The sequence below is a fragment of the Roseibium marinum genome (assembly GCF_002906165.1).
GTDB classification, from domain to species: domain Bacteria; phylum Pseudomonadota; class Alphaproteobacteria; order Rhizobiales; family Stappiaceae; genus Roseibium; species Roseibium marinum.
Genome location: NZ_PPCN01000018.1, coordinates 1 through 57671, shown reverse-complemented (window position 1 = coordinate 57671; position 57671 = coordinate 1). Strand labels below are relative to the sequence as shown.

Genomic DNA, 57671 nt, shown 5'->3' with positions numbered 1-57671 from the left:
AAAACAGGACCGCTCCCTCGAGGAAGAAACACGCCTGACAGAACTGAAATACGAAATGGCTCACCGACTGCTGCCACTTGCAGGGAGCGAGGTCTACGAAACAGAAATTCTGAGCGCCAAGTGACCCTCAGCGCGGAATTCAGACGGCACTGCGTTGGGCCATGAGACGTCAGCGGCGGCGGCCACCGCCGCGCCGGATGGTCGTCGCCCCCTGGGGTTGCGGACGCGACCGCTGCACATTGCGCTGACGGTTGATCTGCTGATTGCCTACCTGGCGCGCCCTGCTGTCCCGGTTCAGATGCGCCGGAGCCTGCGGCCGTTGCGCCGGACGCTGCACATTCGGTCTTTGGACCGCAGGCGGCCTTTGCACAGTGGGCCTTTGCACAGTCGGCCTTTGAACGTTCGGGCGCTGTACCGGCCGCTGCACGTTCGGCTTTTGTATATTGGGCCGCTGTCCCGCCGGCAGGTTCGCCGGGCGCTGTACATCGGGGCGCTGAACATTGGGCCGATTGCCGGCATTCGGCCGGTTCTGGATCCTGTCACCGGCCGGGCGGTTCACCAGCGCCGCGCCCGCTCCGGCACCGATCGCGGCGCTCGCTCCAGGATTACCGAGCCTGTCCTGAATGTTTTCACGCGATGGGGCGGCGACATCTCCCCAGCGGCCACCCTCGAATTTCTGCCAGCTTTCGCCATCGCGGCGGTAGACCGCGCCGTCCCGTCCGGCAAAGACATCGCCGCGGCGGTCGAGATTGGCTACACGGCCGGAACTGCCGTCCTGCTGCCAGCGGTTCACGGCGCCGGCCTGGAGATCGCGGGTCCGCGACCATTGCGGTCCGGTGACGACGACCTTGCCGCCCCAGGAACCGTAGATGCCGCGCGCGCCACCGGCGACGACGCGGTTGCCGGTGCGTGGATTATAGGCGGAGATGAAGCCGGCGCTGCCGCGCGGCCCGCTGATCGCCGCCCCGCGGATATAGCCGCCGGTGCGGGGATTGTAGATGCCACCACCGGCAATGCCGCGCAGAGGGCCATAGGCGTAGCCGTAGCGGCCATAGGTGCCGCGCACCGGATTGTAGAAGGCGCCGATGCCGTAGGTCACGGGTCTTGGGAAATAGATCGGCCGGTAGCCGGGCCGGTACCAGGGCCGGTAATAGTAGCCCGTGCCATAAACGAAGACGCCCCAGGCCAGATATCCTGTCAGGTAGCCCATCGTATAGCCGTACCAGACCGCGCCAGGCTCGGTTTCATAGATCCGCACATAGGTGGTATTGTAGACCGGCGAGGACGGCGGGATGGTGTAGATCTCGTCAGGAACCGACGTTGCGACCACGAAAGGCCCTTCCGGGCTGTCGCCGACGAACCAGACACCATCCTGCAGCACATAGTATTTCGCGCCGACCTGAAGCACCTGATCATTGGTGTTGACCGCATAGGACATCGAGGTGCCCTCGATCGGCTCGAATTCCGGATCGCCCGCATAGGCGACATCCGTGCTGAGCGAGCCAACCTCCACCCGCGCCGTCGTCGGGATGCTGGCCTTCAGGCGGGCCTGGGAGGCTTCAGAGGTGCCGGGAATGGAGGCACGGACCGAATAATAGGGAGCGTCTTCCGGAATGTTGAGGAAATCGGACGGCATGTCCGGCGTGGTGAAGGACCATGGTCCATCGAGCGATGCCGATTTGAACCAACGGCCGGAAACCAGAATGTACCAGGTGGACGTGGATTTCAGGAAAAACACGTCGCTGTCCGTGTTGGACGCCCATTCCAGACCGGTGCCTTCGACCGGTTCGAGCTTCGGCTCACCTTCAAAGACGATCATTTCCGCCGGTTTGTCGGAATAGATGACTTTCGGTGCCACATTGTCCGGGAACGGTTCGCCCGGAATGGCATCGCGGGTCTCCTTCCAGTTGTCTTCATCCGGCAGGGTCTTGATCAGGTCGGGAAGTTCGGTGACCGGTTGCCAGCCCGCTGACACATCCTTCGTTGTCAGCCAGGCCTTTTCGTCGCGCAGATAGAGCTCTCCGGTTTCGTCGATCCTGAGGATGTCCCAGTTGGTGTTGACGACGAAACCGAGACCCTGCACGCCCTTGACAGGAGCAAAGATCGGCGCGCCCTCCGTCTGCACCAGGATGGCCGGCCCGGTGGACACGAAGACCGGCGGGGCGTCCGTGCCGAGCCCCTGAACGTCCTCCATGCGCTGGTATTCGGCGAGGCCTGCCGTGATCCGCTCCTCCTTCACCGTGATCGCGCCGGTCGGCATGATCTTGCCGACCTGCAGCGAGAGATCCGTCAGTGCTCCCCGGCCAAGCGCGGAAAAATCAAGCTTGGTGACCTGGAGTGCGCTGACATCGACCTCACCCCTGTCGGTATCCGCCACGGTCTGACCGCTCACGCCGATCACGCCGAAGACCGGCTTGGCATCCTTGTTTTCGAGATATTCGGCGGCAACCAGTGCCTCGAGGGTCTTGAAATTGTCCCAGGCGGTGAATTGCGGCTGATAAAGCACGAGCGTCGCGCCGGCATCCGTCCGGAACGAGCGAGGCCAGCCGGTCGTTTCCTCCGCTTCGGTCAATTGCAGGTACCGGCCGCTGACGAAGCCGTTCCGGCCGCCGTAGCTGATGGAACACCAGGCACCGCCGTCATCGCAGTCTTCGAGCTCCACCGCGGTGCCGTTCGCAACCGTGCCGAACGAGCCGTAGCCGGTTCCAGGACCTTGCCGGAAATTGACATTGGCCGTTGTAACGGCCGGCGCGGCCAGCACACCGTTCACGAGAACCGATTGAACCAGCAATGCCGAGGAGAGAAAAACGGAAACAGTCTTGCGCATGGGGCCTCCAAAGGCAGTCCGCGTCGGGCCAAAGAGGTCGCGCACGATGGCCATTTGCGGGCTGTCAGGAAGGCACCCGGACCTGTGATTTTATAACGCGGAGCTTCTATTCCCTGTGCGGCGCGTCACAGGTATTACTTTGGTAAAGTGTCAATCTGTCTGCAACATGACGTTGTTCAACAGACGCATTGAATCCAGGAGTTTACGAACATGCATATATCTCGCGGCTTCCTGACAGTCGCTCTGGCGGGACTGGCGTGCATCGGCTCCCTTGCCATCGCACCGCCGGAGCCGGCGCGGGCGGAACTCTTTTACTGCAAAAGCACGCGCACGCCGCAGGGCAACGAGCCCTATTGCAACTTCCTGCTTTTCGACAAGTCCTTTACCCGCCACAAGCAGGTCATCGTTGCCCAGGGCGCGGTCCGCGACGTCGATATCAATGGCAATTATGACGTTTTCTGCGTGCTGGTTCAAGGCCACACGGGCACACCCGACCAGTTCGACTACCGCAGGCAGCAATGCAGGCAAAGCGATACGGGACGGAACTATCAGTTTCCGATCAAGGCCCTGAACATGCGCCAGGGCCGCAACGGTTTCAGTTCCGATGCCGTTCAGAACCTGCTGCCTGCCCAGCGCTGGTAAAAGTCAACCGGCGCGACTTCCGCCACGCCGGCTGCCTATTTTACTTTTTCAGGGCGTTTTTTCCGCTTCAGCAAGCAACTGAGGAAAGCGCCTTTGCCGCCATCTGCACAGCCTGACCGGTGCGGGCGGACTGCTGGGCGGCGAGGCCCATTTCGACGGCGCGGCGGCCGTCTTCAAGCGTCACATCCGGAACGTCCTTTTCACCGCGCACCATCGCGGCAAATCCCGCGTGCTGATAGAAGGTCGAGCCGTTGTGGTCGCCCGCCTCGAGAATGGCCGGATCGACCGGAATGTCGATGCGGCGCGGCCCCTTTGGACTGCGCGGTGAAACGACGAGCATCGGTACGGGCGGATCGCCCAGATCCTCCGGCCAGAACCGCACAGGACCCGGCACGAATGCCTCGATCTTACCTTCCTGTCCGACTGCTGAGATTTCCTCCTGGTAACGCGCGCCTTCGGCGAACATGCAAAGCTCCAGCATGGCACGCGCGCCGTTCTCGAAATCGACGATCACATAGCCGTTGTCGAGCACATCCGGCCGCTCGCCGTCGTATGCTTCGTCCTTGTGATTGACGTCCTGTCCGGCCGACGCCATGACGCGCACCGGCTCGCATTTCATGATCAGCCGCATGAGATCGAAGAAATGGCAGCATTTTTCGACGAAAGTCCCGCCTGAATAGCGGTTGAACCGGTTCCAGGCACCGACCTTGTGCAGAAAGGGAAAACGGTGTTCGCGGATCGTCAGCATCCTGATGCCGCCGGTGACCTCTTCGGCCCGCGCGATCAAGGCCGCAATCGGCGGCATGTAGCGGTATTCCATCGCCACCCAGACCGGCGCCGGATAGGAGGCCTTGAAGGCTTCCAGTTCGGCCAGATCCTTCGGGTCCGTGAAGAGCGGTTTTTCGACCAGCAACGGCAGAGGGCGCTTCCTGCGGATTTCCTCCATCTGTGCAACATGGCAGTGGTTCGGGCTGGCGATCAGAATGCAATCCAGCGCGTCCACATCCAGCAATTCACCGACGGAGCCTGCAAATTCGGCGCCTGGCGCAAATTCAGCTGCGGCCCGGGCCATTGCCGGATCAGGTTCGAAAATCGCCGTCACCTCGGTATCCGGCAGAAGGGCAATGTTGCGCAGATGCTCCTGCCCCATCATGCCACAGCCGATCACCCCGTATCTTACCCTCGCAGGCATTCAAGTCCTCCTTGACAGGCAGGGGCTGTCCGCCCGCCTGGCTATTTCAACCGCTGTACGTAATGCGCCCTGTCCGTATCGAACCAGGTTCGCGAATATTCGACCGGCTTCGGCCGGTCCGCCCAGCTGAACCGTTCGATATAGCCGGTAACCGTTCCCGGCGGCTTTGAAAATTCGTCCGGCGCCCAGTCGGGAACCTTGCCGATGGTGACCCTGTCCTCGGCGCGGACGATCCAGAAACCGAGATGCCTTTGATAGAAACGGTAAAGGGAATCGGACAGAAACTCCCGTTTCACCAGACCCGCGTCACCGTCGAGCCAGATTTCCTCCACCGCGATGACGACATCGTTGAGATATCTGAGACGGCGGATGCGGGTTCCCTCGCCGCTTGTGCCGAAGTCCGGCAGATCCCGCGGTTTACGCAGCCTGTCCAGCTCCAGAACGCCGGCGCGCGGCAATCCGCCGCCCGTCAGCAGCTCCAGACGGAACATCGCGTAGACGCTGTCACCGGTGCCGCCCTGGCGTATGTAGTTACCCGAACCCTGAACCCGCTCGAGCAAGCCTTTTTCCGTAAGGTCCGCCAGCGCCTTGCGCAGGGTGCCGATCGAGATTCCCAGTTCCTCGGCCATGCCCCGCTCAGGCGGCAGCCGCTCTCCGTCAATCAGCCGTCCGGCGGCGATATCGCGGATCAAAAGCTCGCTGACCTGCACATATAAAGGCAGTGCATTGGAGGTTTGCGAGGCCATCGGCATGGCGGTCTGGTTGCCTGTCTTGTGAAAATTGATACACTATTGATTTACATCAAAACGGATGATATGCAAGAAGAAATCGAAGGCAAAATGAAGCCAATCGAAAACAAATGAAAACTCCGGTACGGCTGGCGTTCAGTGGAACACAGACAGGATGTTCCGGCATTTCGAGGACCGCTCACCCTGCCTTCAAGCGGCTCGCACAGGGCAGGTTCGTCCAGGGAGGCACTACATGACCGTTGTCCCGGTAACTTCGCCGGATCTCGATGCCGCGGAGGTGTCCTGGTTCGCGGCATTGTGCTCCGACGACTATCAGTTTCTGGGTGTACCGGAAGGCCATCTGCGGTCTTCCTGGGACCATTGTTCCGAGATCGTCAAGACCGCCGAGGATCAGGGTTTCCGCAACATCCTGTGCCCGTCCTCCTATCAGGTCGGCCAGGACACCCTGTCCTTTGTTGCCGGCTGCGCGCCGATTACCGAGAAGATCAATCTCCTGGCCGCTGTCCGCTGCGGGGAGATGCAGCCGATCATGCTGGCGCGCACCATCGCGACGCTCGACCACATGCTCAAGGGCCGCCTGACGGTCAACATCATCTCTTCCGATTTTCCGGGTGAACAGGCCGACAGTGGCTACCGTTACCGGCGCTCCCGGGAGGTAGTCGAAATCCTGAAACAGGCCTGGACGCTGGACGAGATCAACTATGAAGGCGAGATCTACAGCTTCAAGGGGCTGACCACCGACCCGGTCAGGCCTTACCAGACCGGCGGACCGCTGCTCTATTTCGGCGGCTACTCGCCGGCGGCGCTCGAGCTTTGCGGCCAGCACTGCGATGTCTATCTGATGTGGCCGGAAAAGATGGAAGAGCTGGAAGGCCGCATGAAGGCGGTCAATGCTGTGGCGGAAAATTACGGCCGCACCCTGGATTACGGCCTGCGCGTCCACATGATCGTGCGGGACACGGAAAAGGAAGCGCAGGAATACGCCGACTACATCGTCTCGAAACTGGACGACGACCAGGGAAAGGCCATCCGCGAACGCGCGCTCGATGCAAAATCCCTCGGCGTCTCCCATCAGGCGAAGAACCGCGAGATCGCCGACGAATTCGGCTATATCGAACCCAATCTGTGGACCGGTGTCGGGCGGGCAAGATCCGGCTGCGGCGCGGCGCTGGTGGGCTCCACCGATCAGGTCCTGTCGAAGATCGAGGCCTATCGGAAAATGGGCATCCGCGCCTTTATCTTCTCCGGCTATCCGCATATTGAAGAAGCGGAACATTTCGGTGCCCGGGTTATGCCGAACCTGAAGACCTGCTCGCTGCCGCATGTTTACGGCCGCGTTCCCGCCGGCACCCCGGCAACCCCGCTTGGCACTGGAGTACGCCGCTAATGGAACGCGTCAGGCTTTCCGAAAATCTCGAGTTGTCCCGCCTGATCTATGGCATGTGGCGCATCGGCAACGATGCGGACACCTCCCCTGATTATGTGGAGAAAAAGATCCAGATCTGCCTCGATCAGGGGATCACCACCTTCGATCAGGCGGATATCTATGGCGGCTATACCGCGGAAGCGGTGCTCGGAGGGGCGCTCAAGGCCAATCCCTCGCTGCGCGCGCGCATGGAAATCGTCACCAAATGCGGCATCGTCGCCCCCGCCGGACGCTACGCCGGCAAGACGTTGAAATACTACGACACCTCGCGCGCCCATATCGAGAAATCGGTCGAGACCTCGCTTGCCGACATGGGCATAGAGACCATCGATCTGCTGCTGATTCATCGTCCTGATCCGTTGATGGATCATCACGAAACCGGCGCCGCGCTCGACGCTCTGGTGAAGAGCGGGAAAGTGAAGGCCGTCGGCGTCTCCAACTTCCGTCCCTGGGACTGGGAGTTGCTGCAATCGGCGATGTCGACGCGACTGGTCACCAACCAGATCGAGATTTCCCTGAGGGAAATCTCGCCCTTCACCAATGGCGATCTCGCCTTTCATCAAAGGCTCGGCACACGGCTGATGGCCTGGTCGCCGCTCGGCGGCGGCGCGCTGATTTCGCAAGGCGGCCGGCTCGGCGCCGTCCTGGATGAACTGGCGGGAAATCATGGTGTTGACCGCTCGGAGGTCGCCGTCGCCTTCCTGCTGGCGCATCCGGCACGGATTCTACCGGTCCTGGGCACCAATAATCCGGAACGAATCGCCCGGATCTCCGATGCGCTGAAAGTCAAACTGGATCGCGAAACCTGGTATCGACTTTATGAGGCGGCCCTCGGACAAGAGGTGCCCTGATGACCATGCAGACTGCAAATCATCCCGTCACCTTCGAGCCCGATGCCGAAAACACCCGCCTGCTGCGGGATGCCTTCGGCCGCTTCGCCACCGGCGTCACAATCGTGACCACCGGATCGGTGGACGGTCCCGTCGGCATCACCGCCAACAGCTTTTCCTCCGTGTCCCTCGAGCCGCCGCTGGTTCTGTGGATGCTGGACAAGGGCTCTCGGCGGTTCCGCTATTTCGAGACCGCCGAACACTATGCCATCCACGTCCTCAGACGAGAGCAGGCCGAGGTGTGCAACGACTTTGCGCGCAATGCCCATGCCTTCGACCAGCTGAGCTATGCGGTGGACCAAAACGGCGTGCCGCTGATCGAGAACTGTCTGGCGCGTTTCGAATGCAAACGTTTCACGGCCTATGAGGGCGGCGATCATCTGATCTTGCTGGGAGAAGTGTTGCAGGCGGAAATGCGCACGGGAGATGCGCTTACCTTTTTCGCGGGCAAGCTGGGGCAAATCGCACCGCAATAAGAACCGGCATCGGGACGGCTGAATGCCCCGGACAGACATGCAGATCCAGGGTACAGATCGGGCCGGCCTCCGTCACCGCCCCTCCTTTCGGCATTCCGGACAAGGTTGCGAGCGGATTGCCGATTGACCATTAGCCGCGGATCAGAAGTTAGGGAAACCAGATGGTTGAACCTTTGAAGGACAGGGCGAATGTCCTGTTTCCCGGAATTGCCCTTGCCGGGCTCGTGGCGATCGCGGCTCAGTTCCTGAATGAGCATTACGGCGCCCCGGCCATGCTGATGGCAATCCTGCTCGGAATGCCGCTGAACTTTCTTTCCGAGGAAAAAAGAACCGCCGAAGGGATCGCGTTTTCCGCCCGGGCGCTGCTGAGGCTCGGGGTCGCCTTGCTCGGCGCGCGCATCAGCGTCGAAATGGTGCAGGCTCTTGGCCTGCCCTTTCTGGCGCTTGTCGTTCTGGGCGTACTGGCGACCATCGGATTCTCGCTTCTGATCGGCGGGCTTTTTGGCCGGGACCGGCTGTTTTCGTTTCTCACCGGCGGTGCGGTGGCGATCTGCGGGGCATCCGCGGCGATGGCCATCGGGTCGATCCTGCCGAAGCGCGAGAACGGCGAACGGGATCTCGCCTTCACGGTCATCACCGTGACCGTGCTGTCGACACTGGCGATGATCTTCTACCCGATCCTGACGAGCTCTCTCGGGCTTACCACCGACGCGACGGGTGTGTTCCTCGGCGGAACGATCCACGATGTGGCCCAGGTGGTCGGCGCCGGATTTTCGATTTCCGAGGAAACCGGGGATCTGTCGACCCTGGTCAAGCTGATCCGCGTCACCATGCTCGCCCCTATCGTGCTGGTGGCCGCACTGGTGCTGCGCAAGGGCGCCGCACCCGATGCCACCCGTCCGCCGCTGGTACCGGGTTTTGTGATCGCGTTCCTGGTGCTGGCCACCTGCAATTCCTTCGGCCTGATACCGGACGCCGCCAAGGAAACCGCCGGTCATGTCTCGCGCTGGGCGCTGCTGGCCGCCATTGCCGCGGTCGGCATGAAGACCTCGATCCCCAAACTCCTGGAGGTCGGCGGCCCGGCCATCTGGATGATGCTCACGCAGACGGTGTTTCTGGCGCTGTTCGTGCTCGGCGGCATCTGGCTGATCGGATAAGCGGCGGCATCTTTTCCCGCTGGCATCGATACCCCATATCAGGGAAGGAACCCCGGCCCTTTTCCAGGTCCGGGGCTTTTCTTGTTGAGGCGAGTGTGGAATATAGCTCGCACCCTACTTCGCGGACCGGCGGCTGGCCCGGTCCGACCGACTTCATGCCGCCCGGAAATTCGAAAGCGCCTGGATGAAAAGCTACATCACGACCCCGATCTACTACGTCAACGGTTCTCCGCATATCGGTCATGCTTTCACATCCGTCATGGCCGATATCCTGAAACGCAACCGCGTGGCGCTGGGATACGAGCTGATGCTGTCCACCGGCGTGGACGAACATGGCCAGAAAAACCAGGAAGCCGCCGCCGAACTCGACATGTCGGTGACGGACTACCTGGAGATGCGCGGCAAGGAATTCCGGGACGTGTTCGACCGTCTGGGCGTCGCCTACGATTATTTCGTGCGCACCAGCCGGGAGGGTCACAAGACGGCCGTTGCAGGCATGGAACAGGCGATCTTCGACAAGGGCCTGATCGTCAAGAAGCAATATACCGGCACCTACTGCAAGGGCTGCGAGGAGTTCAAGAAAGAGTCCGACCTGACCGAGGACGGCCAGTGCCCGCTGCATCCGACCATGAAGGTGGAGCAGACCGACGAGACCAACTACTTCCTGATGATGGAGCCGTTCCGCGAGCGACTGCTGCAGCATATCGCCGACAATCCGGATTTCGTGCAGCCGGAAGCCTTCCGCAACGAGTTGAAGCAGATGCTGTCCGAGCCGCTGGAAGACCTTTGCATCTCGCGGCCGAAGGCCCGTGTGACGCTCGGTGTCGATCTGCCCTTCGATACGGACTTCGTGACCTATGTGTGGTTCGACGCTCTCGCCAACTACCTCACCAATATCGGCTGGCCGGAAGAAGGCTATGAGGACTGGTGGGCGGAGTGCGAACACCTGATCGGCAAGGACATCCTGAAGCCGCATGGCGTCTACTGGCCGATCATGCTGATGGCCGCGGACCTGCCGCTGCCGAAGAAACTGTCCGTGCACAGCCACTGGGTCGGCGCCGGCGGCATGAAGATGTCGAAATCCATCGGCAATGTCGTCGATCCGATCGAGGTGATCGACAAGCTGGGCGTCGATGCGCTGCGCTGGTATCTGGCCCGTCACATGCGCGCCGACAGCGACAGCCAGATATCCGTCGACCTGATCACCCAGACCTACAACAGCGAACTGGGCAACAAGGTGGGCAACCTCCTGTCGCGGGCGGCGAAATTCTCCAAGGCGCGTTTCGACGGCAAGCTGCCCGCCCCCGGTCCGCTTAACGCCCAGGACGAGGTGATCCGCAAGTCGGTTGTCGAAGCGACCAGTGGCATGAGCGCGTGGATGAACCTCGCCGACATTCCGGCGCGGGCGCAGGCGATCATCACGGTGTCCGACGAGATGAACAACTACTTCGCCGAACAGGCGCCGTGGGATCTCATCAAGAACGAGGAAACCCGGGAACGCTGCCAGACAGTGATCTACGTGACCCTCGACTGCCTGCGCGTCGTCATGGAAGCCCTGCTGCAGATCATCCCGGGGTCGGCGGGTAAGGCACTGGACATGCTGAACGCACCGGAGGCCGCCTGCCCCTGGAAACCGGAGCTCGACAAGCTTCAGGGCGACAGCGACCTCAACGAGATCGAGACGCTGTTTCCCAGGGTTCAGTAATATTTTGCGTAAATTCGGCGGCTGCTCTGTCATGCGGGGTCGCCGGAACGCCACATGCCGGGAAAAACAGACCCCTCAGCGCCCGGCAGCGTGAGGATCAGTCTCCATCGGCACTCGTGTCCCCGCACGGGAAAGACGAACAGGAAGAGGACCATCAGATCCAACAGGGTGCGGGTCGTTCTCTTCGCTCCGGATCGAAAGGGCCTCCCGGAACGTGGCGAGACGGTCGAGAACGGCTTGCCGTTTTTCGTCGAGATCGGCTCTGAGGCGATCGATCTGCTCGAGCTTTTTCATGAGTTGCGGAATGCCGCCCTCGCAGGGTCCCGCGCCCTCGTCGGAGAGGCAGGCCGCCATCGCGCGGACCTCGCGGGTTGAAAAGCCCGTGTCGATGAGATCGCGGATCCGGCCCGCGCGGCGCAGGTCGGCGGCGCCATAGCTGCGATAGCCATTTTCCGAGCGGCGAGTTTCCATGAGGCCCGACTTCTCATAGTGGCGCAGCATGCGCTCCGTGATTCCAAGCCGTTCGGCTGCTTCCTTGATCTGCATTCCGGCTCCTTTCCACGCGGTTCCGTAGCGTGTCGCATTCAAGCGGATTCAGGGTTTCCTGAATTCAATTGAATGCGACACGATCTAGCACCTTGACACTAGTGTCAGGGTCAACCCTCATTTTCAAGAAGGCGATCGCACAAGCTGCTCTGACGGTAAAGCGGCTGGCTTCCCTCTCCCCATCAAGGGGAAGGGAAGCCGTGAGTTTCAGCGTTCGGAAAAAAAGCCTAGCTCCTCAGCGACCAGCCGCCGTCAATGGTGATCACCTGTGCGGTGAGCCATTCATTGGCCGAACTGCCGAGCCTCAGGATCCACGGCACAAGATCGGAGGTCACCCCGCGCCGTCCCAGCGGGACCTGTGCAGCCTCGGTTTCCTCTATGGATTGCGCGACTTCGGCGGGCAGACCCATCATGCCAGTCAGGGCGCCGCTCTTGACGGGGCCGGGAGAGACGGCATTCACCCTGATACCGTCCTGTGCAAGTTCGATGGCCCAGGATCGGGTCAGATGCTCAAGCGCCGCCTTGGTGGCCGCATAGTGAGCCAGACCCGGCGCCGCGTTTCGAGAAATCGCTGTTCCGATATTGACGACCGCGCCCTTCGTCTCCCGCAACGCCGTCTGCGCCTCCTTCAAGAGAAGCGACGGGGCAACGATGTTGACCGCGCAGATGTCCGCGATTGTCTCCGCATCGTAGACATCGATGGCGAGCGGTTTGCCGGCCCCGGCATTGTTGACGATCAGATCCAGTCTGCCCCAACGGGCCATCGCCGCCTCGACAATGCGCCTGCCGCCGGCCGGGTCGGCGCTGTCGGCCTGGACCGCCTCGATTGCCGCGCTTCTGCCGGCAACCCCGTCAAGCTTCGCCTCATCACGTCCCGTGATGACCACATTCGCTCCGCGCTCGATCAACGCCAAAGCCGTGGCTTGCCCGATGCCGGAGCTTCCGCCCGTTACGATTGCGACCTTGCCCTGCCAGTTCGTCTGTTCACTCATTCCGGTTCGCTTCCCTGATTGACACGTGCGCTCATGCGCCTCGTGCCGGTCCTAGCGGATTGACGCTAGTGTCAGGGTCAAGACCGAATTTCAGGGTGCCAGTTGAGTGAATGCCGCCCTGAGTTTGCCGGCGGCCTAAGGACTTCAGGAAACCCCGCGCTAGAACCGTGCGGAGAATTTCGCGTTGAAGCCATGGTTCTGCGACTTTTCGCCGAGCTCACCATGATAGCTGACGTCGAATCTTGCTCTTTCGCCCAGGCCGAAAATCAGACCCGTCTCGACAAGGGCCGTGTCGCGGTCGAGCGGCGTGCCGCTGATCTTGAAGCCGTCGCCGGTGGCAAAGCGCATTGTCGAGGTGGCAGCCGGATCGCCAAGGACATGAGACCAGCCGACAGAACCGCTGAGCGAGGCGGTAACATGATCGCCGGCGGCCACCTGCCACTCGGTCCGCAGGCCGAGAGTGGTGACGCCGAGGGTCTGCGATGTGGCGTCGACGGAGAGAGCCGAAGCACCGCCGGTCTCCGTGAAGGCATCGCTGCGCTGATGGATCAGGGCGACGCCCGCGAACGGCTCGAACCGGGCGGCACCGGTGCCGAAGGAATAGCCGGCCTCGCCGAAGAGCTGTGCGGTGGCGGCGTTATAGTTCGCGCTTAATGTGTTCGTCAGCGTTCCGGCGGTCGCGTTGCGGCTGGTAGAGACGTCATGGAGGGTGTAGTTGGCGCCCATCCGCAGGCCCAGCGGGCCAAATTGACGGCCTGCATAAGCGCCAAGCATGTAGCTTCCGGCATCGCCTGACGATGCACGGGCATCGACATCGAAGCTGGTATTGCCATAGCCGGCCATCACACCGGTGCGCCAGCCAGCCAGGATTTCCATGTCCGCGCCCAGGACCATGCCGCCACCGGAATGGTCCATGGTACTTGCATTGCCGTCGCCGCCAATCCTGCCCCAGTTGCCATAGGCCTGGCCCCAGGCGACTGCCCGACCGGAGGCCGCGGGAGCTTCGCCGGGACCATTGAAGGCGATCATTGGCATATCGCCGGAGGCCACGCTGTCAAAGGCTCCGCGAATGCGCTCGCCCACGGCATCGCGGGCAACGCTGCTCTGCTGGATAAGAAGGGTGTTTGTGGAACTATGCACCTCGCCCGACAGGGAATCGAAGGCGGATCGGGCATCCGCCTCGCTCAGGACAACCACCGCGTCATAGACCGCATTGCCGGCACCCAGGCTGCTGACACCGCCCGCGGCCCCACGTTGGTTCGCGGTCTTCGCGGCAGAGGCGAAGCTTGACGCATTACGCGTCAACTCGAGGGTGACCTTGTTGGCACCATAGCCAAGGGCGGCGTCGAGGAAAGCGAAGTCCTCGCTGACCGAACCGAAGGTGCCGGTGACACCCGCCCCCCCGGTCAGGATCGTGTAAGTGGTGGTCGGGGCATAGGTGGAGCCGTCATCGGTGCCGTTTTCCGCCGACACTTGGACGGTTGCGCCACTGTCGATGGTCACGGTGCCCGTGGCGGCGATCTTGTCGGCATTGCCGTCCTTGTCGACCTCGACCGCGTAGGTGGAGCCTGCGGCAAAGCTGGTATTGCCGGTGACATTGAGCGTGCCGATGGAATTGCCCGGCGCAACCGTGCTGCCGGAGTTCGCCGTCAGTGCGCCGACAGTCCCCGAGCCGTTCAGGGTGCCACCGTTCAGGGTTACCGCGCCCGCGCTGCCGTTGACTGTGAGTGCGCCGCCTGAGACGGTAATCCCGTTGGAGAAGGCCCCCGTGGAGGAAATCGAAAGCGTCCCCTCACCCGATTTCGCAAGCCCGTCCCCGCTCAGGTTTCCGGTGAGCACAAGCGTACTGGAGCTCGCTGCGGCAATCGAAAGGCCGCCCGTGTTCGGATCGATATCGCCCGACAACGTCCAGCTAGATCCCTCCGTCAGGCTGAGCGTGGCGACGCCGGAAAAATCTGCGTCTTCAGTCCCGGACCCGTCCAGTTCCAGCGTGCCGTCCGCCGTTCCCAGATAGACGTCCCCGGTCAAGGCGCTTCCGCTGTACATCTTGAGGGTATTGCCGGAGTTCTCAAGATAGATCGCATGATTCCGGGTCGTGCCATCGCCGCTCAGCCCCCCCGAGACCGTTCCGCGATTGACGATTTCCACCGCGCCGAGGCCCGCGCCGACCAGATGAATGCCGATGCCGCCGGTTCCATGAGACCCGACATTTCCCCCGCCGCTTCCCGCGCCTCCAGCGCCACCGCTCCCGCCGGCGATCACAGTGGAGGAGCCCGAAAGTTCGACACGTGTCATGGCCGAGTTGATCAGGAAGCCGTCACCGCCGTCACCGCCGTCACCACCGTCCGTCGCAGCGAGGTTGTAGGCGGTCGTACCACCGGCACCGCCGGCTCCTCCGGTGAAGCTGGTTGCGCCGAAAACCTGCGTCGCGGCCGCCGATGCCTGTGCAGCTCCACCGTTGGTCCCGTCGCCTCCCGGGGTGGAGACAGGCGTGAAGGTAACAGGCGCACCGGGTAAGTTTAACCCGGCCGCGGACAACGGGAGTCCTCCAGCGTTGGCCACCACCACGGTGGTGTTCACGTCTTCCGGGGTAATGCTCATGGTGTCGTTGGAACCGGTTTGGGTGACTGTCGCCCGAACGCCGTCGATGGCGTCAATCTCGGCGGCCAGCTCCTGCAGCGTGTCCCCCGTAAAGATCGATATGAAGACGGCAGGCGAACCATTGACGGATACAGAGATTTGATCGCCGCTGCTAATGATTGCCACAGCGGTCAAGTCCGTTGTGTCGAAATCCAGGCCGGTGGTCAGGGTGGTCACGACCAGCGTGTCGTTGAGGCCGATTGATGACCCGTTTGTGCCGTTCGCGCCGATCACGGGCGATGCCGCCTGCCCCCCGGCCGGGAACAGCGAAACCGCGGCAACGGACGCCATGGCCCAGGCGTATGGTGACCGGTACCGGGACCTACGAGTGAGCGATGGGTCCATTGGTCTTGCGGTGCTGTCCCCTGGCTGCAAGAAACGGTTGGCGTCATTCAAGTTTCGGGCCTGAGGCGGCACAGCTTTTTCGGACGACAAGAATTTTTTCCTCAGGCTAGCGTGAGGGACTCTGCGTTCCCTCGTCCAAGTTCTTTGCGCGCACACTAGAGTCATTGCCCGACGCCAGCTATCCGATTTCGGCAAAACAGAGACGGTTAAATAAAATTTTCACGAAGCGAGCGTCATTGAAGGCATTTCGCCGAACATGAGCCTGTAATCTCCGGCAAAGCGGCCGAGATGCAGGAAGCCATAGCGCATCGCCACCTGGGTGATCGTGACATCCTGCGGATCAGACGCGGCAAGCACCGCGCGGACGCGGCTCAACCGGCGGGCCCGCAGATAAGCGACCGGAGACAGGCCGACATATTCGCGGAAGGCATAGCGCAGGGTCCGTTCGGACACGCCGAGCGCCGCGCAGATACCGACGAGTGTTGGCAGCTCGCCGGTATCAAGGCTTTCATCGACGAAGGATCGGGCCGTTCGCCCGATCTGCAAAGCGCGCAGACGTTCGTTGATCGTCGGTGCGATATCTTCTTCCGTGACGGTGGCTATTTGCAGGACAGTCTGCAAAAGATGGCCGCGCACGACATCCGGATCCAGCGGCGCGCCACGCCCGGCAGCCTCCCGGGCCGTCCGGAGCCAGAGATCGACGGCGCTCTTGAGTTCGCTTCGCCGGCAGGCGGTCAGCGGCACGACGCCTTTCGGAGGCTTTTCCCAGAACCCCGGATTGAGGATCCGTGCGCCTTGCAGGAATTGTTCCTGGCTGAAGCCGACATAGGCGGTCTCGCCTCCCGCGGGAACAAATACGTCGAACTCGACGTTCCCGGGCATGAAGAAGATCGTTTCGCCCTCTTCGGCGCAATGTTCGGCAAACCTGGACCTCCGAGCTTTCATGCAGAAGGACAAGGTGCAGAAGTCAGGCGGCGTGGCGCCAAGTTTGTGGATCGATGTCTCCTGGCGCTCGCGGACAACCTGGTGCGTTCCAAGATCAAGGCTGTCCAGCCGCGCCACTGTGCCGCCATGACTGAGCTGATGGCACTCCATCTCGACCCAGGGCTGAAGCAGCGCCTGGACGGCCGGGTCCTCGATCACTGCGGACTGAAAGACACCGTTCTCGCTGGCCGACTTGCCAGTCCCGTCCGTGCCGCTCAGGATCGCCGGAGCTTGCCGGTCCACTATGTCTTCCGGCGTTCGCTTCGGCATCTTGGCTGTCTCACGGGAGAAAATCGCTCTCAAGCTTGGCGGCCTCGCAGATCAAGAAGCGGCGAATCTCATGTAAATATCACCAATGCCGAAAATTACAAATTCCACCAATACTGGCATAAGGCGAAGGCGGAAGCTCAGATCAACCCGGCGGTTTCCATGGCCCGGTCGATTGCCAGCCTCGTTTCCCCGGTGACCGGCGTGAGCGGCAGGCGGACGTCCTCGCGGCAATGCCCCAGTTTCGCGAGCGCGTATTTCACGCAGGCCGCGGGGGGCTCGAGAAAGACCGCCGCATGCAGGGGCAGCAGGCGGTCCTGGTAGTCCCGGGCCAGGCCCAGATCCTCGGCAAGGGACGCTTTCTGGAATTCGGCGCACAGGCGCGGCGCGACATTGGCGGTGACCGAGATGCAGCCCCGCCCGCCATGGGCATTGAACCCCAGAACGGCGGCATCTTCGGCGCTCAACTGAATAAAGGACTTGCCGCAGAGCGCGCGCTGCTGACTGACCCGCTCCATGCTGCCGGTGGCGTCCTTGACGCCAATGATCCTGGGCCAGCGGGCCATCTCGGCCATGGTCTCGGGCAGGATGTCGATCACGCAACGGCCGGGAATATTATAAAGGATGATCGGCAGCGTGCTGTTGTCGTGCAGGATCCGGTAATGGGCGAGCAGCCCCGCCTGGTTGGGCTTGTTGTAATAGGGTGTCACGACGAGCGCGGCATCGGCACCGGCAGCTTCCGCTGCCTGAAGCATGTCGAGGGATTGCGCTGTCGCATTGGAGCCGGTGCCCGCGATAACCGGCACGCGGCCGTTCACCAGCTCCACGACCCGTTTGATGAGATCCTTGTGCTCGTCCTTGGAGACCGTCGGGCTTTCGCCGGTCGTGCCGACGGCAACGATGCCGTGGCTGCCTTCTTCAATGTGCCATTCGACGAGACGCTCAAGCGCCTCGAAATCCACCTTGCCGTCCCTGAAGGGCGTTACAAGCGCGGGAATGGATCCTCTGATGTCCGGCATGGAACCTCCCTGAATTGAGCTGACACGGTCGGGCGCAGCTCTGCGTCACCTGTTCTTTCTGTTCCAAGCTGTGACATCAAAGAGGGCTGCATGGCAACCATGCCCGGCGAAGGGCAAGCCAATCTGTCTTGAACCAACGTGATGGCGGCGCGTTTCCAACAACGCGCTTTCGGTGCGCGAAGTTCGGTCAGCGGAAATCTCACGCCAATGTGAAGAGGCGCTGCAATCAATCCTGACACACCCTGTCAGGATTGGTTTTCTATTTTCCCAGCCATCGATCGGGAACTTTCCCGCGTTTGAAAAGTTCAAAATAACACCTGAAACCAAGGTTTTGTGGACTTTTCTTTGCTTAAGAGGCGATGATGGGACTATTCAAAACATTGTTTTATTTTCTCAACAACCCGGAAACAGGCGTCCCGGCCGCGCATTCGTGCACCGGCCAGTTGCAAATTTCGACATTGGAAAACCCTGAAGCCCTCCTACCTTCAAACCGCCTGGTGGCAGTCACAGGACCGGCCGGAGGCATTTTGCCGGGTTCCGCGTGGAGGAATGCAAATGACTAACCTGGACGGACGGGCGGAACCGTCACCGGTTTCCGCGGCTTCGGATCTCTTCGAAACGGTCAGGGCGCAATCGCTTGGGCTTGTCGCGCCGTTGAACGACGAAGACATGGGCCTGCAGTCGATGGAGGATGCCAGCCCTCCCAAGTGGCATCTGGCGCACACGACCTGGTTTTTCGAGGAATTCATCCTGAAGCCCTCGCTTCCCGGTTACCGGCCGAAGGACGACCGTTTCGCGGTGCTGTTCAATTCCTATTACGTGCAGGCCGGACCCCGGCATACCCGCTCCCGCCGCGGCCTGCTGTCGAGGCCGACCGTCACCGATGTGCTCAGCTATCGCTCCCATGTGGAGGACGCTGTGCGCGAAGGACTGGCCCGGGACACCTTCGCGCTTGATCCGGAGCGGCTGGAAGCACTGATCACGCTTGGTTGTCATCATGAAATGCAGCACCAGGAACTGCTGGTGACCGATCTTCTCAACGCCTTTTCCTATAACCCGCTCCTTCCCGCCTATATCGAACCCAAACCCGCCAGCGTCAGCGCGGTGAACGAGACCGGCTGGACAGGTTACGACGGCGGCCTGCTCGAGATCGGGCATGACGGCGAGGGTTTCGCCTATGACTGCGAAGGCCCGCGCCACAAGGTGTGGCTCGATCCTTACCGGCTCTGCGACCGCCCTGTCACCAACGGCGAGTGGATCGCCTTCATGGAGGACGGCGGGTACGCAAACCAGACGCTCTGGCTCATGGAAGGCTGGGCGGTGCGCGAGAAAAACGGCTGGGACTCGCCGCTCTACTGGTGGCGCCAGGATGGTGTCTGGTGGACCTATACGCTGCAGGGGCCCCGTCCCGTCGACCTCTCTGCCCCAGTGGTTCACGTCAGCTACTATGAAGCCGACGCCTTCGCCCGCTGGGCGGGTTACCGTCTGCCGACGGAAGCGGAATGGGAAGCGGCGGCCGAGCCGACGGATATCGACGGAAATTTCCTGGAAAACGGTGCATTCATGCCGGTCGGCCGCAGATCCGGCCTTTGGGGCGACGTGTGGCAATGGACCAGCAGCGACTTTTCCCCCTACCCCGGTTTCACGCCACCGGAGGGTGCCATCGGCGAATATAACGGCAAATTCATGGTGAATCAGATGGTGCTGCGCGGCGGCTCCTGCGCCACGCCGAGACAACAGATGCGGGCCTCCTACCGCACCTTCTTCTATCCCCATCAGCGCTGGCAGATGCTCGGCCTGAGACTGGCAGCAGACCAATGACCAAACACGTCTCCCCAAACATGACCCAGGCCACCTTCAGGACCGAGATCCTTGCTGGCCTGAAGGCGCCGCGAAAGGCCGTCAGCAGCAAATGGCTGTACGACGATGTCGGCTCGCATCTGTTCGAAGCCATTACCGAGCTGGACGCCTATTATCCGACCCGCACCGAACTGGCGATCCTTGAGGACAACGTCCGCAAATACCGGCACCTGCCCGGAGCTCGTGGCGCCATGGTCGAACTCGGCAGCGGCTCGAGCCGCAAGACCAACCTGTTGCTCGGAGCCTTCGAGGATCTTTCGGTCTATATGCCGGTTGACATCTCAGCCAATCACCTGCAGGACGCCGCCGAACGGGTTCGGCGCGCCTATCCCTCGCTTGCCGTCATTCCTGTGGCAGCGGATTTCACACAGCCGCTCGGAAAGCTGCCGCTGCTGCCGGAACTTCCGGTTCTGGTGTTCTTTCCCGGATCGACCATCGGCAATTTCGAACGGTCCGAAGCCGCCGACCTGCTGGGCAATATCCGCGCCGCCATGCCGGAAGCGACCATGATCGTCGGGGTAGACAGGCCGAAGGACGAGGCGGTCCTGATCAAGGCCTATGACGATCCGGCAGGCGTCACGGCCGCATTCAACCGGAACCTGCTGCAGCGGATCAATCGTGAGCTTGGGGCTGATTTCGACCTTGCGGCCTTTGCCCACCGGGCGCTCTGGAACGCCGGTGAAAGCCGTATTGAGATGCATCTGGAAAGTCTGAGAAGCCAGACGGTGACGGTGAGCGGCGAAAGCATCTCCTTCGCTGAAGGCGAAACCATCCACACGGAGAATTCGCACAAATACAGCGAAGAGGCCTTCACCTCGATCGTCAACAAGGGAGGTTGGCGGGTCCTTAATCAGGACAGCGACAAGGACAATCTCTTTTCGGTCTACACGTTGCAGGCGATATAGGGCGTCTTTCGTCTGGCAAAACGTGGATCCTGCCCCTGCCGTTCTCGCGGCAGGGGCATTCTCTTCCCCGGCGATATTCGCGAATCTATTCAGCCTTGGCGATCAAACCGGCCAGTATCGGATTGAATTTCTCCGGATACTCCCAGAACATCATATGGCCGCCGAATGCGTGCACTTGGCTGTTCGGCGCGTGCTTCGCCAGATAGGCGGTAGCTGTTTCGGCCCAGTGATCCGCGACAACGAAGGCGGAAGGCAGTTTGGCGTCGATGTCCCTGGCAACGTCCAGATAATTGCTGAAAGTGCCCGAAGCCAGATAGGCCGCGGCTACCCAGGGCGGCGATTGCGAGGACTGATCGACGATCCACCGCGAAAGCTCCGGCGTGTAGTCCTGCTCGATCATGATTTCATCGGCGTACCAGTTGATGACCGCGCGCTGGTCCGCCGCGGTCTGGACGCCGCCATAAAAATCCGCGAGTTCGGCAATACTGCCCTCGACCCAGTCTCCCTCGTTCCCTGTCATCGGCGTTGGAGACAAATCGATGCACATATGGGCGGCAGCGGCGGCAGTCGTCTGGGTCTTGACGAATTCCCAGGTTGCCAGACAGCCGAACGACCAGCCGACAAGCACCGGCTTTTCGACCTTCAGATGCGCGAGCAGCTTTACCAGATCCGCCCCTTGCGTGACGTAATTGTTACCTTCCAGCGTGACGGTCGATCGGCCCTGGCTGCGCGGATCGAATGAAATCACCCGGTGCGCTTCGGAAAAAGCCTTGATCTGGTGCTCGAAAACCCGGGTGGTGAAAGTCCAGCCCGGTACAAAAACAATGGGCGATCCACTGCCCTGATCCTCAAAATAGATATCGACTCCCGGTTCGACCTCAAGATAGTCCCCCGCGACTGCAGGTCCGCAAGCGATCAGGAACAGAAAACCTGAAACCAGTCTCCTTGAACTAAATACCACCATGTTTCTATCCTCTCCGGTTTCATCTGGACGACGCGAAACCCGGTGAAACGATAGCAGTATCTACAATTTTAAGTATATTTTGTTATTTTTATCAATTATAGAGTGTGTTTTCATTCAAGCCATTCCACAGGAGCAGAAAAAGCGTCCTTAATGCGGGGAATGATGTTTATTGGATGTTTGCCGCCAATTCAGCGCTCTGAAACCGCCAGCCGGAGCGCCAGAGCGACAAAAACCAGACCAGCGAGCCGGTTGAGCCAGACCTGCGCTTTCGGGGACCGCTTCAGGAACGTGCCGAGCATTCCTCCCCCCAGCGCAACGCCGCCGAAAACAAGGATCGTCACCCCGATGAACAGCCCGCCGAAGACAAGAATCTGCAAGGGAACGGAGCCGCGTGCCGGGTCGGCGAATTGCGGCAGGAAAGCCAGGAAGAAAATAGCGACCTTCGGATTGCTCACATTCATCACGATCCCGCGCCGGTACAGCGCCCAGGCGGACAAAGCGGGCCCCTTCTGACCGGAAAACTCCGATTTTCCCGCCCGGAAGGCCTGAAATGCCAGATAAAGCAGATATCCCGCCCCGATGAATTTCAGCATCATGAACGCCAGCGCGGAGGTCTGAAAGATGGCCGCAACGCCGAGCGCGACGGCGATTGTGTGGACGATCAGGCCGGTGCACAAACCCAGAGTGACGATCAGCCCCGCAAGACGGCCATAAAGTGCCGATTGGGTCAGAACGAAGATATTGTCCGGCCCGGGCGCAAAGCCCAGCGCGACGGCGGCGGCAATAAAAACGGTCAGGACGTCGAACGGAATCACTGGTTTTCTCCCCAATTTCCAGTCTGACCTGTGGAGTGTGGGACTTCCAGGGTCAAGCCGGATAAAAGATCGACGACAGGCCGATCCCCGCGTTACCACCACAGCCCTTTACGTTCGCCGGCCAAACACATCAATGTTAGCGCTTGTCGAATCCTTATCGGATATGCTGGTGAGATCCCGAACAGCGGGACCCAAGCCGAGGGAGCCTGGTCGCATGAGGTTGAAATCAAGAATTCCAGGTGCCTTTCTGGCCGCCTTTTTCGCGCTTGCCGGTGCGGCATCCGCACAGCAATTCGTGACGTTCGGAACCGCCGGCGTGACCGGCGTCTATTATCCCGCCGGTGGCGCCATATGCCGCCTTGTCAATCTCGGCCGAAAGGATCACGGCATCCGCTGCCTGGTCGAATCAACAGGTGGATCCGTCCAGAATGCGAATGCCATCCGCGACCACACGCTCGATTTCGCCATCGTGCAATCCGACATTCAGGCCGCGAGCCTGCAGGGCACCGGCGCATTTGCAGCCGAAGGCCCCGATACCGAGCTGCGCTCACTCTTTTCCATACATGCCGAACCCATGCATTTGATGGCCCACGCCGAGGCCGGCATCAATGGCCCCGAAGATCTGAAGGGCAAGGACGTCAATCTCGGCAATCTCGGGTCCGGTACGCGTGTCCTGGCGGAGCTGCTCTTGAAATACGTCGGCCTTGCTCCCGACGACCTTTCGCTAGCCGCGGACCTGAGTTCCACAGAACAGGTCCCTGCCCTGTGCGACGGTAAACTGGATGCCAGTATCTGGGTTGCCGGGCTGCCGAACGCATCTGCCCAGGAAGCTGTCTCCACCTGCGATGTCAGGATGGTTCCGCTGGCCGGCGATGCCATCGACAGGCTGCTCGCCGAAAACCCGGCCTATGCGGCGGCCGTCATTCCGGGCGGCCTTTACACGGGTAATCCGGACGATGTTCCCACCTGGGGACCGAAAGCGACCGTGGTGACCTCGGCGAGAATGCCGGACGCCGCCGTCTACACGATCGTTGCAGCCGTCTTCGACAATTTCGAGGATTTCAAGAAACTGCATCCGGCGCTCGAGCGGCTCACGCCGCAGGACATGATCAAGGAAGGACTGACCGCCGATCTTCATCCCGGCGCGCTTAAGTACTACCGGGAACGAGGCTGGCTTCAGGATACGGATTTGTGATCTTCGGATCGTTCGGAAAGCATGACTTTATGAGTTCATGGCCTAGGCAAATCCAGCCGGCCATACTATTTGATCGTAATATTGCGATGGTTCGAGCAGAAATCTGCGCGTGAACTTCCGCAGGCACGTTCAAGTCAATCCGGTTCTGGAGCATTTTCCCCATGAGTGACGCAACCTACACCCCGCCCAAGGTCTGGACCTGGGAACAGCCGAGCGGCGGCCAGTTCGCCAATATCAACCGACCGATCTCCGGCGCCACCCACGACAAGGACCTGCCAGTGGGCAAGCACCCGCTGCAGCTCTATTCTCTGGGGACCCCGAACGGGGTGAAGGTCACGATCATGCTCGAGGAGCTACTGGCGCGTGGCCATCAAGGCGCGGAATACGACGCGTGGCTGATCAAAATCGGCGAGGGCGACCAGTTTTCCAGCGGTTTTGTTGCCGCCAACCCGAATTCGAAAATCCCGGCCCTGGTGGACCGCGGCACCGACAAGCCTGTCCGGGTGTTCGAATCCGGTTCCATTCTGCTCTACCTGGCCGAAAAATTCGGCGAGTTCCTGCCGGAAGATCCCGCAGCCCGCACGGAAATGCTGAACTGGCTGTTCTGGCAGATGGGCTCGGCCCCTTATGTCGGCGGCGGCTTCGGCCATTTCTACGCCTATGCGCCGGAGAAGTACCAGTACCCCATCGACCGCTTCACCATGGAAACAAAGCGCCAGATGGACGTCCTCGACAAGGCGCTGGGCGAACGGCCCTATATCGCCGGCGAAGACTACACCATCGCCGATATCGCCATTTTCCCCTGGTATGGCGGGCTGGTGCTCGGCCGCGCTTATAGTGCCGGTGAATTCCTGGCCGTCCACGAATACAAGAACCTTCTGGCCTGGGCGGAAAAGATCGACGCCCGCCCGGCGGTGATGCGCGGGCGCAAGGTCAACCGGGTGACCGAGGACAAATCCGAAGGCGTGGCGGAACGCCACGACGCATCGGATCTCGATCCGGCCATCGACACCGCAGCACAATAACCGGACAGCAACGGCGGCCTGCCTTCAGGGGCAGCCGCCTTTTTTCGCCATCGAAGCATTAGAATGCGTGCAAACTGCCCAGTTTCCGCACGATTTGGATGGAAAACACTAATACATCCTCCCTTTCGAGTATTTGGCGGCGGTGTGAACGCAAAGACGCGCGGCAATGCTCCATGTGAGCCGGCCAACATTCTGCGGCAAAAAGCTGCTTTCTCGGATTCGTCCCGAAATACCGTCCGAAACATCGTTCAACACACCTTGTCACAGGTAGAATTTTCGTCTCTATATTCGCAGCGCGCTTGTGGGGGGTACGCGGATCGTTCGGCCCTCCTGTCCAAAGGCCATGCCTGCGTCACCATCTTGGAGCGACATATGCCAGAAGCCCTAAAAATCGGCACACCAAAGGAAACCTTCCCCGGAGAGGCCCGCGTGGCGATGACCCCGGACTCGGCGAAGCAGTTACAAAAGCTCGGCTACAGCTGCCTTATCCAGAGCGGCGCGGGAGCCGCGGCCGGTTTTTCCGACAAGGCGTATGAAGACGCCGGCGTCGAGGTCATCAAGACCGCCGCAAGCCTCTGGAAAAAATCCGACATCGTCACCAAGGTGCGCCAGCCCGACGAGAAGGAAACGCGTCACCTGACCAAGGGCAAGACGCTGATTTCCTTCTTCAATCCGGGCGGCAACGAGGCAGGACTGGAAGCTGCCAGGGCCAAGGGCGCCAATGTGATCGCCATGGAAATGGTGCCGCGCATCTCGCGTGCGCAGAAAATGGATGCGCTCAGCTCCATGGCCAACATCGCCGGCTACCGCGCGGTGATCGAGGCCGGCAACAATTTCGGCCGCTTCTTCACCGGACAGATCACCGCGGCCGGCAAGGTTCCTCCGGCGAAGGTACTCGTCGTCGGCGCCGGTGTGGCCGGTCTTGCCGCCATCGGCACCGCCACGTCGCTCGGCGCGGTGACCTACGCCTTCGATGTCCGCCCGGAAGTTGCCGAACAGGTCGAATCCATGGGCGCGGAATTCGTCTATCTGGATTTTGAGGAAGAGCAGCAGGACGGCGCCGCCACCGGCGGTTATGCCAGCGTCTCCTCCCCGGAGTTCCGTGAGGCCCAGCTCGCGAAGTTCCGCCAGCTCGCTCCGGAGATGGACATCGTCATCACCACGGCGCTGATCCCGAACCGCCCGGCTCCGAAACTGTGGCTGGAGGACATGATCGCGGCCATGAAGCCCGGCTCGGTGATCGTCGACCTGGCCGCCGAACGCGGCGGCAACGCGGAAGGCACGGTCGCCGACGAGAAGGTCGTCACCGCCAACGGCGTCACAATCGTCGGCTATACCGACTTCCCCTCGCGGATGGCGTCCCAGGCCTCCACCCTCTACGCCACCAACATCCGCCACATGTTGACCGACCTGACGCCGGAAAAAGACGGGCAGGTCGTCCACAACATGGAAGACGACGTCATTCGAGGCGCGACGGTCACCTATCAGGGCGAGATCACCTTCCCGCCGCCACCGCCGAAGATTCAGGCGATCGCGGCAAAGCCCAAGGAAAAGCCGAAGGAGCTGACACCGGAGGAGAAGCGCGCCCGCGAGGTTGCCGCCTTCAAGGCACAGACCAAACAGCAGGTGTCGCTGCTGGCCGGTGGCGGTCTGCTGCTGCTGCTCGTGGGTCTGATCGCTCCGGCCAGCTTCATGCAGCATTTCATCGTTTTCGTGCTCGCCGTCTTCGTAGGCTTCCAGGTGATCTGGAATGTCAGCCACTCGCTGCACACGCCGCTCATGGCGGTGACCAACGCCATTTCGTCGATCATCATCCTCGGCGCGGTGATGCAGATCGGCTCGGGATCCTTCCTGGTGATCCTGCTGGCCGGTCTGTCCGTCTTCATGGCCGGGATCAACATCTTCGGCGGTTTCCTTGTCACCAGGCGCATGCTTGCCATGTTCCAGAAATCCTAAGGAGGCCGAGCCATGGAATTCGGTTTCACGACGGCCGCCTATGTGGTTTCGGCTGTACTGTTCATCCTGTCACTGGGCGGCCTTTCGGGGCAGGAAAGCGCGAAACGCGCCGTCTGGTACGGCATTGCCGGCATGGCGCTGGCGGTTGTCGCCACGCTGATCGGCCCGGGCTCCGGCCTGTGGCTCCTGTCGGTTCTGCTGATCGCGGGCGGCGGGATCATCGGCTATTACGTCGCACAACGCGTGCAGATGACCGAGATGCCGCAACTGGTGGCGGCGATGCACTCGCTGGTGGGGCTGGCCGCCGTTTTCGTCGGCTTCAACGCCTATATCGAACTCGGCAGGGTCCTATCCATGGGCTCTGAAGAGCGCGAGGCCCTGGAAGGGTTCGCCGCGATACTGGCTCACAAGAGCCCGGTCGAACAGTCGATCCTCAAGGTCGAGGTCTTCCTCGGCGTCTTTATCGGCGCGATCACCTTCACCGGGTCGGTCGTCGCCTTCGGCAAGCTCGCCGGCAAGATCACCTCCAAGGCGGAAAAGCTTCCGGGCGGGCACATGCTGAACGCCGGAGCGGCCACTCTCAGCCTCATCCTGCTGATCCTGTTCCTGAACGGCGCGGGTATCTGGACGCTTATCCTGATGACGCTGCTGGCATTCTTCATCGGCTATCACCTGATCATGGGCATCGGCGGCGCCGACATGCCGGTGGTGGTGTCGATGCTGAACTCCTATTCGGGCTGGGCCGCGGCGGCCATCGGCTTCTCGCTCGGCAACGATCTGCTGATCGTCGTCGGCGCGCTGGTCGGCTCTTCCGGTGCGATCCTGTCCTACATCATGTGCAAGGCGATGAACCGCTCGTTCGTCTCCGTCATCCTGGGCGGTTTCGGCAACACCACCGGCCCGGCGATGGAAGTCGAAGGCGAACAGATCGCCATCGATGCGGACGGCGTGATCACCGCCCTTGAAGACGCCGACAGCGTCATCATCGTTCCCGGCTACGGCATGGCCGTGGCCCAGGCGCAGCAGTCGGTCAGCGAACTGACCAAGCGTCTGCGCGCCAAGGGCAAGACCGTGCGCTTCGCGATCCACCCGGTCGCGGGCCGCCTGCCCGGCCACATGAACGTGCTGCTGGCCGAAGCCAAGGTCCCTTACGACATCGTACTGGAAATGGACGAGATCAACGAGGACTTTCCGGATACGGATGTCGTCATCGTCATCGGCTCCAACGACATCGTCAACCCGGCGGCCCAGGAAGACCCGAACTCGCCGATCGCCGGCATGCCGGTCCTGGAAGTCTGGAAAGCCAAGCAGGTCTTCGTTTCCAAGCGCGGCCAGGGCACGGGTTACTCCGGCATTGAGAACCCGCTGTTCTACAAGGAAAACACGCGGATGTTCTACGGCGACGCCAAGGCCAGCCTCGACAAGCTTCTGACCCAGATCAGCTAACGAGAAGCCACCGCATATGACAAAAAGGCCATTCCGGACGACCGGAATGGCCTTTTTTGCGTCTTCCCTGCGGGGCTCAAGAGCCTGCACATGACGGCCGTAGTGTTGGCATCCGTTTCCCGGACTCATTGATGCCCGCAGCAGCCGGTATGGCCCCTATGATCCGATAACCGGTCGACAGGCCGTCGAACATACAGATTTCAGCAGGTGTTATTTCTTGTCGAACAGAAAGTAATCCGGCCAGAGATCCCGGAACGTCTCGATGTCGATCTGCAGCTTGTTGAGATGGCTGTTCATGGCCTCCACAGCGGCATCCGCATCGCCGTGCTCCATGGCGTCGAGAACGGCGGCGTGCTCGGCGACGATCAGCTTCATCCTGCCCTTCTGGGGCAGTGTCAACCTGCGATAACGCTCGACCTGAAGCCTGATTTTTTCGATCATGGTCCAGATGCCAGGATAGCCGCCCGCAGCGGCCACACCGGCATGAAACGCGTTGTCGGCGTCGTGGAAGGCCTGCTCGTCACCCGCGGCGCAGAGTTCACGTTCGCGCTGGATGACGGCCTGAAGCTGCATGAGCTGGCTCTTGGTCGCTTTCGCGGTCGCCTCGCGGACACAGACTTCTTCGAGCGCGCGGCGGGCGACAATCGCCTCCTGCAGAACCGCGACCGGTATCCGGGCGACAAAGGTTCCCGATTTTGGAAAGACATCCACCAGCCGTTCTTCGGCCAGCTTGAGCATGGCTTCGCGAACCGGGGTTCGGCTGATGCCGTATCTTTCCGTGATCTCCTTTTCGACGAGCGGCGCTCCCGGCGGCAATGTCACGTTGACAATCGCATCGCGCAGATCGCGATAGACGATCTCCGAGTTTCGCATGGCCTTTTTGGCATGCCTGTCCGGCGCGCCGCGCGGCGGCGAATTAGGCGCCCTCTGCTTGCGCACTTTCATCTCGGCAGAAGGCCTTTTATCCAATACGGCCATCACGTCTCCTGAAACCAGGCCGGTTATAAGTTTTGAGGCAATACTCTACCTCCTTGAGAACCGGCGGTTTCTCTCGGCATTTCCAAAGAGGGCCTAGCAGTTAGCAGTCGGTCTGACCAGTTCGAATTCATTTGCATTCAGTAAATATGTCATATACGTAAAATATCTTGTATACTAGTTATGCATGAATTGGCCAGACGAGCGGAGGAGTTCGGCTCCGGCCAACGGGAGGAAAAACATGTTTGGAAAAAAGGTATCGCGGGGCCTTTTGGCCGCCGCAATGACGGTTGCGCTTGCGGGTCAGGCCCTGGCGGCGGATCTCAAATGGGCGCATGTCTACGAGGAAGGTTCCAGCTACCATAAATGGGCGCTCTGGGCCGCGGAACAGATCAAGGAAAAGACCGACGGGCGGGTGAGCATTGCCGTCTACCCGGCCTCGTCGCTCGGCAAGGAAGCGGAGATCAACGAAGGCCTGACCATCGGCTCCGTCGACATGATCTACACCGGCCCGAACTTCGCGGAACGCGACTATGGCCCCATCGCCATATCCGACTATCCGTTCATGCTGAAGAATTACGATCATTGGAAGGCCTATCGCGACAGCGATCTCTTCACGGACCTTTCCGACGGCTACAAGGACGCCACCGGGCATACGGTGATGGGAATTACCTGGTACGGCTACCGGCACGTGACCTCTAAGTTTCCGATCACCAAACCGGCGGACATGGAAGGCCTGAAAATCCGCGTACCGGACTCGCCCCTGATGGTGCTGTTCCCGAATGCGGTCGGCGCGAATCCAACCCCGATCGCCTTCTCGGAAGTTTATCTGGCCCTGCAGCAGGGCGTTGTCGACGCCCAGGAAAATCCGCTGCCGACCATCAAGTTCAAGAAGTTCTACGAGGTCCAGTCGAACATCAACCTGACCGGTCATATCGGCAACTCGCTGATCGTCGTGGTCTCCGAGAACGCCATGGGTCAGCTGGGTGACGATGCGGCGGTCGTCGATGCGGTGATCAAGGATGCGATGGCGCAGAACGCGGATGAAATCTACCAGTCCGAACAGGATCTGGTGCAGTGGTTCCGCGATCAGGGCATTCAGGTGAACGAAGTCGACAAGGCGGCCTTTCAGGCGGCTGTCGCGCCCATCCTGACGGATGAATCGAAAGTGCCCTATACCCAGGAACATTACGAGCGGATGCAGGCCCTCGCTCAATGAACCGGCAGACTGAAGCAGCGGCGGAAACGAACGACCCCGCCGCCGCGCACACGCGGAAAAGGCGCGCTTCACGCGCGCCCGATCTGCTGCAGTTCGAGGATCCGGAAACCGACCTCAGCAGCCTCAGATGGGTCGACGGCCCGGGAATTCTCGTTTTCTGGGTCCTGGCCGTCGTCGTTTTCCTGCAGTTCTTCACCCGCTACGTCCTGAACGATTCCCTAGCCTGGACCGAAGAGGTGGCACGCTACCTCCTGATCCTGGTCTGTTTCCTGGGATCGATCACGGCGACGCGGCGCGGGTCCCATATCACGCTTGAATTCCTGATGCGCATGGTCCCGCCCGCCGCGGCGAAGGGGCTGACCGTCCTGTCGCAGACGATCACGCTGGGATTTTTCGGCGCCATGACCTGGATCGGCATAGAGCTGACCCAGAAGACCCGGCAGAAAATGATCTCGCTGCCCATACCGAAAGCCTGGATCTACACGATCTGTGTGATCGCGCTCGGCATCATGGCGTTCTACTCGGCCATCTGGCTGTGGCGCCGCCTGCGCCAGACGCCGGAAGAAGTCGTGCGTTCGCTGGACGCGCATCTGCCCATCGATTGAGGTTAAGACCGCATGGCCATCGTGCTCATGATCCTGTTTCTGTTTGCGCTGATGATTATCGGCGTACCGGTCGCCGCCGCCCTGGCGCTGGCCTCGCTGGCCTTTGTCGCCTTCGAGGGCCTGCCGCCGATGATCGTGCTGGCCAATATGGTCAACGGCATCAATTCCTTTCCGTTGATCGCGGTTCCGTTTTTCATTCTTGCCGGCAACCTGATGAATTCGGCGGGCATCACGACCCGCATCTTCGCTTTCGCCCGTGCGACGGTCGGCTGGATGCATGGTGGGCTGGGTCACGTGAATGTGGGCGCGAGCGTCATCTTCGCCGGCATGTCGGGCGCGGCGGTGGCCGATGCCGGCGGGCTCGGGAATATCGAGATCAAGGCGATGCGCGATGCCGGTTACGATACGGATTTCGCGGTCGGCATCACGGCGGCTTCCTCGACCATCGGGCCGATCATTCCCCCGTCCCTGCCACTGGTCATCTACGGCGTCATCGCGGACGCCTCCATCGGCCAGCTGTTCATGGCAGGCATCGTCCCGGGCCTGATGATGGCTCTGGCGCTCATGGCCATGGTCGCCTGGTATTCGCGCCGCCGCAATTACCCCCGGGACCAGGAATTCGTTCTCGGACGCTTCGGGCGGACATTCCTCGATGCGTTGCTGCCGCTGATGACACCGGCAATCATCATTGGCGGCATCATGTTCGGCATATTCACGCCGACGGAAGCGGCTATTGCCGCGGTTGCATGGTGTCTCGTCCTCGGCGTCGGCGTCTACCGCACCCTGAACTGGAAGAAGATCCTCAAGGTCTCGTTCGAAACGGTCGAGACCACGGCGGCGATCATGCTCATCGTCGCGGCGTCGACGATCTTCGCGTGGATCCTGACGGCCAACCAGACCGCCCGGCATTTCTCGGAAGTGATGGTGGCTCTGACGGACAACAAGGTGGCGCTGCTGCTTATCATCACGATGATCATTCTGGTGATCGGGCTGTTCATGGAAACCATCGCGGCGATCACCATCCTGACGCCGGTATTGCTGCCGGTCGCCGTCGGCCTCGGCATCGACCCGGTGCATTTCGGCATCATCATGATCCTGAATCTGATGATCGGGCTTCTGACACCGCCGGTGGGCATGGTGCTCTACGTCCTGTCGAAGGTGGCCCATGTGCCTTTCGAGCGATGTGTGACCGCGACGGCTCCGTTCCTGATCCCGCTTGTGGCTGTCCTGCTCCTGCTCACCTTCGTACCGGCATTTTCCATGTGGCTGCCGACACTGATTTACCGGTAGACCGTTCCTCGCCCTACCGGCCGGTGTGGACGCGTGAGCGATTGGCATAACGGTGCTTCCTTCCGGCAGCGACCGGCCCCCTCTCGCCGCGGTAGCCGCCGCCAGAACCGTTCCCGGTAAAATCGGCTCATTCTGCCTGATCCGGTTTGGTTCAAGGTCTCAACCTAATTTGGCGCGATAGATGGTGCCTTTTGCGACGGAGACCGCAACGTGGGGAGCATCGGCACCGGACTCCCGGTATGCCATTCTTGCGGCAAAACGCTTTCGCTAATTCCCGGCTCGTGTTCCTTCAAATGCCGAAGATCCGATCATCGCTGAAACACTCTTCTTCAGCGCCTCCTCTACTTGAAGAAAATCGCTACCTCGGATCTGGATCGATCGAACAAGACAGGATCGCCTTCCCAGATCGCGCAGTTGTAATTCAACTGTAAGTGGAACTCATCGCATGTAGGAATATATTAATTTTTAAAGTGTTATTTTTACTAGGTTATTCGGCAGAATCAAAGGCACATTTGGATTATAGATACCTAAAATTTGGTCGCTTGAGTTGTCTATTACTTGAACAAATCGAGGTTAGGTTCTTCTCACATATGGGGTCAAGGCAGGGCCATTCGGGCAAGGCTTTTCTCCCGTTCGCTGCTCCACACGGCAATTTCATGGCTGAAGCGCCAGCGCATCGATGCGCCGGGCGACGATTAAATCGGGGAATCAAGTCGCAACAGACTGTTGGGGAAAAACACCGGCAATCCGAATAGCTCCCCTGGTTGGTCGCACGCCCGACACGAAAACGGACCCAAGGTCCGAGACCTAGAGCGAGGCGACAACGCTTGTCTCGTGCTGAACGAACGCGGGTGCTTGCATTGCCCGCAGAACCCATATGGAGGACCACGCCTGGTGCCTGTGACAGATCAAGAACACAAATTGGCCATTGATGGCGGCACACCAGTTCGCACAACACCATTGCCCTGGGAGCTTCCCGGCGCGCATTGGATCGGCGAGGAAGAACGCGAACTGGTCGATCGGGTATTGCGATCGCAAAGTCCGTTCCGATTCTACGGCATCGACCCCCAATACATGGTGGAAACCTTGGAGCGGGAATGGTGTGAAACCTATGGGCACAAACATGCGCTGGCCGTTTCTTCCGGCACCGCAGCCTTGTCCATCGCCCTCTCCGCGCTTGAAGTTGGCCCAGGCGACGAGGTTCTGGTCGCCGGATACATGTGGGTGAGCTGCATTTCCGCCATCGTCCGGGCGGGAGCCATTCCCCGGCTGGTCGATATCGACGACACATTCTGCATGGACGTGAAGGATCTTGAGAGCAAGATCAGTTCCCGCAGCCGGGCCATTTTGCTGGTCCACATGAGCGGCGCGCCCGGACACGTGACGGAAATCGCCGAGATCGCGCGCAAGCACGGATTAGGCCTGATTGAAGATTGCGCGCAGGCCGCCGGCGGAAGCCAGAACGGAACACCCGTCGGCCGCTTCGGCGATATAGCCACTTTCAGTTTTCAGATGAACAAGAACATGACGTCGGGCGATGGCGGAATGATCGTCTGCAAGGACGATGAGCTGTTCCGCCGGATCGTTGCCATGCACGATCTTGGCTATGCCCGCAACGAGGCCGGCCGGTTTGATCCTTCGGATGAAACCTGCCAGTTCTGGGGCATTGGCGCTCGCATGTCGGATCTGACCGGAGCAATGGCACTGGCGCAATCGCGCAAGCTGGGCCGGATCACCGGTGCCATGCGTCGTGCAAAATGGCGCATCCGCGAAGCTCTGTCCGAGATTCCCGAAATTCAGTTCCGCCATGTCATCGATCCGGAAGGCGATTCCGGCCCGTTCATGATCATGTCCTTTGAAGATGCCGACATCTGTTCGCGTTTCATGGCTGCTGTCAAGGCAGAGGGCATCCATGGACCGGAAGGGTCACTGAGCTGCCTGCCGATGCGCGACTGGGGGTTGCACTGGTATTTCAACATCCCCAGCCTGACCGAAAAGCGGTCAAACAGCCGCGATGGTTACCCCTGGACACACCCCGACAACGCCTTTGCGTCACAGATCGATTATCACCGCGGACTTTTGCCGGTGTGTGACGACCTGCATGATCGTTCGGGCCTTCTGTCGATCGCCTCCATCCTGACCGATGCGGATGTCGACGACATAATTCAGGCTTTCCGCAAAGTTGCTGCCGCCTATTTCAATCGCTGAGGCTTAAATCCATGAAATCTCTGTCTTCGGTCCTGACTTCCGACCTGTTTTCCATCGCGAAAGCCACAACAAATATCGACGTCCTGATCGTGGGATCAGGTACGGCGGGCGTCACCAGCGCCATCCAACTGGCCAACAAGGGCCTGTCGGTGGTGATCCTCGAGGCCGGGCCGTTTGTGCTTCCAAGCCATGTCGGGTCAACTCCATTCCGCAGCCGCAGCGATTTGACGCCGCAGGTCCACAACCTTGTGCGTTACAGAACCGCCTGGACGGACCGCGCCCATTTCGACGAGAACGTGTCTCCGCCCCTGAACAGCGACGCATGGGCGACGGTTGGCGGTCGTACCCTGTTCTGGGGCGGCTGCACCCCGCGCTTTACGGAATGGGATTTTTCCGACTGGCCCGTCACATATGACGAGTTCGAGCCCTATTACCAGCAGGCCGAAAACCTGACGCACGTTTCGGGCCCCAACACGGACCGTCCGGCCTTTTTTCGCGGCGATGCGCAACAGGGATTTCTCGACCGGTTGCACGATGCCGGAATTGAGGCCGAAAACGCTTCAACCGGCGTCGATACCCAGGAGCCACGCAACGGTTACATGCCGCGCGGTTTCGACAGCTCCGCCGACCGCCTGATCCGCAGCGGGCTTTTGTCGCGCGAAGTGGAGCGCGGACGGATCGTGCTGGTGCCTGACGCGATCGCCGAGCGGGTCGATCATGACGGGAGCAACGTCACCGGCCTGATCGCAAAAGGCACCGACGAGGAACAGCGTTTCCGGCTGGTTGCCCGGCATTACACGTTTGCAGGCGGTGCGATCCAGTCGACCCGCCTGGCCCTGGCATCGGGTCTGAAGGAACTGAACCCCGATGTCGGCACCCACATCGCCGATCACCAGTTCATTCAAGGCCTGTTCAAGCTGCGGAAACCGCTGAAGGAACCGATTTACGCCTTTGTTCCGCCGACCAAAGAGCGTCCCTATCACATCCAGATCCAGGGGCCGTTCGCCGAAACCTGGTACACACCCTATCACGCCACCGTCTGGCTCGATTGCGACCCCGACGGGCTGTACCTTCTGGCCTATTGCTTTGGTGTCGGGGAATCCTCCGAGACAAATGAAGTCGTGCTGACCAAAGGTCAGGGCGACGGCCCCGGGGACATGGGCAAATACGCGGTCATTGCCGACCGCAGCGACAGCGACAAGCGTATCCTGGACGAGATGGATGCCTTCTTGCCGCAAGTTGCCGACGCAATCGATGCGGAACTCCTGCGCACCCAGGTCAATCCACTGGGGGCGGCCCTGCACGAGATTGGCGGTCTGCGCATGTCGGAAGACCCCGATGCCGGCGTGACCAACTCCTTCGGTCAGTTCTGGAAGCTGCCCAATCTGTCTGTCGCGGATGCGGCCGCATGGCCTTCACAGGGTTCGGCCAACAGCTATCTCACAATCACTGCATGGTCCCTGCGCCACGCCGAAGGCGTGTTCGCACGCTTGTCGGCCTGAACCCGGAGGATGACTTGAATGCTCATACGATTGGTTTCCCTGGCCGCTCTTTTCGGCCTGCTGTTCGGGTTCGATGAAGGCGTGATTGCCGGAGCCCTGCCCCTGATCACCAAGACCTTCGACATCTCGGCTACCGGCGAAGGTTTCATGACAGCCGCGGTCCCGCTGGGGGCCGTCGCAGGGGCCATTCTGGCGGCGATGTATGCCGACAGTCTCGGCCGGCGTAAAGTGCTGATACTGTGCTCGTTCGTGTTCGCGATCGGCGCGATCGCGGCCGGTCTGGCCTCGGGGCTGGAAATCCTCATCGGCGCGCGTCTGATGCTTGGACTCGCCATCGGGGCATCCGCCCTGGCGGCCCCGATGTTTCTGGCCGAGCTTGCTCCCGCGAAATACAGGGGTGCGGTGGTGTCGGCGTTTCAGTTGATGATCACCGTTGGCATTCTCTCCTCTTACCTGATCGATATGGTCCTTGAACCCCTTGGCGCATGGCGGTGGATGCTGGCGCTCGGCGCGGTACCAGCACTGGTTTCGCTGATCGGGATAACCCTGTCGCCGGAGAGCCCGCGCTGGCTGGCCATGAATGGCGCACGGGAAAAGGCAATCAAGGTTATCGGCCTCGTTCAGCCGGATCTGTCCAAGGATCAGGTCTCTCATGTCGTTGATGAAATCGAACGCACACAAGCTTCGGCGGTATCCGAGCCGGGATGGAGTGTGTTCCTGTCCGAAAACGTCCGGCCGGTGGTGATATTCACCATCGCAGCCTTTGTTTTCCAGCAGGTCAGCGGCATCAATGCGGTCATCTACTATGCTCCGATCATCATGAAACATGCGGGTTTTGACGGTTCCAGCACGCAGTTGGCCGCCACTGTCGGTATCGGGGTGGTGAATGTGCTGATGACTGTCGTCGCCATGTTCGTGGTCGACCGATTCGGCCGCCGCCCCCTGCTCATTCTGGGTTTCATCGGTACCGCGCTGAGCCTTGTGGTTATCGCATATGCCATGCAGGCCGATAAGCCGGAGCTGGCCCCGCTGGCCCTGGCCGGTCTGTTCGCCTATATCGCATTCTTCGCGGTCAGCATCGGCCCGTTGCCATGGCTGTATATGTCCGAATTGTTCCCGCTGGCGCTGCGCAGCCGGGGCATGGCCATGGCCTCGGTCGCGAACTGGAGCTGCAACTTCGTCGTCGTGTTCTCCTTCCCCGTGGTGCTGGCACATTTCGGTGCGGTGGCGACGTTCGCCCTGTTCGGAATTTTCTGCACCCTCGGGGCGATTTTCTCCTGGTTCTATGCCCCTGAAACCAAGGGCGTCAGTCTTGAAGAGATCGAAATGCGCCACAGCCCCGCTGCGGCGGCATGATACCCACCCAAGTCACTGGCACGCGGCTCTACCTTGCGGTAGGCCGCGTGTCGTTCCTGACGATTTGCGCGGGCCTGCTGTTCGGTTACAGCACCGCGAGCATTGCAGGATGGCTGGACGAAATCGGCCGCGAATTCTCCCTCGGAACGGGGGGCAAGGAATATGTGACCGTTTCGCTGGTGTTCTGCTGCTTTCTCGGAGCGATCGCCGCCGGACCTCTGGCGCGCGCATTCGGGCGGCGGATCACGCTGCTGACGGCCTTCGGGCTGGCGGCAGCCGGTTATGGCCTTACCCTCACCCATCCCGATCTGCCCGGACTGATCGCCGCGCGCGTCCTGATCGGCCTGTCCGTCGGTTTGTCCTCCATGGCAGGGCCGATGTACGCAGGCGAAGCGACACCGGCCCGGTTCCGTGGAAGTGTCGTTTCCCTGTTCCAACTCGCCGTCACCATGGGGATACTGGCCGCCTATACCGTCCCGCTGCTGATAGATGACCCGGCTGCATGGGCCTATGGCATCGGTGTTGGCGGCGTGATCGCTCTGGCGGGGTTTGCCGCACTGCTGATGGTGCCGGAAAGCCCGGTCTGGCTGGCGAGGGTGGGACGAAACGCCGAGGCGGAAACCGTTTCCGCATCCCTTGGCCTTGAACGGGTTCCCGTGGCGGAAGGATCCGCACGGCCGGCGTTGTCCCTCTGGAAAACACTGCGCATCGGGTCGACCCCGGCGGTCCTGACTCTATGCTGCGGACTGTTCATTCTGCAGAACCTGAGCGGCATCGACGGAATTCTTTATTATGCCCCGGCGATCTTTGTCGACCTGGGGTTCTCGCCGGGAACCGCCGCCCTCGGCGCCACTTTCGGACTGGGCCTGATCAATCTGATCGCGACTGTCGTGGCCATCGCAACCGTCGACCGGCTGGGACGCAGACCGCTCGCCATCGTCGGATCGCTCATTATGGTCATCGGCCTTCTGGGCGTTGTCGCCGCCCAGGTCTGGTCCCTGCCCATCCTCGGCCTGATCGCGTTGTGCGTCTATATCGGCGCCTTTGCCGTCAGCCTCGGCCCCCTGCCCTATGTCCTCATGTCGGAACTGGTTCCCTCGACCATCCGGGAAACCGGGATCTCGGTGGCGTCGGCCACCAGCTGGCTGTTCAACGCGCTGATTGCCTTCGTCTTCCTGACAGGCGTTTCAAGCATCGGGCTCGATGGGGTCTTTCTCATATTCGCGGCGGTTTGCGTTTGCTCGCTGGTCATTTCGCTTGTGTGGTTGCCGGAGACAAAATCCAGAAACCTCGCGACCATCGAAAGCAACGTCATCGCCGGAATTCCCCTGCGCCAGTTGGGCGATGTCGATCAAGGACATGTGCTCCGTCCGGATACCGGCTCCGACCTCAAGTGAGGGCCGGCATTTTCCATGTGGCTGCCGGCATTGATTTGCCGGCAGGAGACCGATCCTAATCGTGCTCGGCCAGGAACGTCCCGACGACTTTCATGCAGGCTTCGCGCTCCTCCACATGCGGCATGTGGCTGCTGTCCTCGAAGATGGTCCAGCGGACATCGGGAATGTTGTCCGCGAACGGCTGGACGACCTTCGGGGTCGCCTCGTCATGGCGGCCGGAAATCAGCAGCGTCGGCGCTTCGATATTGTCCAGCCGGTCGATCACCGACCAGTCCTTCAAGGTGCCGATGACATGGAATTCGGTCGGTCCGTTCATAGCCTTGTAGACGGTTGAATCGCCGTCCATGATCTCGAACGTGCGCGCCACCTCCGCCGGCCAGGGAACCACCCGGCAGACGTGACGGTCATAGAACACCCTCGAAGCGGCCTTGTAGGCCTCGCTGTCGATCGTCCCTGCCACCTCGTGCGTCAGGAGCACGGTCTGGACATCTTGCGGAAGGTCTTTCCGCAGCCGGTTGGCCTCCTCGACCCAAAGGCGCATGCTCGGCGGAGAGTTGGCGATGACCAGAGCCTTCAGCCCCGACGGCTTGCGCACCGCATGTTCGCTGGACAGCATCCCTCCCCAGGACTGGCCCAGCACCATGTAGCCGCCGCCGATGCCCAGATGATTGATGAGATTGTCCAGTTCGGCAAGAAACAGATCGACCGTCCAGAAGTCGCCGCCCTTGTCCGGCAGCCGCGTGGAATTGCCGTTGCCGAGCTGGTCGTAATGGATGACGGGCCGTCCGCCTTCCGCCAGGTCGGCGAAGGCATCCACATAGTCGTGGGTACAGCCCGGCCCGCCATGCACCACGATCAGCGGCGTCAGCCCGCTGCCGAGATTTCCGGTGATGCGATACCAGGTCCTGTAGGCTCCGAAGGGCGCGTAATTCTCGATCATCAGCATGCGAACTCTTGCAACCTCCTGTTTGCAGCCCCAACAGGTTAGTCCGCGGAGAAAGCGCCGGATAAGCTCTCAATTCTTATAGAAATGCGTCGGAAGTGCCGGGCCGGTCAGATATGCCGGTCACTCGTCCAGAAGCCGATAGTGACTGGCCAGCATGACCGCGTGCAGCCTGTTGCGCGCGCCAAGCTTCTTTGTCGCCGAGTTGATGTGCAGGATGACGGTGGGAACAGAGCGGCCGATCTTGTAGGCGATTTCCTTGGCGGTCAGCCCCTCGGCGGAATACAAAAGGCATTCCCGCTCGCGCGGCGTCAGCCGGATGACGCCCGTGCGCCGCTCCTCCTCGCTCAACAGCGGATAGGCATGTTCATGAAAGACCTGTCCGAGCAGGCCGAACACCGCCAGATGCTCGCGCGCCTCCTTGACGAACTGGCGGCCGGCGCCTTTCTGGATCGCGGTGAAGGTCGCCATGTCGCCGCGGGTCCGGTGTACCGGCACCGTGATGCCGCAGGTCAGATCGGCGTCGTGCAGATAGGACACAACCGGCTCGTGGTCCTGCCGGATGAAGTTGGCGAGCTGCGTCTTGTCGCGCGTCTGGCGGTAGGACCAGATGAAGGGCGTCGTGGAGCGGATCGCCATGAGCTGCACCGGGTCCTTCTGGTAATATCCGGCATCGCACCACAGCGCACGCATGTCGTCCGGCACGTTGCGGAGACTGAGGTGGGACGGCGTCATGAGATCCCCCTCGAAACTCCTGACCACGGGCGTGTAGTCATAGACGAGAGACGTGTAGCCGCTCGCGCTGAGGGAAACCATGGCGGCTTCCACCTTGTCGTCCAGCGACGCCGCCTTGCCCAGCGTGTGCTCAAGAACTTCCAGCGTTTCCAGCATTCCTGAAAACCACCTATCTGCGGAATGACGAGTCAGGTCCCGACCCTGCGAAAAGTTGTCCGGAGGCTTTTTATATTGCCCCTTTCTTACTCATGAGCACATATTAGTCATTTCTGAACAAACGGCAACGGGGCTGCCATTCTATTAAAATTGATAGCTAGCGGACATGCCACTCCACTCCTAGCCTTTCAACGGATGCGAAAGTGTAACGAACCGGCAGGAACGGCGGATATGTGGCAGGAACTTGAGCCCGATCAGACCCAGGACGTCACCGTGGACGGCTACACGGTCAAGACCTACAGTTTCGGCGCGGGCGACGAGGTTCTCCTGTGCCTGAACGGCGGTCCGGGCCTGCCCTGCGACTATCTGCGCGAGGCCCATTCCTGCCTTGGCGGAGAAGGCTACAGGGTCGTCGCCTTCGATCAGCTTGGAACGGGGAGTTCCGACCGCCCGGATGACACTTCCCTTTGGACCATCTCCCGCTACGTGGAAGAAGTGGAGACCGTGCGCCTGGCGCTCGGTCTCGGCAAGGTTCATCTTCTGGGGCATTCCTGGGGCGGCTGGCTGGGGATCGACTATGCGCTGACCTATCCGGATGCGCTGAAATCGCTGATACTGGAAGACACGGTCGCCGACATGCCGCATCTTGCGGAGGAACTGAACCGCCTGCGCTGCGCCCTCGGCTCCGAGACCGTCGCGATGATGCAGCGCCATGAAGCCGAAGGCACGATGGAGCACCCGGAATACCAGGCGGCGATCACGATCCTTACCTACCGCCACGTCTGCCGCCTGAGCACACGGCCGGCGCCGATCAGCCGGTCTGTGGACGACTGGAACAAGGCGCCCTACGAAACCATGCAGGGTCCCAACGAGTTTCTTTATATTGGCAATCTGAAGGACTGGAACCGGATCCCGGACCTGCCGCGCATCGAAGTGCCGGTGCTGATCGTCACAGGCCAGCACGACGAACTGACCCCGGCCTGCGCCATGAAGATGAAGCTCGCGCTGAAGGATGCGGAGCTGCACGTTTTTCCCAACAGCAGCCACATGCCGTTTTACGAGGAACCGGATGCCTACTACCCCGTGCTTCTTGACTTCCTGAAGCGAAACCGATCCTGAGGCCGCCGTTGAACCGATACCGCTTCGTTCTTTTCCGTCCGTTTCAACTGCTGCCCGTCCTGGTGGGCATCAGCATCATCACTTTCGTGCTCATCCGCTCGATCCCCGGAGATCCCGTCCGCGTGCTGCTGGGACCGCGCAGCACCCCCGGCGCCATCGAGCGCATCCGGGACCAGTTCGGCCTCAACGAGCCGATCTGGATGCAGTATTTCTACTTCGTCAAGAACCTCTTCCAGGGCGAAATGGGCCGGTCGATCCTCTACAAGGTCGACGTCCTGAAACTGATCGCCACCCGGATCGAGCCGACCGCGGTCCTGGTCACCGGCGCGGTCTGCCTCGCCCTGCTGATCGCCATTCCGCTGGCGGCCATCGCGGCCCGCAACCGCGGTTCGGCAGCCGATCATATCATCCGCCTCGTGAGCACCGCCGGGCTCGGATTTCCCGCTTTCTGGCTGGGCATCATGCTGATCATCGTCTTCAGCGTGCAGCTCGACCTGTTTCCGGTAAGCGGGTACGGCCGCACATTTGTGGACAAGGCGCACCATATGGTCCTGCCCTGCCTGACGGCGGCGCTTGCGCTGTCCGCCGTGCTGACGCGCAACCTGCGCGCCAGCCTGCTGGCCGAGCTCAATTCCGACCAGGCGACGGCGGCCCGCGCCCGCGGACTTCCGGAAGGACAGGTGTTCTGGCGTCACGTCATGCCGAACTCGCTCGTCCCGACAATCAACCTGCTGGCCATCAATATCGGCTGGCTGATCAGCGGCACGGTGGTTCTGGAAAGCGTTTTCGCCATTCCCGGCATGGGCCAGTTGCTGGTGCGCGGCATCTTCACCCGCGACTACATGGTCGTCCAGGGCGTCGCCATGTGCTTCGCGCTGGCCACCGTGCTGGTCAATTTCCTGGCGGACATCCTGACCGTCGCCGCGGACCCGAGGGTGAAGCTATGACCCTGGCGCGAACACAGACCGCGCGCGCCGGGTTCCGCCTTGCCTTCGGCGGCGGTCCGCTGCCGCTTTATCTCGGCGGCGCGATCCTCCTGATCTGGTTCGCGCTGGCCGTCATGGCGCCCTTGCTTGCGCCCTACGATCCTATCTTTCAGGACGGGACCGCCCGGCTGCAACCGCCAAATTCCGTTCACTGGTTCGGCACCGACAATTTCGGCCGGGATATCCTGTCGCGCATCGTCTGGGGTGCGCGGATCGACCTGCAGATCGCCCTTTTCGGTGTCGTCTTTCCGTTTCTGATCGGAACGACGCTGGGCAGTTGCGCCGGTTATTTCGGCGGCTGGATCGACACGGTCCTGATGCGCATCATCGATGTGGTCCTGGCCTTTCCGTTCCTGGTTCTGATGATGGCGATCATCGTCATTCTGAAGCCGGGCCTTTCCAGTTTCTATGTCGCCATGGCGCTGGTCGGCTGGGTCTCCTATGCCCGTCTCGTCAGGGCGCAGATCCTTGTCATCAAGTCCTCCGATTTCGTTCTGGCGGCTACCAGTCTCGGCTACAGTCATTCCAGGATCATGTTCCGCCATCTGCTGCCCAACGCGATCCTCGGGTCCGTCGTGTTTTCCATGTCGGACGCGGTGCTGGTTCTGCTCAACGGGGCTGCGATCAGCTATCTCGGTCTCGGCGTGCAGCCACCGACAGCCGAATGGGGCATCATGATCGCCGAAGGCCAGAGCTTCATTACCTCGGCCTGGTGGATCACCACGTTCCCCGGCATCGCCATCGTGACGCTGGCCATGGGGTTCAGCCTGCTTGCCGATGGCCTGGGCGAACTTCTGGGGGTGCGCGAATGAGCGAACCCATCCTCAGCGTCCGCGACCTGTCGGTCGTCGCCCAAGTCGAGGGAACCACCCATACCATTGTGGATCAGGTCTCCTTCGACCTGCAGCGCGGGGAAATCCTCGGCCTGGTCGGAGAAAGCGGCTCGGGCAAGAGCATGACCTCGCGCGCCCTGATCCGGCTGCTGCAGAGCAGCCGCCTTTCGGTCTCCGGCGGCAGCGCCATCCTGAAGGGCGAAGATATCTTTACATTCGACGAGCGCGCCATGCGGGACGTGCGCGGCGGATCGATCGGCATGATCTTCCAGAACCCTTCCAGCCATCTCGATCCGGTCATGTCCATCGGCAAACAGATCGCCGAGAGCATCCGTTTCCACAAGGCGGTGAGCAGGAAGGAAGCCCGCGGTCGGGCCGTCGAAATCCTGCGGCAGGTCGGCATTCCCGATCCGGAGCGGCGCTATAATGCGTATGCGCACGAATTTTCCGGCGGCATGCGCCAGCGGGCCATGATCGCCGTCGCCCTGGCCTGCGACCCGGACATCCTCATTGCGGATGAACCGACGACCGCCCTCGATGTCACGGTTCAGGCACAGATCCTGAAACTCCTGACCGATCTGCGCGACACGCGCGGGGTCTCCATCATCTTCATCACCCATGATCTGGGCATCGTCTCGCAGATCTGCGACAGGGTCGCGGTGATGTATGGCGGGCGCATCGTGGAGCTTGGCGGCAAGCGGGAGGTGATCGGCAGCGGAAGGCATCCCTACACCGCCGGTCTCGTCGCCTGCCAGCCAGCCGAGGGGCATCCGGGCGAAAGGGTGCGCACCATCAACGGCCAGCCGCCGCGTATCGGGCACATGCCGGCGGGCTGCCGGTTCCATCCGCGCTGTCCGCGCGTCGACGAGTGGTGCTCGACCGTGTGCCCGGACCTCGTCACGTCCGGCCCCGGTCATCAGGTTGCCTGTCATCACCCAATCCCACACACACCGGCGGAGGCGGCGACATGAACGTCAAACCCGCCCCCCTTCTGGAAGTGACCGGTCTCAACGTCCATTTCGGCGGCACGGGCTTCATTCCGGGCCTGCGCACACCGCCGCTGCGGGCCGTCAACGACGTTTCGCTTGCCGTCATGCCCGGAGAAACGCTCGGGCTGGTCGGCGAATCCGGCAGCGGCAAAAGCACGTTGGGCCGCGCCATCCTTCGTCTCGGCGAGCTGACCTCCGGCGAAATCGTGTTCGACGGCACGGACATGGCGCGGGCGACGGTCGGTGACCTGAACCGCCTGCGGCGCCAGAGCGCGATGATTTTCCAGGATCCATACGGTGCCCTCAATCCGCGCATGCGTGTCGGCGATGCGATCGCCGAGGTGCTGCGGGTTCACAGGAAGGTTCCTTCGTCCCGGATCGGCTCCAGGATTGCCGAACTCCTGAATCTGGTTGGACTCGACGCGGGCTATGCCAACTCACGGCCGCTGGATCTCTCCGGCGGTCAGTGCCAGCGCATCGGGATCGCGCGGGCTCTTGCTGTCGAACCCAAGCTGATCGTGGCGGATGAATGCGTCGCCGCGCTCGACGTATCGATCCAGGGACAGATCCTCAATCTGCTGATGGACCTGCGCGAGCAGATCGGCATGGCGATCATCTTCATCGCCCATGATCTCGCCATCGTGCGGCGTCTCTGCGACCGCGTCGCCGTCATGTATCTGGGCAGGATCGTAGAGACCGGACCGACCGAAGAGGTGTTCACCGAACCCCGCCATCCCTATACGGCCTCGCTGCTGCGGGCCATTCCCGATATCGATCCCGACCGCGGCCTGCCGGAAAACCCGCTGGCCGGCGAACCGCCCAGTCCCATCGCGCTTCCCTGCGGATGCGCCTTCCATCCCCGGTGCCCGAATGCCCTCCCGGACTGCAGCACCGGCGAACCGCCCCGTTTGGGGCGTGACGGGCCCCACAGGGCCGCATGCATTCTCCCTCCCGGGGAGATCAGGATCTGAACCGACTATAAAAGGGGAACAGGACAGATGAAAAAACGCCAACTAATACGCCTGGCGGCGGCAACCGCCCTCTCGGCGCTCACACTCGGCACAAGCATCGCGGAAGCGGCGGGCGTGCTGACCATCGGACGGCGGGAGGATTCCTCCACCTTCGATCCGATCATGACCGCCCAGAATATCGACTTCTGGGTCTTCGCCAATGTCTATGACGTTCTGGTGCGTGTCGACAAGACGGGGACGAAGCTGGAGCCGGGTCTCGCGGAAAGCTGGACCGTCTCCGACGACGGACTGACCTACGCATTCACCATGCGCGACGCGAAATTCTCCGACGGCTCGCCGATCACCGCCGAGGACGCGGCCTACAGCCTGACGCGCATCCGCGACGACGAGGGGTCCCTTTGGAGCGATTCCTACAAGGTGATCTCGAAGATGGAGACACCCGACCCGAAGACGCTTGTTCTCACGCTGTCGGAAGCCTCCGCCCCCTTCCTCTCGTCTCTTGCTATGCCCGGCGCCTCGATCATCTCCAAGGCCGGCATGGAAAGCATGGGGCCTGAAGCCTACGCGGAAAAACCCGTCGCTTCCGGCGCGTTCGTGGTGGAAGACTGGCTGCGCGGCGACCGTGTGATCCTTGCAAAGAACCCGGAATTCTGGGAAGCGGACCGGGTGTCGCTCGACGGGGTGGAATGGATCTCCATTCCCGACGACAATACCCGCATGCTGAAGATCGAGGCTGGTGAGCTGGATGCCGCCATCTTCGTCCCCTTCTCCCGTATCGAGCAGCTCAAGCAGAACCCGGATCTCAAGGTCGAGCTCGATCCCTCCACCCGTGAGGATCATCTGCTGATCAACCACGAGAGCCCCGAGCTGGCGAAGAAGGAAGTCCGCCAGGCCCTCGACCTTGCCATCGACAAGCAGGCCGTGGTCGACGCGGTCACATTCGGTATCGGCGAGGTCGCCTATTCCTTTGTCCCCAAGGGCGCGCTCTACCATTACGCGGACAACCTCAAGCGTCCCTACGATCCGGAAAAAGCCAAGCAGATGCTGAGCGAGGCGGGCGCCGAAGGACTGACGCTCGACTATCTGGTCAATGCGGGCGACGAGGTCGACGAGCAGATCGCCATCCTGCTGCAGCAGCAGCTCGCCCAGGCCGGGATCACCGTCAACCTGATCAAGATGGATCCGAGCCAGACCTGGGACATGCTGGTCGCGGGCGACTACGACCTGTCGGTCATGTACTGGACCAACGACATTCTCGACCCGGACCAGAAGACGACCTTCGTGCTCGGCCACGACACCAACATGAACTACATGACCCGCTACAACAACGACACGGTCAAGCAGCTCGTCGCGGATGCAAGGGTGGAAATGGACCCGGCCAAACGCGAGGAAATGTATGTCGAGCTGCAGAAAACCGCCAAGGACGACGTGAACTGGATCGACCTCTATTACAGCCCGTACCGCAACGTCTCGCGGGCCAATATCGAGGGCTTCTACCAGAACCCGCTCGGCCGGTTCTTCCTGGAAGACACCGTGAAGAACTAGCGGCTCCCGCGTTCAGTTGAACGCAGGATCACCCACCTCGGGCTCCAAGCCCCTGGAAGGGCCGTTTTCCGCGGGACCGGCGCGCGCAGCGCAGGCACCCGACGGGAAGCGGCCCTTTTCCGGTTTTCAATGTTTCCGCGGGACAGCATGTTCCTCTAGGCTGGCGAGACAACGAGATCAAATTCAGGAACACCCGGGATGCCGAACAGAATTGCGTTTGCGCTGACGGATTCAGCAAGATTCTGTCTGTCGAACCTTGCCGCCACCGCGAAAGGCGCCCTGCCGAACCGGCAGGTCGAATATGTCTACCGCGGCACCTATGCCATCGCGGATCTCATGCCCGCCAGCCGCGCGACACTGGCCGCCCGGCTCGAGAGCGACGCGACCCTGCGCAAGCGGTTCAGCGAACTCTATGCCGTGACGGCTCAGGGCACCGATCAGATCGACACATCGAACTGGCAGGCCTATACCTGCGCCCAGACCGCCCTCGGCCAGGACGCCTATGAGGCATGTTATTGTGCGGGGAAGTGAGTGCGTCCCCTGGAACAAGGTCAATCGAAACCATGAGCGGCGACGTCTCGCATATTTTCCGTCATGACCCGTCACAGTAAGGATCTGCATTCGGAGATTCGGGCCTGGCTTGACACCGAAATCGAGACCAGAGGGCCGGGAGCGCGGCTGCCGACCGTCCGGCAGATGATGCGGCGGTTTTCGACGGCGCAGCGCACGATCGAGGCGGTCCTTGCCCCTTACCTGGCTTCCGGCAGGCTGACATCGAGGCGCGGCGCCGGCATTGTCATTCCCCTGCCGCCGCAACCCGATGCCCCCAGGACGGATGTACTGATCCTCTACCGCCTCTCCGACAGCCGTCTGGCGCGGAACCTGCTGATGGAAATCGAGCGGCGGCTGAAGGCCGGGGGCAAGAGCCTGCTGATGGTCGGCTTTACCGAAGAAGACCAGGCAACAGGCGTGCTTGCGCGCCTGGGACGTTTCAGGGTCTGCCTGGTTCAGGTCCATTTCGCCAATCTGTCGATCCCGTTTCTGGCGGAAATCAACCAGCATGCCGACTTCGTGGTGGTGGATGGCGTGTCCGCGACCGGGCTGGACGTCGATGGCATAGGGACCAACTGGCGCGAGGCCCTGGGTGCGGCCTACCGCTACCTTATGGATGCCGGCCACGAGGACATCGCCTTTCTGACATCGTCCCATCCCGCCCGGCAGATCGCCATGGCAAGGCGGGAATATACCAGCTTGCGGCAAACCAGCGGTCCGGGCACCAGCTGGCTGATTGAACTGGATGCGCTGCCGGGCGATTACACAAGCGCTGAAATTTCAGACAGGCTGTCGCGATTGCGCAATCCGGACGGCCGTTTCCCGTTCAGCGCGATAGTCGTCTGGGGCGTTGTGGAAGGCTATATTCTTGAGCGCGCCTTGCTGGATCTCAACGTCGGAATTGGGCAAGACCTCTCGGTCGTGATGCTGGGAAGCGTCGACTTCCAGTCGGAACACAACGACAGGTTCGATATCGTGGGATGCTCGAATGCCGAAAAGATCCGGCTGTTCGAGAAGGTCATTTCGGACCGCCTCGCCGGGCGGGATAAAGAACCGGACATCCACTATCTTCCAGTTCACCGCGCCACCTTCGGGAGTGTCCAAAACCGGCGAAAGTGAGTATAACTTCACTTCACGTCCAAGTTATACTCACATACGTTTGTCCTGTAATTTTTATCACGGGACTGTAAATGACTCTCCAGGCCGATACCGCGCAAGAAGCCGCCGCTCAAGACGGCAAGACCCGAGCGAAGGGCGTCGCCATCATTGGCGCGGGCGAACGCGGCATTTATTATGTCGGGACCCGGATGGCGGAGACAGCCGAAGAAACCGGGTTCAGGATCGTCACGGTATTCGACCGGATACAGGATCGCACCGAGCAGGCGGTGCAGCACCTGGATGAGGTCTACCGGTCCGCCGGCATCGACTTCACGGTTCAGGCCGCCGGCTCCCTGGACCAGGCGGTCACGCATCCGGACGTGGACCTTGTCATCGTCACGACGCACACCCACGCGCATGTGAAACCGGTGGAAGCCGCCGCAAAAGCCGGAAAACTCGTTTATCTCGACAAGCCCATTTCCGTGACGCTTGAAGATGCGGAAGAGATCGCCCGGATCGAAAAAGACGCGGCAAGGCCGTTCATGATGGGCTTCACGCGCCGCTACGAGCGTCCGTGGATTGCGGTCGTCGACAGGGCCCGGACACCGGCCATCGGCTCTCCCCGGATGATTCTGCTGCGCTCTGTCATCCCCTATACGCGTTATCTCCAGCTCTGGCACCGGACCAACTCCCTGTCCGGCGGCGCCATCAACGACAAGGGCTCGCATCATTTCGACGTGTTCAACTGGATCGCCCGCAGCAAACCTGTTTCCGTCAACGCGATCGGAGGAAGATCATCCATTTTCACACCGGATCCGAATGCGCCCGAACGCTGTGCGGAATGTGACCGGGAGTGCCCCTACCGCCGCCACGAGACCCTGATCGACAAGGCTGAAGGCGTTGGCCGTGTTCCCAATGCAAGCTGGCTCTCGGCGCGCGATCCCCAGGACCGGAACGACAATTGCGTCTACCTTCCCGGTTCCGATATCGACGATCACGCCATCATCTCGGTGCAATATGAAAACGGCATCAAGGCGTGCCTGTTCTTCACGATCTTCGGTCCTTATTCGGAAGACCAGGAAACACTGGAGATCGTCGGCGAAAACGGCCGCCTGCGGATGGAGCGGCATTCGGGCGCCATCGATGTGGTGAGCCAGCATGGCGAACATCGCGAGGTGATCGACGCAAGCGCCGAGGACAGCGGCAGCTCGCATTTCGGCGCGGATCTGGAGCTCGTCCGCCGCATGCGCCGCTATTGCGATGGCGAAATGCCGCCTGTCGGCATTTCCGACGGTGTCGCATCGCTGCGGATCGTCAACGCGGCGCATCTCAGCCTCCGCAATCACGGCCGCGCGGTCAATCCGCAGACGATGGAGTTCCTATGAACCGGACCAAGCTGCCCGAACGCCTGACTCCCCTGGCCGCAAAGCTCGGTGTGACGCCCCTTTATGGCGACATCCACAACCACTGCGACCTGTCCTACGGCCATGGACGCTTTCAAGACGCCCTGGCCCGCGCGGCGCTTCAGCTCGATTTTCTGTCAATCACCGGTCATGCGCACTGGCCGGACATGCCCGTGGACGATCCGTCCGTCGCCCATATCGTCGATTTCCACGTCAAGGGCTTCGCCAGGCTGCGCAATGGCTGGGAGGCGCATTACGAGGCCCTGAGAGCGGCGGACCGTCCGGGTTTCACGGTTTTCCCCGGCTATGAAATCCACTCCTGCGCCGATGGCGACTACACCATCGTCTACAAGGACCTGGAAACAGAGCCGCTGCACCTGGCCGACACACCCCACGAATTACGTGACATGCTCGAAACGGCCCTGCCCGGACGCGCCCTCGCTTTTCCGCACCATATCGGCTACCGGCAGGGAGCGCGCGGCATCAACTGGTCCACCTTCGATCCCGAGCTCTCGCCCTTTGTCGAGATGTTCTCCATGCATGGCTGCGCCGAGACGTCGGAAACGGACCGCAGCTACCTGCATTCGATGGGTCCGGTGGACGGGCATTCCACCATGCAGCGGGGACTTTCCGAGGGGCATGTTTTCGGCGTTGTTGGCAATACCGACCATCACAGCGCCTTTCCCGGCTCCTACGGACACGGCCGCATGAGCGTCTATGCGTCCGCGAACACCTCCACGAACACCAGGGAGGCGATCTGGGACGGTTTGCGGGACCGGCGGACAAATGCTCTGACGGGCGACTGCATCCACCTTCTGACCGCGATCGGCAGCGCCATTCAGGGATCGGTCATTGAACCGTCAGACGGCGTGTCCCTGGACATCGAGGCAATCGCGGGCGGATTTATCGACACAATCGACGTGATGCGGAACGGGCGTCTGTATCAGCGAATCTCGCCTGCCCTTTCACCTTCTCCCGTCGCGCAGGATGCGGATACCTTCGAAACAATTCTCTTTCTCGAACTTGGCTGGGGCGCCCGCGGCTCGCATCACGAATGGGAAGGAACCGTCACCATCGACGGCGGTGAAATCTTCGGCCTCGAACCCCGCTTCCGGGGAACGGAAGTCGTGTCTCCGCTCGAAGGCCACGACACCGCGCATCGTCTGCCTCAGGCCTCACTGCGGGACGGGCGGGCTGCCTTCTCCGTGGTGGCGGAAGCCAACCCGAACAACGCCACATCCGCCACACAGGGAATAGCGCTGCGGATGAACACCCATGCGGAGGCCGTCATCCGCGCGGACCTGTGCGGTCAAAGGATCGAAGTGCCGGCCGCCAGACTTCTCGAAGGGGCCCTTTCGGGAAATCTCGGCCCGATCGACAGCCCGGCCTGGCGCTTTCACGCGCTGCCCCGTCCCGCGGATTGGCAGTGGCGCGGAACGGTGCCGCTCGGCGCCTTCGAAACCGGTGAAAATCTCTATGTCCGCCTCCGGCAATCGAGCGGACAAATGGCGTGGACGTCGCCCATCTTCTGCAGAACCGCATGAATTGACACATAAAAGAGGGGAATACGAAATGGCATTATCAAAGATAATTCTGGCAGGCGCGGCCGCCGCGCTGATGGCTTGCAGCCAGGCTGCCGCAACCGACCTGGCAATCGTTCACGGAGCGGTGGGAAAGGACCAGGATGTCCTGCGCGCCGCGCTCGACCGGTTCGAGGCCGAAACCGGCAACACGGTCGAAATCGTCTCCATGCCGGAGCGGACGACCGACCAGTTCGCCCAGTTCAAGCTCTGGCTGGCCGCCGGTTCCAAGGACATTGACGTTTACCGCCTCGATGTGATCTGGGCCCCGCAAATCGCCGAGCATTTCATCGACCTGAAGGACGCGACCAGCGATATCATCGATCAGTATGTACCGGCCGCGGTCGAAAGCCAGACGGTGGACGGCAAGCTCGTCGCCCTGCCGATGTTCCTGGGCGCACCCGCTCTGTATTACCGCGCGGATCTTCTGGAAAAATACGGCAAGCCGGTTCCCGAAACCTGGGAGGAGCTGACCGCAACCGCCAAGGAAATCATGGACGGTGAGCGGGCCGAGGGCGACGAGGACATGTGGGGATACGTCTTCCAGGGTGCCGCTTACGAGGGCCTGACCTGCAACGCCATGGAATGGATCGCCTCCAGCGGCGGCGGCCACGTCGTGGAAGCGGACGGCAGCATATCCGTGAACAACGAGAATGCCGCCAAGGCAATCGACCTGGCCGCGTCCTGGGTCGGCACCATCGCGCCGGAGGGTGTCCTGAACTACGCCGAGGAAGATGCCCGCGGCGTCTTCCAGTCCGGCAACGCCGTCTTCATGCGCAACTGGAACTACGCCTATGCGCTGGTGAACGGCGACGACAGCCCCGTCAAGGGTAAGGTGGATGTCGCCGTACTTCCGTCCGGCGGCGCGGAAATGGCTCCGGCCTCCACCCTCGGCGGATCGCATCTGGCCGTGTCGAAATATTCCGAACACCAGAAGGAAGCCATCGAACTCGTCCGCTTCCTGAACGACTTCGACAGCCAGAAAGCCCGAGCGATCGACAGTTCGCGCCCCGCGACCCTGCTGTCGGTCTATGACGATGCGGAAGTGGGAGCCGAACAGCCCTTCATTCCGCTGTGGAAACCGGTTGTCGAGAATGCCCTGCCGCGTCCCTCGGCCGCGACCAGAAAATCCTATAACGAGGTATCCTCCGAAATCTGGACCGCCGTTCACGACACGCTGTCCGGCAAGGGCGATGCGAAAGCCAATCTCGCCAAGCTCAATGCCCGCCTGGAACGCCTGCGCGGCAACGGCTGGTAACTGCCACTGAGTGCGCTCCGCGAGATCCCTTGCCGGACCTTGCGGGGCGTGCGTCCAGGTCACGGACCCGTAAATGAGGATGAAATGGCACCACAATCCGGACTGGCCAGACAGCGAACCCGCTCGGCCTGGGTCTTCCTGGCCCCGATGCTGTTCGTGCTGGCCGCCGTTGCGCTTTATCCTCTGCTGCGCACCATCTGGTTCGGCTTCACCGATGCCTCGCTGACCTCCTTCGGCTCCGCGCGGTTTGTCGGCATACGGAATTATCTGGAATGGCTGGATTACGGAGACGGCAACGGCGAATGGCTCGGGCTGCTGGTCGACGGGCGCTGGTGGAGTGCCGTGTGGAACACGGTCAGGTTCACCCTCGTCTCCGTGACCCTGGAAACCATCTTCGGCATGGTCATCGCCCTGGTGCTGAACCAGAAGTTTCCCGGCCGGGCCGTGGTGCGGGCCGCCGTCCTGATCCCATGGGCAATCCCGACCGTCGTTTCGGCCAAGATGTGGGGCTGGATGCTGCATGACCAGTTCGGGATCATCAACGACATGCTGATGCGCGTCGGCATCCTGTCCGCGCCTGTCGCCTGGACCGCGTCTCCCGACACCGCCATGGCCGCGGTGATGATGGTCGATATCTGGAAGACGACGCCGTTCATGGCGTTGCTCATCCTCGCCGGCCTGCAGATGATACCGGACGATATCTATGAAGCCGCCCGGCTTGACGGCGTCGGACCGGTGCGCACCTTCCGCAGGATCACCCTGCCCCTCGTGCTGCCGGCCATGCTCGTTGCCGTCGTATTCAGGGCGCTCGACGCGCTGCGCATCTTCGACATCGTCTATGTGCTGACGCCAAACTCTCCGGAGACCCGGACCATGTCGGTCTTCGCCCGGGAGAACCTCTTCGATTACGACAAATTCGCCTACGGGTCCGCGGCCTCCACACTGCTCTTCCTGATCATCGCGATGATCACCATAGGCTTCATCTACGCAACCCGTATGGATTTGAGTGGGACCAGGGAATGAAGGTTCAAAGCTATCTGCGCAAGGCCGCCTTCTACCTGCTGCTCGGCGTCATCGTTCTGCAGGCGGTGTTTCCGTTCTACTACGCCATCCTGACTTCGCTGGAGAGCGGGCAGGCCATTTTCGACGTGAACTACCTGCCGCATGTCTTCGACCTTTCCAACTACAAGTCCGCCTTCACCAACGGCGTCTTCGGCCACCAGATCCTGAATTCGATATTCGTGGCCACGGTCGTGGTTGTCTTGTCGATGCTGCTGGCGGTGACGGCGTCCTACTCTCTGGCGCGGATCCCCTTCAAGGGCCGTGCCTTGCTGCTCCTGACCGTTCTTTCCGTTTCCATGTTTCCGCAGATCGCCGTGCTCTCCGGCCTGTTCGAGGTGATCCGGATGATGGGTCTGTTCAACTCTCTGTGGTCGCTGATCTTCTCCTACATGATCTTCACCCTGCCGTTCACCGTCTGGGTCCTGACGACCTTCATGCGCAAACTGCCGTCGGAAATCGAGGAAGCCGCGATCATGGATGGCGCTCCGCCGCTTGTGATCGTGCGCCGGGTCTTCCTGCCGCTGCTGTGGCCGGCGATGGTCACCACGGGGCTTCTGGCGTTCATTCACGCCTGGAACGAATTCCTGTTCGCGCTGACATTCCTGTCGACCGACAGCCAGCGCACGGTTCCCGTGGCCATCGCCCTCATCTCCGGCCGCAGCGAATTCGAGATCCCCTGGGGGAACATCATGGCAGCGTCGGTCATCGTCACGCTCCCGCTCGTGGCGCTGGTGCTCATTTTCCAGCGCAAGATCGTGTCCGGCCTCACAGCCGGCGCCGTTAAAGGATAAATCCATGGCCACCGTGGACCTCAGGAACGTCTCCAAGAGCTTTGGTTCCGTCGAAGTTCTCAAGGACGTCAGTCTCTCCATAGAAAAGGGCGAGTTCGTCGCCTTTGTCGGCCCGTCGGGCTGCGGAAAATCGACCCTTTTGCGCCTGATCGCCGGTCTGGAGGAAATCTCCTCGGGCGACCTGATGATCGAGGGCGAGCGCGTCAACGACGTGCTGCCGGCCAAACGCGGCGTATCGATGGTCTTCCAGTCCTATGCGCTCTACCCGCATATGAGCGTCTACGAGAACATGGCGTTCGGGCTCGAACAGGCAAAGCTCAAGAAGGACGAAATCGCCCGGCGCATCGCCGAGGCCGCGCACATGCTCCAGATCGAGGGCCTTCTGGAGCGAAAGCCCAAGGCGCTTTCCGGCGGCCAGCGGCAGCGGGTCGCCATCGGGCGCGCGATCACCCGTCAGCCGCGGCTGTTTCTGTTCGATGAACCATTGTCCAATCTGGACGCCGCGCTCAGAGGCGAAACCCGTGTCGAAATCGCCCGCCTGCACGCGCGGCTCGCCGATACGACGATGATCTACGTGACCCATGACCAGGTCGAGGCGATGACCCTGGCGGACAGGATCGTCGTCCTCAACAAGGGCCGGGTCGAACAGATCGGCGAACCGCTCGAGCTTTACGAAAACCCCGCGTCCCGGTTTGTCGCCGGATTCATCGGCAGTCCCAAAATGAATTTCCTGACGGGGGATGCCGCGCGCCAGCATGGGGCGGCGACACTGGGGGTCCGGCCGGAAGACCTCACGTTGAGCGCCGAAGGCGGTCTGTGGAGCGGCAAGATCGCCCTGACGGAAGCTCTCGGTTCGGACACTTTCGTCCACGTGGACACAACCCTGAGCGACAAGAGCATCGTTGCCCGGGTTTCCCCGCGCGAGCGCTTCAGGCACGGCATGCCCGTCTATCTGACACCGGCGCCCGAGCGTCTGCACCGCTTCGACGAAGAAGGGGCGCCGGTTCGCGGCTGATCCGCCCGGCTTGAGCACTCTAGGGTCTGTGGACAATAAGGATTTGGTCGAGGTTTGGATGCAAAACGCCCAGTTCAAGAAGCAAGGTCGCAGGAAGGGTGTTCCCTTTCAAGACATTGGGACGCCGAAATGGGCATTTTGCGCCAAATCTCTTCGAGACGCGGCGGATTTCGGTCCCGACTGCGTCGGAAAGTCCTTGTGGTGGGGGGCACCACTGCGGACTTTCCTCCTGTTCGGACACCGAAATCCGGCTCGCGCCGCGACCCAAACCTAATTGTCCACAGACCCTAGGTCACGTCAGGAGCAACATGTCCCGCCCGATCTGCGTCATTGGCAATACCAATATAGATCTCGTCCTCGGCACCGTCGGCCAGTGGCCCGAACCGGGGACGGAGGTCTTTTTGAAACGCTCCGACTACCGCACCGGCGGGTCGGCCGCGAATACCGCTCTCGTCCTGCAGCGCCTCGGCGTCTCCAGCGGACTGGTTTCCGCGACCGGCAACGACCCGCACGGCGAGATGCTGAGAGCCCGTTTCCGCGGACCTCTCGACCGTGTCCGTACCCTCGATGCCCCGACAGGCATTTCCGTCGGGGTTCTGTTCGACCACGCCGAGCGGTCCTTCCTGTCCTTCAACGGCCATCTGGATGCCTTCCAGGTGAGCGATGTCACAAGCGCCCTGGGGGCCTGGCCGCTCAACGGCGCCATCGTGCTGATTTCCGGTGCCTTCGCCATGCCAGGCCTGCTGCAGGCGCATGACGACCTGACGGCCTTCCTCACCGCCCGCGGCGCGGAGATCGCGATCGATCCGGGCTGGCCGGGCGACGGCTGGAGCGTTTCCGCCAGGGACATGTGCCTTCGCTGGCTGCGCGGCGCGCATCATTGTCTTTTCAACGACAAGGAAGTCATGGGCCTTGCGGGGACGGAAGATCTGGAGCAGGCGATCGGACGATTGAGCAGCTACCTGCGCGCGGAGGCAGTTCTGGTCGTCAAATGCGGCGCCCGCGGCGCGATTGCAGCAGGCGCAGACGGCCGTTGCCAGGTTCCCGCCGAGCAGACACACCCGTTCGACACCATCGGCGCGGGCGACAGCTTCAACGCCGGCTACCTGGCCGGCATCGCGCAAGGCCTCACCCTGCCGCGGGCCCTGGAACAGGGCACCTCCGTCGCCAGCCGCGTTATCGCCGAGTTCCCCAGAAAGACGTCACCCCTGGAGGCGCAGCCGGCACGCACCGGCTGACAGTGCCGGACGCATTCCGTGATCAGAGACAGAGAGGCGCGTTGACCCAGGAGACGTCAAGACCACGCGAAGGCGTCCTGCCTCGGACCCATCATCGCCAGACTCTCCCAAATCAGTAAGGAGAGTGCATCAGCGTTCAGAACTTAAAACAACAGGAGTTTTTCAACGGAATATCCGCATAGCGGCCGTTTGGTTAGCCGTTGGAGAAAGCCCGACATACGCCCATGGGATAAGCTCGGCTCAAAAAATTAATTTTGAAAACCCGGCGGATGCTCTGATCCCGTTAAGTGGGTTCGGAAACACAAGTTTTTATGGAGAATGGCGGAGGAGCGAGGAAAAAGTCCGAACCCGGAGCCATGCGCTCAATTAGCCGAAGGCGGTAGCGCAGAGATAAAATGGCGGACCTGCTGGGAGAAAGTTCGAACCTTTGTGACGATCTTTTCAAAGAGCTTGAGGATTGGGAAGCGGTTTTGAAGGATCTATCTGAATTCCGCTCAAATAAACATTCAGACCGTTCGACGGAGCGCAGACAGAAGCTATAGGGCGAGAGTCAGGGTTGACGTCCTGAATGCCGACCATCCTCTTTGGGCGGCGATAAGCGCAGCACGTCGCCGCAGGCGCAGCCGTCCAACAAAGTCGGCGGGAAGGACGTCATCGAGCTGCGGGCCCCCATGTCTATGCAAGGAACCCGGAGCCCCGTTTTGGCGGGACAGAGCTGGCTCGGTTTGTCTGAACAGTTTCGGGCGTTTCGCTAAGTGGATTTTCGCCTCGATTAAGCCGCCACCATCATCGGCGTCAGAGCGTTGAAGTAAGCCTGATCCG

General features: G+C 61.3%; 47 protein-coding genes and 2 pseudogenes (1 of these 49 running past the window's edge). 36 read left to right on the top strand and 13 right to left on the bottom strand.

All coding sequences use genetic code 11. The features are described 5' to 3' along the window. On the top strand, positions 1-124 hold the 3' portion of the coding sequence (locus CLV41_RS25730; protein WP_103225362.1) for a hypothetical protein. 392 nt of this gene lie to the left of the window's left edge; the window shows 124 of its 516 coding nt (coding positions 393-516); the start codon falls outside the window, past its left edge; the stop codon is at positions 122-124. A gap of 45 nt (positions 125-169) precedes the next feature. Here the strand turns inward: CLV41_RS25730 and CLV41_RS25725 are convergent, their stop codons facing one another. Then, a complete protein-coding gene (locus CLV41_RS25725) occupies positions 170-2827 on the bottom strand; it encodes an SH3 domain-containing protein (protein ID WP_103225387.1) in 2658 nt (885 codons plus the stop codon). 210 nt (positions 2828-3037) lie between these two features. On the opposite strand from CLV41_RS25725, the gene CLV41_RS25720 reads away from it, so the two are divergent. Beyond that, positions 3038-3469 carry a hypothetical protein gene (locus tag CLV41_RS25720; protein WP_103225361.1) on the top strand — a complete coding sequence of 144 codons (432 nt, stop codon included), beginning with the start codon at positions 3038-3040 and terminating at the stop codon, positions 3467-3469. A gap of 67 nt (positions 3470-3536) precedes the next feature. On the opposite strand, the gene CLV41_RS25715 is transcribed toward CLV41_RS25720, so the two are convergent. Both CLV41_RS25715 and CLV41_RS25710 read right to left on the bottom strand, forming a co-directional pair. After that, the gene (locus CLV41_RS25715) at positions 3537-4661 is read right to left on the bottom strand and encodes a Gfo/Idh/MocA family protein (RefSeq protein WP_103225360.1); all 1125 of its coding nucleotides are present in this window, start codon (positions 4659-4661) and stop codon (positions 3537-3539) included. 41 nt (positions 4662-4702) lie between these two features. Next, positions 4703-5413 (bottom strand): GntR family transcriptional regulator, encoded by a 711-nt coding sequence (locus tag CLV41_RS25710; protein WP_103225359.1) that lies wholly within the window; start codon positions 5411-5413, stop codon positions 4703-4705. A gap of 229 nt (positions 5414-5642) precedes the next feature. Here CLV41_RS25710 and CLV41_RS25705 point away from each other — a divergent pair, with 229 nt between their 5' ends. From CLV41_RS25705 to metG, 5 genes are all read left to right on the top strand, one after another. Beyond that, a complete protein-coding gene (locus tag CLV41_RS25705; protein ID WP_103225358.1) occupies positions 5643-6797 on the top strand; it encodes an LLM class flavin-dependent oxidoreductase in 1155 nt (384 codons plus the stop codon). Further along, complete coding sequence (locus tag CLV41_RS25700; protein WP_103225357.1) at positions 6797-7687, top strand: aldo/keto reductase; 891 nt, start codon at positions 6797-6799, stop codon at positions 7685-7687. The genes CLV41_RS25705 and CLV41_RS25700 overlap by 1 nt, the downstream gene beginning before the upstream one ends. Next, on the top strand, positions 7687-8202 hold the full coding sequence (locus CLV41_RS25695) for a flavin reductase family protein (protein ID WP_103225356.1): 516 nt from the start codon (positions 7687-7689) through the stop codon (positions 8200-8202). The genes CLV41_RS25700 and CLV41_RS25695 overlap by 1 nt, the downstream gene beginning before the upstream one ends. A 161-nt stretch (positions 8203-8363) precedes the next feature. Beyond that, on the top strand, positions 8364-9359 hold the full coding sequence (locus tag CLV41_RS25690; protein ID WP_103225355.1) for a YeiH family protein: 996 nt from the start codon (positions 8364-8366) through the stop codon (positions 9357-9359). A gap of 184 nt (positions 9360-9543) precedes the next feature. Further along, positions 9544-11064 (top strand): methionine--tRNA ligase, encoded by a 1521-nt coding sequence (gene metG, locus CLV41_RS25685; RefSeq protein WP_103225354.1) that lies wholly within the window; start codon positions 9544-9546, stop codon positions 11062-11064. 75 nt (positions 11065-11139) lie between these two features. On the opposite strand, the gene CLV41_RS25680 is transcribed toward metG, so the two are convergent. From CLV41_RS25680 to dapA, 5 genes are all read right to left on the bottom strand, one after another. Then, positions 11140-11610, bottom strand: a complete 471-nt coding sequence (locus tag CLV41_RS25680) for a MerR family transcriptional regulator (protein ID WP_103225353.1) — start codon at positions 11608-11610, stop codon at positions 11140-11142. A gap of 227 nt (positions 11611-11837) precedes the next feature. Then, positions 11838-12602, bottom strand: a complete 765-nt coding sequence (locus tag CLV41_RS25675) for an SDR family NAD(P)-dependent oxidoreductase (protein WP_103225352.1) — start codon at positions 12600-12602, stop codon at positions 11838-11840. 159 nt (positions 12603-12761) lie between these two features. Then, positions 12762-15533, bottom strand: a complete 2772-nt coding sequence (locus CLV41_RS25670) for an autotransporter outer membrane beta-barrel domain-containing protein (protein ID WP_170107320.1) — start codon at positions 15531-15533, stop codon at positions 12762-12764. Positions 15534-15806: 273 nt separating this feature from the next. Next, on the bottom strand, positions 15807-16841 hold the full coding sequence (locus CLV41_RS25665; RefSeq protein ID WP_103225350.1) for an AraC family transcriptional regulator: 1035 nt from the start codon (positions 16839-16841) through the stop codon (positions 15807-15809). Between the two features lie 137 nt (positions 16842-16978). Then, positions 16979-17857, bottom strand: coding sequence for a 4-hydroxy-tetrahydrodipicolinate synthase (gene dapA / locus CLV41_RS25660; RefSeq protein ID WP_103225349.1), 879 nt, complete (start codon positions 17855-17857; stop codon positions 16979-16981). Between the two features lie 555 nt (positions 17858-18412). Between dapA and egtB the strand changes: the two genes are divergently transcribed. Together egtB and egtD are read left to right on the top strand one after the other, a co-directional pair. Further along, positions 18413-19678, top strand: a complete 1266-nt coding sequence (gene egtB, locus CLV41_RS25655; RefSeq protein WP_103225348.1) for an ergothioneine biosynthesis protein EgtB — start codon at positions 18413-18415, stop codon at positions 19676-19678. Then, positions 19675-20622: an L-histidine N(alpha)-methyltransferase gene (gene egtD / locus CLV41_RS25650; RefSeq protein ID WP_103225347.1), complete on the top strand. Its 948-nt coding sequence runs from the start codon at positions 19675-19677 to the stop codon at positions 20620-20622. The genes egtB and egtD overlap by 4 nt, the downstream gene beginning before the upstream one ends. Positions 20623-20707: 85 nt before the next feature. Here the strand turns inward: egtD and CLV41_RS25645 are convergent, their stop codons facing one another. Both CLV41_RS25645 and CLV41_RS25640 read right to left on the bottom strand, forming a co-directional pair. Next, entirely contained in the window at positions 20708-21586 is an 879-nt protein-coding gene (locus CLV41_RS25645) for an alpha/beta fold hydrolase (RefSeq protein WP_103225346.1), read from the bottom strand. 188 nt (positions 21587-21774) lie between these two features. Beyond that, positions 21775-22401: a LysE family translocator gene (locus tag CLV41_RS25640; RefSeq protein WP_103225345.1), complete on the bottom strand. Its 627-nt coding sequence runs from the start codon at positions 22399-22401 to the stop codon at positions 21775-21777. Between the two features lie 214 nt (positions 22402-22615). On the opposite strand from CLV41_RS25640, the gene CLV41_RS25635 reads away from it, so the two are divergent. From CLV41_RS25635 to CLV41_RS25620, 4 genes are all read left to right on the top strand, one after another. Then, positions 22616-23596, top strand: coding sequence for a TAXI family TRAP transporter solute-binding subunit (locus CLV41_RS25635; protein ID WP_103225344.1), 981 nt, complete (start codon positions 22616-22618; stop codon positions 23594-23596). 161 nt (positions 23597-23757) lie between these two features. Then, complete coding sequence (gene yghU / locus CLV41_RS25630; protein WP_103225343.1) at positions 23758-24621, top strand: glutathione-dependent disulfide-bond oxidoreductase; 864 nt, start codon at positions 23758-23760, stop codon at positions 24619-24621. 372 nt (positions 24622-24993) lie between these two features. Continuing rightward, positions 24994-26577 (top strand): Re/Si-specific NAD(P)(+) transhydrogenase subunit alpha, encoded by a 1584-nt coding sequence (locus CLV41_RS25625; RefSeq protein ID WP_103225342.1) that lies wholly within the window; start codon positions 24994-24996, stop codon positions 26575-26577. A gap of 12 nt (positions 26578-26589) precedes the next feature. Continuing rightward, positions 26590-28023 (top strand): NAD(P)(+) transhydrogenase (Re/Si-specific) subunit beta, encoded by a 1434-nt coding sequence (locus CLV41_RS25620; RefSeq protein WP_103225341.1) that lies wholly within the window; start codon positions 26590-26592, stop codon positions 28021-28023. 210 nt (positions 28024-28233) lie between these two features. On the opposite strand, the gene CLV41_RS25615 is transcribed toward CLV41_RS25620, so the two are convergent. Beyond that, positions 28234-29001: a GntR family transcriptional regulator gene (locus CLV41_RS25615; RefSeq protein ID WP_235867258.1), complete on the bottom strand. Its 768-nt coding sequence runs from the start codon at positions 28999-29001 to the stop codon at positions 28234-28236. Positions 29002-29239: 238 nt separating this feature from the next. On the opposite strand from CLV41_RS25615, the gene CLV41_RS25610 reads away from it, so the two are divergent. The 7 genes from CLV41_RS25610 to CLV41_RS25580 all read left to right on the top strand — a co-directional run bounded on the left by CLV41_RS25610 (position 29240) and on the right by CLV41_RS25580 (position 38575). After that, positions 29240-30217, top strand: coding sequence for a sialic acid TRAP transporter substrate-binding protein SiaP (locus CLV41_RS25610; RefSeq protein WP_103225340.1), 978 nt, complete (start codon positions 29240-29242; stop codon positions 30215-30217). Then, positions 30214-30822 carry a TRAP transporter small permease gene (locus tag CLV41_RS25605; protein ID WP_103225339.1) on the top strand — a complete coding sequence of 203 codons (609 nt, stop codon included), beginning with the start codon at positions 30214-30216 and terminating at the stop codon, positions 30820-30822. The genes CLV41_RS25610 and CLV41_RS25605 overlap by 4 nt, the downstream gene beginning before the upstream one ends. Positions 30823-30834: 12 nt before the next feature. Continuing rightward, positions 30835-32112, top strand: a complete 1278-nt coding sequence (locus tag CLV41_RS25600) for a TRAP transporter large permease (RefSeq protein WP_103225338.1) — start codon at positions 30835-30837, stop codon at positions 32110-32112. A gap of 921 nt (positions 32113-33033) precedes the next feature. Beyond that, positions 33034-34320 (top strand): DegT/DnrJ/EryC1/StrS family aminotransferase, encoded by a 1287-nt coding sequence (locus tag CLV41_RS25595; RefSeq protein ID WP_235867257.1) that lies wholly within the window; start codon positions 33034-33036, stop codon positions 34318-34320. Positions 34321-34331: 11 nt separating this feature from the next. Further along, on the top strand, positions 34332-35822 hold the full coding sequence (locus tag CLV41_RS25590; RefSeq protein ID WP_103225337.1) for a GMC oxidoreductase: 1491 nt from the start codon (positions 34332-34334) through the stop codon (positions 35820-35822). 18 nt (positions 35823-35840) lie between these two features. After that, positions 35841-37178, top strand: a complete 1338-nt coding sequence (locus CLV41_RS25585) for a sugar porter family MFS transporter (protein WP_103225336.1) — start codon at positions 35841-35843, stop codon at positions 37176-37178. Next, a complete protein-coding gene (locus tag CLV41_RS25580; protein ID WP_103225335.1) occupies positions 37175-38575 on the top strand; it encodes a sugar porter family MFS transporter in 1401 nt (466 codons plus the stop codon). The genes CLV41_RS25585 and CLV41_RS25580 overlap by 4 nt, the downstream gene beginning before the upstream one ends. 55 nt (positions 38576-38630) lie before the next feature. On the opposite strand, the gene CLV41_RS25575 is transcribed toward CLV41_RS25580, so the two are convergent. Both CLV41_RS25575 and CLV41_RS25570 read right to left on the bottom strand, forming a co-directional pair. Further along, on the bottom strand, positions 38631-39521 hold the full coding sequence (locus tag CLV41_RS25575) for a proline iminopeptidase-family hydrolase (protein ID WP_103225334.1): 891 nt from the start codon (positions 39519-39521) through the stop codon (positions 38631-38633). 120 nt (positions 39522-39641) lie between these two features. Next, positions 39642-40409 carry a helix-turn-helix transcriptional regulator gene (locus tag CLV41_RS25570; RefSeq protein ID WP_103225333.1) on the bottom strand — a complete coding sequence of 256 codons (768 nt, stop codon included), beginning with the start codon at positions 40407-40409 and terminating at the stop codon, positions 39642-39644. Positions 40410-40640: 231 nt separating this feature from the next. Between CLV41_RS25570 and CLV41_RS25565 the strand changes: the two genes are divergently transcribed. From CLV41_RS25565 to CLV41_RS25490, 16 genes and pseudogenes are all read left to right on the top strand, one after another. After that, on the top strand, positions 40641-41528 hold the full coding sequence (locus CLV41_RS25565) for a proline iminopeptidase-family hydrolase (protein WP_103225332.1): 888 nt from the start codon (positions 40641-40643) through the stop codon (positions 41526-41528). An 8-nt stretch (positions 41529-41536) separates the two neighbouring features. Beyond that, entirely contained in the window at positions 41537-42475 is a 939-nt protein-coding gene (locus CLV41_RS25560) for an ABC transporter permease (protein ID WP_103225331.1), read from the top strand. Further along, positions 42472-43326, top strand: coding sequence for an ABC transporter permease (locus tag CLV41_RS25555; protein ID WP_103225330.1), 855 nt, complete (start codon positions 42472-42474; stop codon positions 43324-43326). The genes CLV41_RS25560 and CLV41_RS25555 overlap by 4 nt, the downstream gene beginning before the upstream one ends. Continuing rightward, positions 43323-44108, top strand: a pseudogene (locus tag CLV41_RS25550) (ABC transporter ATP-binding protein); the annotation flags it as partial. The gene CLV41_RS25555 and the pseudogene CLV41_RS25550, both read left to right, overlap by 4 nt. Then, a pseudogene (locus CLV41_RS28415) lies at positions 44082-44318 on the top strand (oligopeptide/dipeptide ABC transporter ATP-binding protein); the annotation flags it as partial. The pseudogenes CLV41_RS25550 and CLV41_RS28415, both read left to right, overlap by 27 nt. Next, positions 44315-45307 (top strand): ABC transporter ATP-binding protein, encoded by a 993-nt coding sequence (locus CLV41_RS25545; protein WP_103225328.1) that lies wholly within the window; start codon positions 44315-44317, stop codon positions 45305-45307. The pseudogene CLV41_RS28415 and the gene CLV41_RS25545, both read left to right, overlap by 4 nt. Positions 45308-45334: 27 nt before the next feature. Next, positions 45335-46852: an ABC transporter substrate-binding protein gene (locus tag CLV41_RS25540; protein ID WP_103225327.1), complete on the top strand. Its 1518-nt coding sequence runs from the start codon at positions 45335-45337 to the stop codon at positions 46850-46852. Positions 46853-47050: 198 nt separating this feature from the next. Further along, positions 47051-47383 carry a hypothetical protein gene (locus tag CLV41_RS25535; RefSeq protein WP_103225326.1) on the top strand — a complete coding sequence of 111 codons (333 nt, stop codon included), beginning with the start codon at positions 47051-47053 and terminating at the stop codon, positions 47381-47383. Positions 47384-47446: 63 nt separating this feature from the next. Beyond that, the gene (locus CLV41_RS25530) at positions 47447-48523 is read left to right on the top strand and encodes a LacI family DNA-binding transcriptional regulator (protein ID WP_103225325.1); all 1077 of its coding nucleotides are present in this window, start codon (positions 47447-47449) and stop codon (positions 48521-48523) included. 71 nt (positions 48524-48594) lie between these two features. Further along, on the top strand, positions 48595-49887 hold the full coding sequence (locus CLV41_RS25525) for a Gfo/Idh/MocA family protein (RefSeq protein ID WP_103225324.1): 1293 nt from the start codon (positions 48595-48597) through the stop codon (positions 49885-49887). Next, a complete protein-coding gene (locus CLV41_RS25520) occupies positions 49884-51449 on the top strand; it encodes a PHP domain-containing protein (protein WP_103225323.1) in 1566 nt (521 codons plus the stop codon). The genes CLV41_RS25525 and CLV41_RS25520 overlap by 4 nt, the downstream gene beginning before the upstream one ends. Before the next feature lie 28 nt (positions 51450-51477). Then, entirely contained in the window at positions 51478-52743 is a 1266-nt protein-coding gene (locus CLV41_RS25515) for an ABC transporter substrate-binding protein (RefSeq protein ID WP_103225322.1), read from the top strand. Between the two features lie 84 nt (positions 52744-52827). Further along, complete coding sequence (locus CLV41_RS25510) at positions 52828-53766, top strand: carbohydrate ABC transporter permease (protein WP_103225321.1); 939 nt, start codon at positions 52828-52830, stop codon at positions 53764-53766. Continuing rightward, on the top strand, positions 53763-54596 hold the full coding sequence (locus tag CLV41_RS25505) for a carbohydrate ABC transporter permease (RefSeq protein WP_103225320.1): 834 nt from the start codon (positions 53763-53765) through the stop codon (positions 54594-54596). Before CLV41_RS25510 ends, CLV41_RS25505 begins: the two co-directional genes overlap by 4 nt. Positions 54597-54600: 4 nt before the next feature. Next, positions 54601-55611 carry an ABC transporter ATP-binding protein gene (locus CLV41_RS25500; RefSeq protein ID WP_103225319.1) on the top strand — a complete coding sequence of 337 codons (1011 nt, stop codon included), beginning with the start codon at positions 54601-54603 and terminating at the stop codon, positions 55609-55611. A 308-nt stretch (positions 55612-55919) separates the two neighbouring features. Continuing rightward, positions 55920-56849, top strand: coding sequence for a carbohydrate kinase family protein (locus CLV41_RS25490; RefSeq protein WP_103225317.1), 930 nt, complete (start codon positions 55920-55922; stop codon positions 56847-56849). The last annotated feature ends 822 nt before the right edge of the window (positions 56850-57671 follow it).

Excerpts from the sequence above, each read along its gene's own strand:
- CLV41_RS25645 (WP_103225346.1), bottom strand. The coding sequence starts at position 21,586 with ATGGTGGTATTTAGTTCAAGGAGACTGGTTTCAGGTTTTCTGTTCCTG.
- CLV41_RS25540 (WP_103225327.1), top strand. The coding sequence starts at position 45,335 with ATGAAAAAACGCCAACTAATACGCCTGGCGGCGGCAACCGCCCTCTCG.
- CLV41_RS25635 (WP_103225344.1), top strand. The coding sequence starts at position 22,616 with ATGAGGTTGAAATCAAGAATTCCAGGTGCCTTTCTGGCCGCCTTTTTC.
- egtD (WP_103225347.1), top strand. The coding sequence starts at position 19,675 with ATGACCAAACACGTCTCCCCAAACATGACCCAGGCCACCTTCAGGACC.
- dapA (WP_103225349.1), bottom strand. The coding sequence starts at position 17,857 with ATGCCGGACATCAGAGGATCCATTCCCGCGCTTGTAACGCCCTTCAGG.
- CLV41_RS25545 (WP_103225328.1), top strand. The coding sequence starts at position 44,315 with ATGAACGTCAAACCCGCCCCCCTTCTGGAAGTGACCGGTCTCAACGTC.
- CLV41_RS25700 (WP_103225357.1), top strand. The coding sequence starts at position 6,797 with ATGGAACGCGTCAGGCTTTCCGAAAATCTCGAGTTGTCCCGCCTGATC.
- CLV41_RS25505 (WP_103225320.1), top strand. The coding sequence starts at position 53,763 with ATGAAGGTTCAAAGCTATCTGCGCAAGGCCGCCTTCTACCTGCTGCTC.
- CLV41_RS25695 (WP_103225356.1), top strand. The coding sequence starts at position 7,687 with ATGACCATGCAGACTGCAAATCATCCCGTCACCTTCGAGCCCGATGCC.
- CLV41_RS25500 (WP_103225319.1), top strand. The coding sequence starts at position 54,601 with ATGGCCACCGTGGACCTCAGGAACGTCTCCAAGAGCTTTGGTTCCGTC.
- CLV41_RS25715 (WP_103225360.1), bottom strand. The coding sequence starts at position 4,661 with ATGCCTGCGAGGGTAAGATACGGGGTGATCGGCTGTGGCATGATGGGG.
- yghU (WP_103225343.1), top strand. The coding sequence starts at position 23,758 with ATGAGTGACGCAACCTACACCCCGCCCAAGGTCTGGACCTGGGAACAG.
- CLV41_RS25615 (WP_235867258.1), bottom strand. The coding sequence starts at position 29,001 with ATGGCCGTATTGGATAAAAGGCCTTCTGCCGAGATGAAAGTGCGCAAG.
- CLV41_RS25705 (WP_103225358.1), top strand. The coding sequence starts at position 5,643 with ATGACCGTTGTCCCGGTAACTTCGCCGGATCTCGATGCCGCGGAGGTG.
- CLV41_RS25530 (WP_103225325.1), top strand. The coding sequence starts at position 47,447 with ATGACCCGTCACAGTAAGGATCTGCATTCGGAGATTCGGGCCTGGCTT.
- CLV41_RS25565 (WP_103225332.1), top strand. The coding sequence starts at position 40,641 with ATGTGGCAGGAACTTGAGCCCGATCAGACCCAGGACGTCACCGTGGAC.
- CLV41_RS25620 (WP_103225341.1), top strand. The coding sequence starts at position 26,590 with ATGGAATTCGGTTTCACGACGGCCGCCTATGTGGTTTCGGCTGTACTG.
- CLV41_RS25510 (WP_103225321.1), top strand. The coding sequence starts at position 52,828 with ATGGCACCACAATCCGGACTGGCCAGACAGCGAACCCGCTCGGCCTGG.
- CLV41_RS25670 (WP_170107320.1), bottom strand. The coding sequence starts at position 15,533 with ATGGCGTCCGTTGCCGCGGTTTCGCTGTTCCCGGCCGGGGGGCAGGCG.
- CLV41_RS25520 (WP_103225323.1), top strand. The coding sequence starts at position 49,884 with ATGAACCGGACCAAGCTGCCCGAACGCCTGACTCCCCTGGCCGCAAAG.
- CLV41_RS25515 (WP_103225322.1), top strand. The coding sequence starts at position 51,478 with ATGGCATTATCAAAGATAATTCTGGCAGGCGCGGCCGCCGCGCTGATG.
- CLV41_RS25675 (WP_103225352.1), bottom strand. The coding sequence starts at position 12,602 with ATGAGTGAACAGACGAACTGGCAGGGCAAGGTCGCAATCGTAACGGGC.
- CLV41_RS25535 (WP_103225326.1), top strand. The coding sequence starts at position 47,051 with ATGCCGAACAGAATTGCGTTTGCGCTGACGGATTCAGCAAGATTCTGT.
- CLV41_RS25720 (WP_103225361.1), top strand. The coding sequence starts at position 3,038 with ATGCATATATCTCGCGGCTTCCTGACAGTCGCTCTGGCGGGACTGGCG.
- CLV41_RS25625 (WP_103225342.1), top strand. The coding sequence starts at position 24,994 with ATGCCAGAAGCCCTAAAAATCGGCACACCAAAGGAAACCTTCCCCGGA.
- CLV41_RS25680 (WP_103225353.1), bottom strand. The coding sequence starts at position 11,610 with ATGCAGATCAAGGAAGCAGCCGAACGGCTTGGAATCACGGAGCGCATG.
- CLV41_RS25665 (WP_103225350.1), bottom strand. The coding sequence starts at position 16,841 with ATGCCGAAGCGAACGCCGGAAGACATAGTGGACCGGCAAGCTCCGGCG.
- CLV41_RS25580 (WP_103225335.1), top strand. The coding sequence starts at position 37,175 with ATGATACCCACCCAAGTCACTGGCACGCGGCTCTACCTTGCGGTAGGC.
- CLV41_RS25570 (WP_103225333.1), bottom strand. The coding sequence starts at position 40,409 with ATGCTGGAAACGCTGGAAGTTCTTGAGCACACGCTGGGCAAGGCGGCG.
- CLV41_RS25610 (WP_103225340.1), top strand. The coding sequence starts at position 29,240 with ATGTTTGGAAAAAAGGTATCGCGGGGCCTTTTGGCCGCCGCAATGACG.
- CLV41_RS25590 (WP_103225337.1), top strand. The coding sequence starts at position 34,332 with ATGAAATCTCTGTCTTCGGTCCTGACTTCCGACCTGTTTTCCATCGCG.
- CLV41_RS25525 (WP_103225324.1), top strand. The coding sequence starts at position 48,595 with ATGACTCTCCAGGCCGATACCGCGCAAGAAGCCGCCGCTCAAGACGGC.
- metG (WP_103225354.1), top strand. The coding sequence starts at position 9,544 with ATGAAAAGCTACATCACGACCCCGATCTACTACGTCAACGGTTCTCCG.
- CLV41_RS25690 (WP_103225355.1), top strand. The coding sequence starts at position 8,364 with ATGGTTGAACCTTTGAAGGACAGGGCGAATGTCCTGTTTCCCGGAATT.
- CLV41_RS25710 (WP_103225359.1), bottom strand. The coding sequence starts at position 5,413 with ATGCCGATGGCCTCGCAAACCTCCAATGCACTGCCTTTATATGTGCAG.
- CLV41_RS25605 (WP_103225339.1), top strand. The coding sequence starts at position 30,214 with ATGAACCGGCAGACTGAAGCAGCGGCGGAAACGAACGACCCCGCCGCC.
- CLV41_RS25585 (WP_103225336.1), top strand. The coding sequence starts at position 35,841 with ATGCTCATACGATTGGTTTCCCTGGCCGCTCTTTTCGGCCTGCTGTTC.
- CLV41_RS25725 (WP_103225387.1), bottom strand. The coding sequence starts at position 2,827 with ATGCGCAAGACTGTTTCCGTTTTTCTCTCCTCGGCATTGCTGGTTCAA.
- egtB (WP_103225348.1), top strand. The coding sequence starts at position 18,413 with ATGACTAACCTGGACGGACGGGCGGAACCGTCACCGGTTTCCGCGGCT.
- CLV41_RS25490 (WP_103225317.1), top strand. The coding sequence starts at position 55,920 with ATGTCCCGCCCGATCTGCGTCATTGGCAATACCAATATAGATCTCGTC.
- CLV41_RS25600 (WP_103225338.1), top strand. The coding sequence starts at position 30,835 with ATGGCCATCGTGCTCATGATCCTGTTTCTGTTTGCGCTGATGATTATC.
- CLV41_RS25555 (WP_103225330.1), top strand. The coding sequence starts at position 42,472 with ATGACCCTGGCGCGAACACAGACCGCGCGCGCCGGGTTCCGCCTTGCC.
- CLV41_RS25575 (WP_103225334.1), bottom strand. The coding sequence starts at position 39,521 with ATGCTGATGATCGAGAATTACGCGCCCTTCGGAGCCTACAGGACCTGG.